At 59.1% G+C, this 54,782-nt stretch carries 60 protein-coding genes and 5 tRNA genes (2 of these 65 only partly in view); 43 read left to right on the top strand and 22 right to left on the bottom strand.

Annotation, left to right across the window (positions count from 1 at the left end):
* From asd to EIY72_RS04265, 19 genes are all read left to right on the top strand, one after another.
* A protein-coding gene (gene asd, locus EIY72_RS04355; protein ID WP_093217973.1) for an aspartate-semialdehyde dehydrogenase crosses the window boundary here: on the top strand, positions 1–767 show its 3' portion. 346 nt of this gene lie to the left of the window's left edge; 767 of the gene's 1,113 nt are visible here — the last part of the coding sequence; its start codon lies off the left edge, out of view; its stop codon occupies positions 765–767.
* Between the two features lie 297 nt (positions 768–1,064).
* Entirely contained in the window at positions 1,065–2,075 is a 1,011-nt protein-coding gene (locus EIY72_RS04350; protein ID WP_093217976.1) for an aspartate-semialdehyde dehydrogenase, read from the top strand.
* Between the two features lie 206 nt (positions 2,076–2,281).
* Positions 2,282–4,948: a FimV/HubP family polar landmark protein gene (locus tag EIY72_RS04345; RefSeq protein ID WP_093217979.1), complete on the top strand. Its 2,667-nt coding sequence runs from the start codon at positions 2,282–2,284 to the stop codon at positions 4,946–4,948.
* Positions 4,949–5,109: 161 nt separating this feature from the next.
* Positions 5,110–5,934, top strand: coding sequence for a tRNA pseudouridine(38-40) synthase TruA (gene truA, locus EIY72_RS04340; RefSeq protein WP_093217981.1), 825 nt, complete (start codon positions 5,110–5,112; stop codon positions 5,932–5,934).
* Between the two features lie 63 nt (positions 5,935–5,997).
* Entirely contained in the window at positions 5,998–6,621 is a 624-nt protein-coding gene (locus tag EIY72_RS04335) for a phosphoribosylanthranilate isomerase (protein ID WP_093217983.1), read from the top strand.
* A 251-nt stretch (positions 6,622–6,872) separates the two neighbouring features.
* Positions 6,873–7,793, top strand: coding sequence for an acetyl-CoA carboxylase, carboxyltransferase subunit beta (gene accD, locus EIY72_RS04330; RefSeq protein ID WP_093217985.1), 921 nt, complete (start codon positions 6,873–6,875; stop codon positions 7,791–7,793).
* Positions 7,790–9,097 (top strand): bifunctional tetrahydrofolate synthase/dihydrofolate synthase, encoded by a 1,308-nt coding sequence (gene folC / locus EIY72_RS04325; protein WP_093217988.1) that lies wholly within the window; start codon positions 7,790–7,792, stop codon positions 9,095–9,097. Before accD ends, folC begins: the two co-directional genes overlap by 4 nt.
* Entirely contained in the window at positions 9,081–9,731 is a 651-nt protein-coding gene (locus EIY72_RS04320) for an SPOR domain-containing protein (RefSeq protein ID WP_093217991.1), read from the top strand. Before folC ends, EIY72_RS04320 begins: the two co-directional genes overlap by 17 nt.
* A 98-nt stretch (positions 9,732–9,829) precedes the next feature.
* Positions 9,830–10,390, top strand: coding sequence for a CvpA family protein (locus tag EIY72_RS04315; protein WP_093217994.1), 561 nt, complete (start codon positions 9,830–9,832; stop codon positions 10,388–10,390).
* Positions 10,391–10,431: 41 nt separating this feature from the next.
* Positions 10,432–11,937: an amidophosphoribosyltransferase gene (purF, locus tag EIY72_RS04310; RefSeq protein WP_093217997.1), complete on the top strand. Its 1,506-nt coding sequence runs from the start codon at positions 10,432–10,434 to the stop codon at positions 11,935–11,937.
* Positions 11,938–12,018: 81 nt separating this feature from the next.
* Entirely contained in the window at positions 12,019–13,230 is a 1,212-nt protein-coding gene (locus EIY72_RS04305) for an O-succinylhomoserine sulfhydrylase (RefSeq protein ID WP_093218000.1), read from the top strand.
* The gene (locus EIY72_RS04300; protein WP_093218003.1) at positions 13,227–14,003 is read left to right on the top strand and encodes an SDR family oxidoreductase; all 777 of its coding nucleotides are present in this window, start codon (positions 13,227–13,229) and stop codon (positions 14,001–14,003) included. The genes EIY72_RS04305 and EIY72_RS04300 overlap by 4 nt, the downstream gene beginning before the upstream one ends.
* A gap of 190 nt (positions 14,004–14,193) precedes the next feature.
* Positions 14,194–14,269 (top strand) — tRNA-Val (locus EIY72_RS04295).
* 55 nt (positions 14,270–14,324) lie between these two features.
* Positions 14,325–14,401: transfer RNA gene (locus EIY72_RS04290), tRNA-Asp, on the top strand.
* 94 nt (positions 14,402–14,495) lie between these two features.
* Positions 14,496–14,572, top strand: a tRNA-Asp gene (locus tag EIY72_RS04285).
* A gap of 460 nt (positions 14,573–15,032) precedes the next feature.
* Positions 15,033–17,864: a xanthine dehydrogenase family protein molybdopterin-binding subunit gene (locus EIY72_RS04280; RefSeq protein WP_093218006.1), complete on the top strand. Its 2,832-nt coding sequence runs from the start codon at positions 15,033–15,035 to the stop codon at positions 17,862–17,864.
* Positions 17,857–18,396, top strand: a complete 540-nt coding sequence (locus EIY72_RS04275) for a (2Fe-2S)-binding protein (protein WP_093218009.1) — start codon at positions 17,857–17,859, stop codon at positions 18,394–18,396. Before EIY72_RS04280 ends, EIY72_RS04275 begins: the two co-directional genes overlap by 8 nt.
* Positions 18,397–18,398: 2 nt before the next feature.
* Positions 18,399–19,634, top strand: coding sequence for a c-type cytochrome (locus tag EIY72_RS04270; RefSeq protein WP_093218012.1), 1,236 nt, complete (start codon positions 18,399–18,401; stop codon positions 19,632–19,634).
* 1 nt (position 19,635) lies between these two features.
* Positions 19,636–20,607, top strand: coding sequence for an XdhC family protein (locus tag EIY72_RS04265; protein ID WP_093218015.1), 972 nt, complete (start codon positions 19,636–19,638; stop codon positions 20,605–20,607).
* A gap of 54 nt (positions 20,608–20,661) precedes the next feature.
* On the opposite strand, the gene EIY72_RS04260 is transcribed toward EIY72_RS04265, so the two are convergent.
* Positions 20,662–21,945, bottom strand: a complete 1,284-nt coding sequence (locus EIY72_RS04260; RefSeq protein ID WP_093218017.1) for an NAD(P)/FAD-dependent oxidoreductase — start codon at positions 21,943–21,945, stop codon at positions 20,662–20,664.
* Positions 21,946–22,129: 184 nt separating this feature from the next.
* Here EIY72_RS04260 and EIY72_RS04255 point away from each other — a divergent pair.
* Positions 22,130–22,206: transfer RNA gene (locus EIY72_RS04255), tRNA-Val, on the top strand.
* Between the two features lie 766 nt (positions 22,207–22,972).
* Here the strand turns inward: EIY72_RS04255 and EIY72_RS04250 are convergent.
* Positions 22,973–23,179 (bottom strand): hypothetical protein, encoded by a 207-nt coding sequence (locus EIY72_RS04250; protein ID WP_093218020.1) that lies wholly within the window; start codon positions 23,177–23,179, stop codon positions 22,973–22,975.
* Positions 23,180–23,467: 288 nt separating this feature from the next.
* Here EIY72_RS04250 and EIY72_RS04245 point away from each other — a divergent pair, with 288 nt between their 5' ends.
* Both EIY72_RS04245 and EIY72_RS04240 read left to right on the top strand, forming a co-directional pair.
* Positions 23,468–23,764: a hypothetical protein gene (locus EIY72_RS04245; RefSeq protein ID WP_093218023.1), complete on the top strand. Its 297-nt coding sequence runs from the start codon at positions 23,468–23,470 to the stop codon at positions 23,762–23,764.
* 142 nt (positions 23,765–23,906) lie between these two features.
* Positions 23,907–24,362, top strand: coding sequence for a DUF2214 family protein (locus EIY72_RS04240; protein WP_093218025.1), 456 nt, complete (start codon positions 23,907–23,909; stop codon positions 24,360–24,362).
* A gap of 215 nt (positions 24,363–24,577) precedes the next feature.
* Here the strand turns inward: EIY72_RS04240 and csrA are convergent, their stop codons facing one another.
* A complete protein-coding gene (gene csrA, locus EIY72_RS04235) occupies positions 24,578–24,769 on the bottom strand; it encodes a carbon storage regulator CsrA (RefSeq protein ID WP_007975691.1) in 192 nt (63 codons plus the stop codon).
* A 249-nt stretch (positions 24,770–25,018) separates the two neighbouring features.
* Here csrA and EIY72_RS04230 point away from each other — a divergent pair, with 249 nt between their 5' ends.
* Positions 25,019–25,384: an SPOR domain-containing protein gene (locus EIY72_RS04230; protein ID WP_093218028.1), complete on the top strand. Its 366-nt coding sequence runs from the start codon at positions 25,019–25,021 to the stop codon at positions 25,382–25,384.
* A gap of 64 nt (positions 25,385–25,448) precedes the next feature.
* On the opposite strand, the gene EIY72_RS04225 is transcribed toward EIY72_RS04230, so the two are convergent.
* The 3 genes from EIY72_RS04225 to EIY72_RS04215 all read right to left on the bottom strand — a co-directional run bounded on the left by EIY72_RS04225 (position 25,449) and on the right by EIY72_RS04215 (position 27,646).
* Positions 25,449–26,141, bottom strand: a complete 693-nt coding sequence (locus EIY72_RS04225) for an endonuclease (RefSeq protein WP_093218031.1) — start codon at positions 26,139–26,141, stop codon at positions 25,449–25,451.
* A 4-nt stretch (positions 26,142–26,145) separates the two neighbouring features.
* Entirely contained in the window at positions 26,146–26,385 is a 240-nt protein-coding gene (locus EIY72_RS04220) for a DUF1654 domain-containing protein (RefSeq protein WP_093218034.1), read from the bottom strand.
* A gap of 172 nt (positions 26,386–26,557) precedes the next feature.
* Positions 26,558–27,646 (bottom strand): asparaginase, encoded by a 1,089-nt coding sequence (locus EIY72_RS04215; RefSeq protein ID WP_093218037.1) that lies wholly within the window; start codon positions 27,644–27,646, stop codon positions 26,558–26,560.
* A gap of 350 nt (positions 27,647–27,996) precedes the next feature.
* Between EIY72_RS04215 and EIY72_RS04210 the strand changes: the two genes are divergently transcribed.
* The 8 genes from EIY72_RS04210 (at position 27,997) to EIY72_RS04175 (ending at position 35,634) form a co-directional block, all read left to right on the top strand.
* Positions 27,997–28,449 carry a hypothetical protein gene (locus tag EIY72_RS04210; RefSeq protein WP_093218040.1) on the top strand — a complete coding sequence of 151 codons (453 nt, stop codon included), beginning with the start codon at positions 27,997–27,999 and terminating at the stop codon, positions 28,447–28,449.
* 192 nt (positions 28,450–28,641) lie between these two features.
* On the top strand, positions 28,642–29,598 hold the full coding sequence (locus EIY72_RS04205) for a sugar ABC transporter substrate-binding protein (RefSeq protein WP_093218043.1): 957 nt from the start codon (positions 28,642–28,644) through the stop codon (positions 29,596–29,598).
* A 54-nt stretch (positions 29,599–29,652) separates the two neighbouring features.
* On the top strand, positions 29,653–31,206 hold the full coding sequence (locus EIY72_RS04200) for a sugar ABC transporter ATP-binding protein (RefSeq protein ID WP_093218046.1): 1,554 nt from the start codon (positions 29,653–29,655) through the stop codon (positions 31,204–31,206).
* Positions 31,203–32,180 carry an ABC transporter permease gene (locus EIY72_RS04195; protein WP_093218048.1) on the top strand — a complete coding sequence of 326 codons (978 nt, stop codon included), beginning with the start codon at positions 31,203–31,205 and terminating at the stop codon, positions 32,178–32,180. The genes EIY72_RS04200 and EIY72_RS04195 overlap by 4 nt, the downstream gene beginning before the upstream one ends.
* 3 nt (positions 32,181–32,183) lie before the next feature.
* The gene (locus EIY72_RS04190) at positions 32,184–33,203 is read left to right on the top strand and encodes a LacI family DNA-binding transcriptional regulator (protein WP_093218051.1); all 1,020 of its coding nucleotides are present in this window, start codon (positions 32,184–32,186) and stop codon (positions 33,201–33,203) included.
* Positions 33,204–33,243: 40 nt separating this feature from the next.
* On the top strand, positions 33,244–34,161 hold the full coding sequence (gene rbsK, locus EIY72_RS04185) for a ribokinase (RefSeq protein WP_093218054.1): 918 nt from the start codon (positions 33,244–33,246) through the stop codon (positions 34,159–34,161).
* A complete protein-coding gene (gene rbsD / locus EIY72_RS04180) occupies positions 34,158–34,562 on the top strand; it encodes a D-ribose pyranase (RefSeq protein WP_093218056.1) in 405 nt (134 codons plus the stop codon). The genes rbsK and rbsD overlap by 4 nt, the downstream gene beginning before the upstream one ends.
* Positions 34,563–34,605: 43 nt before the next feature.
* Positions 34,606–35,634, top strand: coding sequence for a nucleoside hydrolase (locus tag EIY72_RS04175; protein ID WP_093218058.1), 1,029 nt, complete (start codon positions 34,606–34,608; stop codon positions 35,632–35,634).
* Positions 35,635–35,662: 28 nt separating this feature from the next.
* Here EIY72_RS04175 and EIY72_RS04170 read toward each other — a convergent pair whose 3' ends face one another.
* The gene (locus EIY72_RS04170; protein WP_093218061.1) at positions 35,663–35,872 is read right to left on the bottom strand and encodes a hypothetical protein; all 210 of its coding nucleotides are present in this window, start codon (positions 35,870–35,872) and stop codon (positions 35,663–35,665) included.
* Positions 35,873–36,003: 131 nt separating this feature from the next.
* Here EIY72_RS04170 and EIY72_RS04165 point away from each other — a divergent pair, with 131 nt between their 5' ends.
* Together EIY72_RS04165 and EIY72_RS04160 are read left to right on the top strand one after the other, a co-directional pair.
* Positions 36,004–36,309, top strand: coding sequence for a hypothetical protein (locus EIY72_RS04165; RefSeq protein WP_093218064.1), 306 nt, complete (start codon positions 36,004–36,006; stop codon positions 36,307–36,309).
* A 165-nt stretch (positions 36,310–36,474) separates the two neighbouring features.
* Entirely contained in the window at positions 36,475–36,798 is a 324-nt protein-coding gene (locus EIY72_RS04160) for an I78 family peptidase inhibitor (protein WP_093218066.1), read from the top strand.
* A gap of 71 nt (positions 36,799–36,869) precedes the next feature.
* Here EIY72_RS04160 and EIY72_RS04155 read toward each other — a convergent pair whose 3' ends face one another.
* Both EIY72_RS04155 and EIY72_RS04150 read right to left on the bottom strand, forming a co-directional pair.
* Positions 36,870–37,082 (bottom strand): cold-shock protein, encoded by a 213-nt coding sequence (locus EIY72_RS04155; protein ID WP_003179963.1) that lies wholly within the window; start codon positions 37,080–37,082, stop codon positions 36,870–36,872.
* Positions 37,083–37,374: 292 nt separating this feature from the next.
* Positions 37,375–37,674, bottom strand: a complete 300-nt coding sequence (locus EIY72_RS04150; RefSeq protein ID WP_093218069.1) for a hypothetical protein — start codon at positions 37,672–37,674, stop codon at positions 37,375–37,377.
* 382 nt (positions 37,675–38,056) lie between these two features.
* Here EIY72_RS04150 and thrS point away from each other — a divergent pair, with 382 nt between their 5' ends.
* From thrS to EIY72_RS04105, 9 genes are all read left to right on the top strand, one after another.
* Positions 38,057–39,979, top strand: coding sequence for a threonine--tRNA ligase (thrS, locus tag EIY72_RS04145; protein ID WP_093218071.1), 1,923 nt, complete (start codon positions 38,057–38,059; stop codon positions 39,977–39,979).
* On the top strand, positions 39,979–40,530 hold the full coding sequence (gene infC, locus EIY72_RS04140; RefSeq protein WP_169843736.1) for a translation initiation factor IF-3: 552 nt from the start codon (positions 39,979–39,981) through the stop codon (positions 40,528–40,530). Before thrS ends, infC begins: the two co-directional genes overlap by 1 nt.
* 60 nt (positions 40,531–40,590) lie before the next feature.
* On the top strand, positions 40,591–40,785 hold the full coding sequence (rpmI, locus tag EIY72_RS04135; protein ID WP_002553160.1) for a 50S ribosomal protein L35: 195 nt from the start codon (positions 40,591–40,593) through the stop codon (positions 40,783–40,785).
* 28 nt (positions 40,786–40,813) lie between these two features.
* Complete coding sequence (gene rplT, locus EIY72_RS04130; protein WP_007905879.1) at positions 40,814–41,170, top strand: 50S ribosomal protein L20; 357 nt, start codon at positions 40,814–40,816, stop codon at positions 41,168–41,170.
* A gap of 109 nt (positions 41,171–41,279) precedes the next feature.
* A complete protein-coding gene (gene pheS / locus EIY72_RS04125; RefSeq protein WP_007992477.1) occupies positions 41,280–42,296 on the top strand; it encodes a phenylalanine--tRNA ligase subunit alpha in 1,017 nt (338 codons plus the stop codon).
* Positions 42,297–42,322: 26 nt separating this feature from the next.
* Positions 42,323–44,704 carry a phenylalanine--tRNA ligase subunit beta gene (pheT, locus tag EIY72_RS04120; RefSeq protein WP_093218074.1) on the top strand — a complete coding sequence of 794 codons (2,382 nt, stop codon included), beginning with the start codon at positions 42,323–42,325 and terminating at the stop codon, positions 44,702–44,704.
* Between the two features lie 3 nt (positions 44,705–44,707).
* Complete coding sequence (ihfA, locus tag EIY72_RS04115) at positions 44,708–45,010, top strand: integration host factor subunit alpha (protein WP_002553164.1); 303 nt, start codon at positions 44,708–44,710, stop codon at positions 45,008–45,010.
* Positions 44,991–45,347 carry a MerR family transcriptional regulator gene (locus tag EIY72_RS04110; RefSeq protein WP_093218077.1) on the top strand — a complete coding sequence of 119 codons (357 nt, stop codon included), beginning with the start codon at positions 44,991–44,993 and terminating at the stop codon, positions 45,345–45,347. Before ihfA ends, EIY72_RS04110 begins: the two co-directional genes overlap by 20 nt.
* Before the next feature lie 89 nt (positions 45,348–45,436).
* A tRNA-Pro gene (locus EIY72_RS04105) sits at positions 45,437–45,513 on the top strand.
* A 69-nt stretch (positions 45,514–45,582) separates the two neighbouring features.
* Here the strand turns inward: EIY72_RS04105 and EIY72_RS04100 are convergent.
* The 7 genes from EIY72_RS04100 to EIY72_RS04070 form a co-directional block, all read right to left on the bottom strand.
* Positions 45,583–46,764 carry a tyrosine-type recombinase/integrase gene (locus tag EIY72_RS04100; protein ID WP_231985590.1) on the bottom strand — a complete coding sequence of 394 codons (1,182 nt, stop codon included), beginning with the start codon at positions 46,762–46,764 and terminating at the stop codon, positions 45,583–45,585.
* Complete coding sequence (locus EIY72_RS30075; protein ID WP_231985537.1) at positions 46,650–47,036, bottom strand: hypothetical protein; 387 nt, start codon at positions 47,034–47,036, stop codon at positions 46,650–46,652. Before EIY72_RS30075 ends, EIY72_RS04100 begins: the two co-directional genes overlap by 115 nt.
* Positions 47,033–47,242 (bottom strand): hypothetical protein, encoded by a 210-nt coding sequence (locus EIY72_RS04090; protein ID WP_093218082.1) that lies wholly within the window; start codon positions 47,240–47,242, stop codon positions 47,033–47,035. Before EIY72_RS04090 ends, EIY72_RS30075 begins: the two co-directional genes overlap by 4 nt.
* Positions 47,243–47,282: 40 nt before the next feature.
* Positions 47,283–47,576, bottom strand: coding sequence for a hypothetical protein (locus EIY72_RS04085; RefSeq protein ID WP_132680110.1), 294 nt, complete (start codon positions 47,574–47,576; stop codon positions 47,283–47,285).
* Between the two features lie 176 nt (positions 47,577–47,752).
* Entirely contained in the window at positions 47,753–48,847 is a 1,095-nt protein-coding gene (locus tag EIY72_RS04080) for a DNA-methyltransferase (RefSeq protein WP_093218086.1), read from the bottom strand.
* Positions 48,848–48,923: 76 nt separating this feature from the next.
* A complete protein-coding gene (locus tag EIY72_RS04075; RefSeq protein WP_093218089.1) occupies positions 48,924–49,370 on the bottom strand; it encodes a hypothetical protein in 447 nt (148 codons plus the stop codon).
* 77 nt (positions 49,371–49,447) lie between these two features.
* Positions 49,448–50,041: a hypothetical protein gene (locus tag EIY72_RS04070; RefSeq protein ID WP_093218092.1), complete on the bottom strand. Its 594-nt coding sequence runs from the start codon at positions 50,039–50,041 to the stop codon at positions 49,448–49,450.
* 58 nt (positions 50,042–50,099) lie between these two features.
* Here EIY72_RS04070 and EIY72_RS29855 point away from each other — a divergent pair, with 58 nt between their 5' ends.
* Positions 50,100–50,273 carry a hypothetical protein gene (locus EIY72_RS29855; RefSeq protein WP_157720929.1) on the top strand — a complete coding sequence of 58 codons (174 nt, stop codon included), beginning with the start codon at positions 50,100–50,102 and terminating at the stop codon, positions 50,271–50,273.
* A 50-nt stretch (positions 50,274–50,323) separates the two neighbouring features.
* Here the strand turns inward: EIY72_RS29855 and EIY72_RS04065 are convergent, their stop codons facing one another.
* The 6 genes from EIY72_RS04065 to EIY72_RS04035 all read right to left on the bottom strand — a co-directional run.
* Positions 50,324–50,668, bottom strand: a complete 345-nt coding sequence (locus EIY72_RS04065; RefSeq protein WP_093218094.1) for an HNH endonuclease signature motif containing protein — start codon at positions 50,666–50,668, stop codon at positions 50,324–50,326.
* Between the two features lie 304 nt (positions 50,669–50,972).
* A complete protein-coding gene (locus EIY72_RS04060) occupies positions 50,973–52,601 on the bottom strand; it encodes a DNA (cytosine-5-)-methyltransferase (protein ID WP_093218097.1) in 1,629 nt (542 codons plus the stop codon).
* A gap of 22 nt (positions 52,602–52,623) precedes the next feature.
* Positions 52,624–52,911: a hypothetical protein gene (locus EIY72_RS04055; RefSeq protein ID WP_093218100.1), complete on the bottom strand. Its 288-nt coding sequence runs from the start codon at positions 52,909–52,911 to the stop codon at positions 52,624–52,626.
* A gap of 43 nt (positions 52,912–52,954) precedes the next feature.
* The gene (locus EIY72_RS04050; RefSeq protein ID WP_165939583.1) at positions 52,955–54,115 is read right to left on the bottom strand and encodes an RNA-directed DNA polymerase; all 1,161 of its coding nucleotides are present in this window, start codon (positions 54,113–54,115) and stop codon (positions 52,955–52,957) included.
* 211 nt (positions 54,116–54,326) lie between these two features.
* Positions 54,327–54,683 (bottom strand): four helix bundle protein, encoded by a 357-nt coding sequence (locus EIY72_RS04040; RefSeq protein WP_093218104.1) that lies wholly within the window; start codon positions 54,681–54,683, stop codon positions 54,327–54,329.
* A gap of 53 nt (positions 54,684–54,736) precedes the next feature.
* Positions 54,737–54,782 carry the end of an Lcl C-terminal domain-containing protein gene (locus tag EIY72_RS04035; RefSeq protein WP_093218106.1) on the bottom strand. It continues 575 nt past the right edge of the window, so only the last 46 of its 621 coding nucleotides appear in the window; its start codon lies beyond the right edge, outside the window — the gene reads right to left on this strand; its stop codon occupies positions 54,737–54,739.

Below are 54,782 nucleotides of genomic sequence, written 5' to 3'. Positions count from 1 at the left end.
GCAAGGTGATCGACCAGCAACTGGACGCCGGTACCAAGAACTACATCGGCGGCAACTGCACCGTCAGCCTGATGCTGATGGGCCTGGGTGGCCTGTTCGAAGCCGGTCTGGTGGAGTGGATGAGCGCCATGACCTATCAGGCGGCGTCCGGTGCCGGCGCGCAGAACATGCGTGAGCTGATCAAGCAAATGGGCGCGACCCACGCCTCTGTTGCCGATCAACTGGCCGATCCGGCCAGCGCGATCCTCGACATCGACCGTCGCGTGGCCGAAGCCATGCGCAGCGATGCGTACCCGACGGAAAACTTCGGCGTGCCACTGGCCGGCAGCCTGATCCCGTGGATCGACAAGGAACTGCCGAACGGCCAGAGCCGTGAAGAGTGGAAGGCCCAGGCCGAGACCAACAAAATCCTCGGCCGCTTCAAGAGCCCGATCCCGGTCGATGGCATCTGCGTGCGCATCGGCGCCATGCGCTGCCACAGTCAGGCGCTGACCATCAAGCTGAACAAAGACGTACCGATGGCCGATATCGAAGGCCTGATCAGCCAGCACAACCCTTGGGTCAAGCTGGTGCCGAACAACCGCGAAACCAGCATTCAGGAGCTGAGCCCGAACAAGGTCACCGGCACCCTGAACATCCCGGTTGGCCGTCTGCGCAAGCTGAACATGGGTTCGCAGTTCCTCGGCGCGTTCACCGTCGGCGACCAGCTGCTGTGGGGCGCGGCCGAACCGCTGCGTCGCATGCTGCGGATTCTGCTTGAGCGTTGATCGATTGAAGCAATGAAAGAACCCGTGCCTTGCAAGAGGTGCGGGTTTTTTTATTCCTGACAGCCTGCGGTTTATCGGGTGCCGATGCCGGCCTGTTCGCTGGCAAGTCCGCTCCCGAAATGCCGATTGTCGAGCACAGGATTTGTGTACACAGCTGAAACCTGTGGGAGCGAGCTTGGTCCGGGCGGCGTTCCGACGATGAGGCCGGCACGAACAGCGCAAATCTCCCGTCGAATTGCCTGTATCCGGGCCACCCGGTAAAGTGCCGCTCCCCCCGTTTCGCCAGAGGTAAAAACCATGAGCCAGACCATTGATATTGCCGTGATCGGCGCCACCGGTACTGTCGGCGAAACCCTTGTGCAGATTCTCGAAGAGCGCGACTTCCCGATCGGCAGCCTGCACCTGTTGGCCAGCAGCGAGTCGGCAGGCAGTTCCGTGCCATTTCGCGGCAAGAACGTCCGCGTGCGTGAAGTCGATGAGTTCGACTTCAGCAAAGTGCAGTTGGTGTTCTTCGCCGCCGGACCGGCGGTGACCCTGAGTTTCGTCTCCCGAGCTACGGCGGCCGGTTGCTCGTTGATCGACCTGTCGGGTGCCTTGCCGGCCGATCAGGCGCCGCAGGTCGTGCCGGAAGCCAACGAATCTGTGCTGCGGGGCTTGAAAAAGCCGTTTCAGGTCAGCAGTCCGAGCCCGTCGGCCACGGCGCTGGCGGTGGTGCTCGCGCCATTGCTGGGTTTGCTGGATCTGCAACGCGTCAGCCTGACCGCCAGCCTGGCCGTGTCGGCTCAGGGCCGTGAAGCGGTCAGCGAGCTCGCCCGGCAAACCGCGGAACTGCTGAATGTGCGTCCGCTGGAGCCGAAGTTTTTCGATCGGCAAATGGCGTTCAACCTGTTGGCTCAGGTCGGCAAGCCGGACGATCAAGGTCACACGCTGCTGGAAAAGCGCCTGGTCCGGGAGTTGCGCCAGGTCCTGGCACTGCCGGCCTTGAAGATTTCAGTCACTTGCATTCAAGCCCCGGTGTTTTTTGGCGATAGCTTTAGCGTGTCCCTGCAATCGGCGAGCGACATCGACCTGGTCAAGGTCAATGCCGCGCTGGAAGATGCACCCGGTATCGAGCTGGTCGAGGCCGGCGATTATCCGACGCCGGTGGGTGACGCGGTGGGCCAGGATGTGGTCTACGTGGGGCGCGTTCGTCACGGGATCGACGACCTGTCGGAACTTAATGTCTGGCTGACGTCAGATAACGTACGCAAAGGCGCCGCGCTGAACGCCGTACAGCTGGCTGAGTTGTTGATAAAAGACCTGCTGTAAAAGATACTTGGCAACAATTTGTCGAATGATTCCGGGCCAGCCTATGCTTGCCGGAATGCTGAAGGCGAGCCACTGCGTGGGGCTTTCCGGGGCATCAAAGAAACGATCGCGCGCGTCGACCTTTCGCCGTCGCGCGCAATGCCTTACGGCAGCGGTTATCAATACCTTCTCGCTGGCCGAGGAATGTTCAAACTAAGGATGAGCTAATGGTTCAAGTTCGCAAACTGGTGTTAGCAATAGCGGCCGCCTCGGCGCTGTCCTCCGGTATGGCGCATGCCCTCGGGCTTGGGGAGCTGACCCTGAAGTCGACGCTCAACCAACCGCTGGTGGCGGAAATCGAGCTGCTCGACGTCAAGGATCTCACCGCTGCGGAAGTGGTACCGAGCCTGGCCTCGCCTGAAGACTTCGCCAAGGCTGGTGTCGACCGCCAGGCGTTCCTCAACGACTTGACCTTCACGCCGGTGCTGAATGCTAGTGGCAAAAGCATTCTGCGCGTGACCTCCAGCAAGCCGCTGTCTGAACCGATGGTCAAGTTCCTGGTTCAGGTCATGTGGCCGAACGGTCGCTTGCTGCGCGATTACAGCGTGCTGCTCGATCCATCCAAATTCTCGCCGCAAACCGCCGAGGCGGCAGCGCAACCCGCCGCGACGCCTGCCGTTGCTGCGCCGGTGACCGGTGCGACCAAGCCGTCGCAATACACCACCACGCCGCGCGATACCCTGTGGGAAATCGCCGCAAAGGCCCGTAATGGCGGTTCGATCCAGCAGACCATGTTGGCCATCCAGGCTTTGAACCCGGATGCCTTTATCGATGGCAACATCAACCGTCTGAAAACCGGCCAGGTGCTGCGTCTGCCGGATCAGGCGCAAAGCACCAGCCTGCCGCAGCCCAAGGCTATCGCCGAAGTGGCTGCACAAAACACCGCCTGGCGTCAGGGCCGGCGTTATGTCGCCAAGCCAGCGGCCGGTCAGCAGCAAATTGACGCCACCAATCGTCCGCGCACTGAGGCCGCTCCGACACAAGCCGCTACCGACAAACTCAGTCTGGTGTCGGCGGAGTCCGGGAAAAATCGTGGCAAGGGCGCCGCAGGCGATGCCAAGGCCTTGAACAACAAGCTGGCGGTCACCCAGGAAAGCCTCGACACCACCCGTCGTGACAACGCCGAACTGAAAAGCCGCATGGCCGATCTGCAAAGTCAGCTGGACAAGCTGCAACGCCTGATCGAACTGAAGAATAATCAACTGGCGAAGATGCAGGCCGAAGGTGCCAACGGTGCACCAGCCGCTGCGCCTGCGACTGCGCCGGCCATCTCGGCAGAGCTGGCGAGCAATCCTGCCCCGGCGCCAGCCCCTGTGGACACAGCCCCTGCAGCGCCGAGCCCGGCTGCTGCCCCTGAGGCTGCGCCGGTAGCTGCCGACCAACCGGTTGAGTCCGCACCGGCCGTTTCCGATGAACAAAAATACAACGACCTTCTGACCAATCCATGGCTGTTGGGCCTGGCGGGTGGCGGTGCGGTGGTTGTGTTGCTGCTGCTGTTGCTGTTGGCTCGTCGCCGTAAGGCCCAGCAGGAAGCCGAAAAACACCTGCGCATGGCGCGTGAATTGGCTGAAGAGCAGGCGTTTTCGGCTGATCTCGACCTGCCGGAAAGCAGTTTCGAAGGTCTGGAAGTGCCGCCGCCAAGCGTCAAGTTAGCAACTGCACCAGCGCCGGCTCCGACACCAGCCCCGGCCCCGGCGGTTGCTTCGGTGGTGATGACCACGCCTATCGCTGCACCCCTGGTTGCTCCAGCTGCCGAGCGTTCCGACGATGTATTGAGTCAGGCGCAGTCGCACATCAATGCCGGTCGCCTGAATCAGGCGGCAGCGTTGCTGGAAGAGGGCGTCAAGCAGGAGCCGCAGCGCAGCGATGTGCGCCTGAAGCTGATGGAAGTCTACGGCCAGCAGGGTGATCGCGATGCATTCGTCGGCCAGGAGCGCCAGTTGGTGGCCAATGGCGACAACTTCGCCCAGGTTGAAAAGCTCAAGAGTCGTTTCCCGGCCATGGCATTGGTGGCGGCCGGCGGTATTGCCGCAGCGGCCGTTGCGGCCGAGCTGGATGCGCAATACGTCAAGGACCTGATGCAGGACGAGCCTCAGGCTCCTGAGCCGGCTCCGGTTGCTGCACCTGCACCCGCACCTGCGGAAGATGACCTGGACAGCGCTTTCGACCTGAGCCTCGATGATTTCGACAACGTCAAGCCAGTTGCGCCAGAACCGGCGCCTGCCGTGGTGCCAGAGCCGGAAACGCTGGCCGATCTGGAAGACTTCCCGCTGGATGACGACCTGAGTTTCGAGTCGGTGTTGCAGCAGCAGACCGAGATCAAGGAAAACCTCGACGATCTGTCGGATTTCGACCTGGATCTGGACCTCGGTGCTGAACCTGCGCCGGCGATGCTGGCAGAGGATGATTTCCTGCTGGACCTCGACGAAGGCGTGAAGGATTTCCCGGTGGTGGACGCTCCTGCTGTTCCTGAGGCGGCGCTGGACGACCTTGAGTTGCCGGCGGACTTCGATCTGTCGCTGGCTGACGAAATGGATGCACCGGATGCGTTTTCGTCGGAGTTGAAAGACGTCAACGCCGAGTTGGAAAGCCTGTCCCAGAGTATTGGCGAGCCGAGCTTTACCGCCGATGATGCGCTGCTCGGTGCTGATGACGAGCCGGACTTTGACTTCCTCTCCGGGACCGACGAAGTCGCCACCAAGCTCGATCTGGCCCAGGCCTATATCGACATGGGCGACAACGATGGTGCACGGGACATCCTCAATGAGGTGGTGACCGAGGGAGATGACGGCCAGAAGAGCGAAGCCAAGGAAATGCTTTCGCGTCTGGCTTGAGTCTCGGTACGGTGTAAGCAAAACGGCAGCCCGGCAAGGCTGCCGTTTTTGTTTTTGCCGCCGCTGCACTGGCGTCCCTGACTCGCGGCCTTATAATGCCGCCTTTGCGTACATCATCAGGCTGTCCCTCCTTGGCAAACATAGATAACCCGGCCGCCGAAATGGCTGCCGAAGGCTTTTACCGCATCGCGTTGGGCGTTGAATACAAAGGCTCGCGCTATCGCGGCTGGCAGCGTCAGGCGTCCGGCGTGCTGACCGTGCAGGAAACCCTTGAAAACGCGCTGTCCAAAGTCGCCGACTCGCCGGTTTCGCTGATGTGTGCCGGACGTACCGACGCCGGTGTGCATGCCTGCGGTCAAGTGGTGCATTTCGACACCCAGGTCGAGCGCTCGATGAAAGCCTGGGTGATGGGGGCCAATATCAACTTGCCCCATGACGTCAGCGTCAGTTGGGCCAAGGTCATGCCGGCGCACTTTCATGCGCGATTCAAGGCCATTGCCCGGCGTTATCGCTACGTGATCTACAACGACCAGATCCGTCCGGCTCACCTGAACGAAGAAATCACCTGGAACCACCGCCCGCTGGACGTCGAGCGCATGGCCGAGGCTGCCCGGTACCTGCTCGGTACCCATGATTTCAGCGCTTTCCGTGCCGGTCAGTGCCAGGCCAAGTCGCCGATCAAGGAACTGCACCACCTGCGCGTTACCCGCCACGGCAAGATGATCGTGCTGGATATCCGTGCCAGTGCGTTTCTGCACCATATGGTGCGTAACATTGCTGGCGTATTGATGACCATCGGTGCCGGTGAGCGTCCCGTCGAGTGGATGAAAGAGGTGCTCGACAGCCGCGTGCGGCGTACTGGTGGGGTGACGGCGCATCCATTCGGTCTTTATCTGGTGCAGGTCGAGTATCGCGACGAGTTCCAGTTGCCCGAGCGTTACATCGGCCCACACTTCTTGACCGGCTTCTCGGAACTTGACGGCTGACGCCCTCGAGCGCATTTGCTACCATCCGGGGCTTTCCCGGATTTGTCTTGGAGTTGTATCGACATGTCAGCCGTTCGCAGCAAGATCTGCGGGATTACCCGCATAGAGGATGCGTTGGCGGCCGTCGAGGCCGGGGCGGATGCCATCGGGTTCGTGTTCTACGCCAAGAGTCCCCGTGCGGTGACCTTTCAGCAGGCACGCTCGATCATTCAGGCGCTGCCACCGTTCGTGACCACCGTGGGTTTGTTCGTCAATGCCAGTCGTTGCGAGTTGGGCGAGTTGCTGGATGCGGTGCCGTTGGACCTGCTGCAGTTCCATGGCGATGAAAGTGTCGAAGACTGTGAAAGCTGGCATCGGCCGTACATCAAGGCCTTGCGGGTCAAGGCCGGGGACGACATCGCCGCGGCCTGTAATGCCTACCCAAGCGCCAGCGGCATCCTGCTCGATGCTTATGTTGAAGGCGTTCCCGGGGGAACCGGCGAGGCCTTTGACTGGTCATTGATACCGCAAGGCTTGAGCAAGCCGATCATTCTGGCCGGTGGCCTGACACCGGAAAACGTCGCCTCGGCCATTGCCCGGGTACGACCTTATGCCGTGGATGTCAGCGGCGGGGTAGAGGCGAGCAAAGGCATCAAGGATCACGCAAAAGTTCAGGCATTCATCAAGGCGGCACGCAGTTGCGTGTAAGGTTGTCCAGCGAAACGAAGCAGCGATCCTTTGATCGGTTTTGCGATGTGACGGCTGGCAGACTGCCGCCGTCTTTAACTGCACTTGCACGAAGCAGGCATGGCTGAGGGTTTTCGGGGTTGTACGCAGGTCAAGTTTCGCGCTGACCGTGGCGACCTCCTGATCATCGCCGCACACATGAATTTAGCGCTAGGGCATACACGGGGTTGCGAACCAGAGCGTTCGGGCCGCCGGTACTGGAGAAAGAAAGCATGAGCAACTGGTTAGTAGACAAACTGATCCCTTCGATCATGCGTTCCGAGGTCAAGAAGAGCTCGGTGCCTGAAGGTCTTTGGCACAAATGCCCGTCTTGCGAGGCTGTGCTGTACCGTCCGGAGCTGGAAAAGACCCTGGACGTTTGCCCCAAGTGCAACCACCACATGCGTATCGGCGCACGCGCCCGTATCGACATTTTCCTCGACGTTGAAGGGCGTACCGAACTGGGTGCGGACCTGGAGCCGGTCGACCGTCTGAAATTCCGTGACGGCAAGAAGTACAAGGATCGCCTGACCGCCGCGCAGAAGCAGACCGGTGAGAAAGATGCGCTGGTGTCCATGAGCGGCACCTTGCTGGGCATGCCGGTCGTGGTTTCGGCCTTCGAGTTCTCCTTCATGGGTGGCTCAATGGGTGCCATCGTCGGTGAGCGCTTTGTGCGCGCCGCCAACTACGCGTTGGAAAACAAGTGCCCGATGGTCTGCTTCGCCGCTTCCGGCGGTGCGCGCATGCAGGAAGCGCTGATTTCCCTGATGCAGATGGCCAAGACCTCGGCGGTGCTGGCGCGTCTTCGCGAAGAGGGCATTCCGTTTATCTCCGTACTGACCGATCCGGTCTACGGCGGTGTTTCCGCCAGCCTGGCCATGCTGGGCGACGTGATCGTCGGCGAGCCGAAGGCGCTGATCGGTTTTGCCGGTCCTCGTGTCATCGAGCAGACCGTGCGTGAAAAACTGCCGGAAGGCTTCCAGCGCAGCGAGTTCCTGCTGGAGCACGGTGCCATCGACCTGATCATCGATCGTCGCGAGCTGCGTCCGCGCCTGGGCAATTTGCTGGCGCAAATGATGGGCCTGCCGACGCCAACCTTCGTCGCTGCGCCTATCGAGCCGATCGTGGTGCCACCGGTGCCTGCCAGCCTATGACCCAACGTACCCTTGGCGAATGGCTCGCCTACCTTGAACAGTTGCACCCTTCGGCCATCGACATGGGGCTGGAGCGGTCGCAGCAGGTAGCGTCCCGCATGGGACTTGGCAAGCCGGCGCCTCGGGTGATCACCGTCACCGGGACCAACGGCAAGGGCTCTACCTGCGCGTTCGTGGCTTCGTTGCTGCGGGCGCAAGGCCTGAAGGTCGGTGTCTACAACTCTCCGCACCTGCTGCGTTACAACGAGCGGGTACAGGTCAATGGCGTCGAAGCCACGGATGCCGAGCTGTGCGAAGCCTTCGCGGCGGTCGAGGCCGGGCGCGGCGACACCTCGCTGACCTATTTCGAGATGGGTACCCTGGCGGCGTTCTGGCTGTTCCAGCGCTCCGGGCTTGATGCCGTGGTGCTGGAAGTCGGCCTCGGCGGGCGCCTGGATACAGTCAATGTGGTGGACGCCGACATGGCGTTGGTCACCAGCATCGGCGTCGATCATGCGGACTATCTCGGCAATACCCGCGAGTCCGTGGCTTTTGAAAAGGCCGGTATTTTCCGTCAGGGTGCTCCGGCGCTCTGCGGCGATCTGAATCCCCCACAACCATTGCTGGACAAGGCGCGCGAGCTCAACTGCCCGTTTTTCCTGCGTGGGCGCGATTTCGACCTAGGTGTGACTGATCATCACTGGCAGTGGCGTGGCGTTGATGGGCAGGGGCGTGCAGTAGAGCTGCATGATTTGCCGCTGCTCGATTTGCCCATGGAAAACGCTGCGCTGGCCTTGCAGGCTTACTTGTTGCTCGGTTTGCCTTGGGTGGATGCACAGATTGTCGAGGCCTTGCAGGCCACGCGCGTGGTCGGTCGGCTGGATCGCCGGCAGTTTGACTGGCAGGGCAAACGCCTTAACCTGCTGCTGGATGTCGGGCATAACCCCCACGCCGCGGAATACCTGGCCCGACGTCTGGCCAGTCGTCCACCAGTCGGCAAGCGTCTTGCGGTGTTCGGCTTGCTGGCGGACAAAGACCTCGATGGTGTTGTTGGTGAATTGAGTGCCAGCGTCCAGCATTGGGCGGTGGCTCCGCTGGAATCGCCGCGTGCACGACCGGTCGCCGAATTGCACCAGGCGCTGCAGGCCCGGGGCGCTCCGGTCACGGCTTATGACAGTGTGGCTGCAGCCTTGGAAGGGCAGTGTTCGCAGGCCACCGCTGACGACGAAATCCTGTTGTTCGGATCTTTTTATTGTGTCGCCGAGGCCCTTGAATGGCTGGCTCGGCGCTCCACGGAGGACGCGGCAAATGGCATTGCTGGATAAAGCTTACAAGCAGCGCATGGTCGGGGCGCTGGTGCTGGTCGCGCTGGCGGTGATTTTCCTGCCGATGCTGTTTTCCCGTCAGGACGAGCAGCGTCAGGTGACGGTTGAAGCGCCGGCGGCTCCGCAGGCGCCCGCAATGCCACAAGTGCAGGTGGAACCGGTGGTGGTGCCTGAGCCTCAAGCCCTGCCGCAGGAGCCGGTGCCGAGCGATGACGAAATTGCCCAGGAAGAAGCGCCAGCAGCACCCAGTGTGCCGTTGACGCCTGTACCTACCGCCAAGCCGGTTGCGCCAACGCCAGCTCCGGCTGCCAAACCGGCTCCAGCCCCTGCGCAGCCGATTGCCGCAGCCCCTGGCAAGCCCGACACGACGCAAAGCCGTGTCGATGCCAATGGCTTGTCGGTCAGTTGGTCGGTGCAACTGGCCAGCCTGTCCAGTCGTGACGGCGCGGAAAAGCTGCAGAAAACCCTGCGCAGCCAAGGCTACAACGCCTATATCCGCACCGCTGACGGCAAAAACCGCGTGTTCGTCGGGCCGCTGATTGAACGGGCTGAAGCCGACCGCTTGCGTGACTTGTTGAACCGCCAACAGAACCTCAAGGGCTTTGTCGTGCGCTTTCAGCCAGAACGTGGTTAAAACTATCGCCTCGATTTGAAATGCACAGACAATCGCAGCTTACCGATCAGCATGGGCTCTGCTAAAATGCGCCGCCTTATCCGTCTGTAGGCTGCACTGTGCCATTTACCTGGGTTGACTGGGCGATCGTTGCAATCGTCGCCATCTCCGCTTTGATCAGTTTGAGCCGCGGCTTCGTCAAGGAAGCATTATCGCTGGTGACCTGGATCATCGCAGGAGTCGTCGCCTGGATGTTCGGTGGTTCATTGTCCGAGTACCTCGCCGGATACATCGAAACGCCATCGGCTCGTGTAATCACGGGCTGTGCCATCATGTTTGTCGCCACTTTGATCGTGGGCGCAATGATCAATTATCTTATCGGCGAACTGGTTCGCGTCACCGGCCTTTCCGGGACCGACCGATTCCTCGGCATGGCCTTCGGCGCCGCGCGTGGCGTACTGCTGGTGGTCATCGCCGTCGGGCTGTTGAGCCTGGGGCCGGTACAGCAGGACGGGTGGTGGAAAGAGTCCCAGCTCGTGCCAAAATTTCTATTGGTTGCAGACTGGTCCAAAAACCTGATTCTCGGGTGGAGCAGTCAGTGGCTCGCCAGCGGTATCAGCGTACCCGCTGATATACCGTTCAAGGAGCACCTCTTGCCGACGGCCAAAACGCCTCAGTGAGATGTGTTCAGTTCAGATCCATTAAGTAGGGGTTGCGTCGCATGTGTGGCATCGTCGGTATCGTCGGTAAGTCGAACGTCAATCAGGCGCTGTATGACGCGCTAACCGTCCTCCAGCACCGCGGCCAGGACGCTGCCGGTATCGTGACCAGCCACGATGGCCGGTTGTTCCTGCGCAAGGACAATGGCCTGGTGCGTGACGTGTTCCAGCAACGTCACATGCAGCGTCTGGTCGGTCACATGGGCATTGGCCATGTGCGCTATCCAACCGCGGGCAGCTCGACTTCGGCCGAAGCTCAACCGTTTTACGTCAACTCGCCTTATGGCATTACCCTGGCGCATAACGGCAACCTGACCAACGTTGAACAGCTGGCCAAGGAGATTTACGAATCCGACCTGCGCCACGTCAACACCAGCTCCGACTCGGAAGTGCTGCTCAACGTGTTCGCCCACGAGCTGGCCCAGCGCGGCAAGTTGCAGCCGACCGAAGAGGACGTATTTGCGGCCGTCACCGACGTGCACAATCGTTGCGTCGGTGGTTATGCCGTCGTGGCGATGATCACCGGCTACGGCATCGTCGGTTTCCGTGACCCGCACGGCATTCGTCCGATCGTGTTCGGCCAGCGTCACACTGACGAGGGCGTCGAGTACATGATCGCCTCGGAAAGCGTTTCCCTGGACGTGCTCGGCTTCACCCTGATTCGCGACCTCGCACCGGGCGAAGCGGTCTACATCACTGAAGAGGGCAAGCTGTACACCCGTCAGTGCGCGACTAATCCTTCCCTGACCCCGTGCATCTTCGAACACGTGTACCTGGCGCGCCCGGACTCGATCATCGATGGCGTGTCGGTGTACAAGGCGCGTCTGCGCATGGGCGAGAAGCTCGCCGAGAAGATCCTGCGCGAGCGTCCGGATCACGACATCGACGTGGTCATCCCGATCCCGGACACCAGCCGCACCGCCGCGCTGGAGTTGGCGAACCACCTGGGCGTGAAATTCCGCGAAGGTTTCGTCAAGAACCGTTACATCGGCCGGACCTTCATCATGCCGGGCCAGGCTGCACGGAAAAAATCCGTACGCCAGAAGCTCAACGCCATCGAGCTGGAATTCCGCGGCAAGAACGTGATGTTGGTGGACGACTCGATCGTTCGCGGCACCACCTGCAAGCAGATCATTCAGATGGCTCGCGAAGCCGGCGCGAAGAATGTTTACTTCTGCTCGGCGGCGCCAGCGGTTCGTTACCCGAACGTCTATGGCATCGACATGCCGAGCGCTCACGAACTGATCGCCCACAACCGTTCCACTCAGGATGTGGCTGACCTGATCGGTGCCGACTGGTTGATCTATCAGGACTTGCCTGACTTGATCGAAGCGGTCGGTGGCGGCAAGATCAAGATCGAGAAATTTGATTGTGCGGTGTTCGACGGCCAGTACGTCACCGGTGACGTCGACGAGGCTTACCTGAACAAGATCGAACAGGCGCGCAACGATGCCTCCAAGGTCAAGACGCAGGCAGTCAGCGCGATCATTGATCTGTACAACAACTGAGTTTCTACCGGCCCCCCAGGGGCCGGTTTTGTATCTATCAAACGACTTTTATTTATCAAGAGCAGGGCAAGGAGTGTGAGCATGAGTCAGGAATGGGATGCCGGTCGGCTGGACAGCGACCTTGAAGGCGTAGCGTTCGATACCCTGGCCGTCCGCGCCGGTCAGCACCGTACGCCGGAAGGCGAACACGGTGATCCGATGTTCTTCACTTCCAGCTACGTGTTCCGTACGGCCGCCGATGCGGCCGCGCGTTTTGCCGGGGAAGTGCCGGGTAACGTCTACTCGCGCTACACCAACCCGACCGTGCGCGCCTTCGAGGAGCGTATTGCTGCGCTGGAAGGGGCTGAGCAGGCGGTCGCGACCGCGACTGGCATGGCGGCAATCATGGCCGTGGTGATGAGCCTGTGCAGCGCAGGCGATCATGTGTTGGTGTCGCGCAGCGTTTTCGGCTCGACCATCAGCCTGTTCGAGAAGTATTTCAAGCGCTTCGGTATCGAAGTGGATTACGTGCCGCTGGCGGATCTGTCTGCCTGGGATGCGGCGATCAAGGCCAATACCAAGCTGTTGTTCGTCGAGTCGCCGTCCAATCCGCTGGCCGAGTTGGTGGATATCACTGCGTTGGCGGAAATCGCCCATGCCAAAGGCGCGATGCTGGTGGTCGACAACTGCTTCTGCACGCCGGCCTTGCAGCAGCCGCTGAAGATGGGCGCGGACATTGTCGTGCATTCGGCGACCAAGTTCATCGACGGCCAGGGTCGTTGCATGGGCGGTGTGGTGGCCGGTCGTGGCGAGCAGATGAAGGAAGTGGTGGGTTTCCTGCGTACCGCCGGGCCGACCCTGAGTCCGTTCAACGCCTGGATCTTCCTCAAGGGTCTGGAAACCCTTAACCTGCGCATGAAGGCCCATTGCGCCAATGCCCAGCAACTGGCCGAGTGGCTGGAACAGCAGGATGGCATCGAAAAAGTCCATTACGCCGGTCTCAAGAGCCATCCGCAGCACGATCTGGCCCAGCGTCAGCAGAAGGGCTTTGGTGCTGTGGTGAGCTTTGAAGTCAAGGGCGGCAAAGAGGGCGCCTGGCGCTTCATCGATGCCACTCGCTTGATTTCGATCACCGCCAACCTGGGCGACAGCAAGACCACCATCACCCATCCGAGCACCACCTCCCACGGCCGTCTGGCGCCGCAAGAGCGTGAGGCTGCGGGGATTCGTGACAGCCTGATCCGCATTGCGGTCGGTCTGGAAGATGTGGCCGACCTGCAAGCCGATCTGGCGCGCGGCCTGGCTGCGTTGTGATCGAGTTGTCGACGCCGTCTGCGGGCTCCAATGGTCGCGTAGCGCTGGTTACTGGCGCTGCGCGAGGTATTGGTCTGGGGATCGCAGCCTGGCTGGTCAGCGAAGGCTGGCAGGTCGTGCTGACAGACCTGGATCGGGATCGTGGGTCGAAAGTGGCGAAAGTACTGGGCGACAACGCCTGGTTCATTGCCATGGACGTTTCGAATGAGGGGCAGGTGGCGCTGGGTGTCGCCGAGGTGCTTGGCCAGTTCGGTCGTCTTGACGCGCTGGTGTGCAATGCGGCGGTGGCCGATCCGCATAACATCACCCTGGAAAGTCTCGATTTGGCGTACTGGAACCGGGTGCTGGCGGTGAATCTGAGTGGGCCGATGTTGCTGGCCAAGCACTGCGCGCCGTACCTGCGTGCGCACAGTGGGGCGATCGTCAACCTGGCATCGACCCGCGCTGCGCAGTCGGAGCCTGATTCGGAAGCTTACGCGGCGAGCAAGGGCGGCCTGTTGGCCTTGACTCACGCGTTGGCCATCAGTCTCGGGCCGGAGATTCGCGTCAATGCCGTCAGTCCTGGCTGGATCGATGCGCGTGACCCGGCGGTACGCCGCGCCGAGCCGCTGTCGGAAGCCGATCATGCCCAGCATCCGGCGGGCAGGGTAGGGACGGTCGAGGATGTGGCGGCGATGGTGGCCTGGTTGCTGTCGAGGAATGCCGGTTTTGTCACCGGTCAGGAGTTTGTGGTCGATGGCGGCATGACCAAGAAGATGGTTTATGAGCAGTGAAGGGCAGCTTCAAGCTTCACGCTTCACGCGGCAAGTTAAAGCAGGTCCGTGCCGCGTCTGCTAGCGCAGTCCCGCTCTTCTCTTGCAGCTTGAAGCTTGCCGCTAAAAACTGTTTTTGAAAAAAACTTCAAGCAGGGTATTGACTTAGCTTCGGTACCTGCGTAAATTTCGCGGCCTCGGAGATGCAAACGGGTGATTAGCTCAGCTGGGAGAGCGTCTGCCTTACAAGCAGAATGTCGGCGGTTCGATCCCGTCATCACCCACCACTCCCCGAGGTACTTGCGAAAGCAAGAGGTAGGCTGAAAGTGCCTCCACCGACGCGCAGCGGTAGTTCAGTCGGTTAGAATACCGGCCTGTCACGCCGGGGGTCGCGGGTTCGAGTCCCGTCCGCTGCGCCATATTTAACGAGTCAGGCTCTGTCTGGTTCGCGATTGAAAAGCACCGAAGCTTTCAATCAATACGAGTTACTTGAGCGCAAGCTCAAAGCGATACGCAGCGGTAGTTCAGTCGGTTAGAATACCGGCCTGTCACGCCGGGGGTCGCGGGTTCGAGTCCCGTCCGCTGCGCCATATCTGCAACGAGGCCTACTGAACGCCTTGGTGCTACGAAGAAACCACTGGTTACTTCGAGTCGATAGCAAAGACCCTGGTCGAAAGACCGGGGTTTTTTGTTTCTGCCATTTGAGTTTTCTCTTCCCTCATCTTTCCCTTCAGGCCTTGTTGTCAGGCTATCGCCGAGTGGGTCCTCCTGGTTTTTGCTGGCGTCCCTTGAAGCTGGCGGGCGTTGTGCTGGATAGCCGCTACGCTTTTCCTTGGGCTGTGCCAAAAAGTCGCAGTTTTTTTGAGTCTGCAGTCAGTTTTTTGTTACTGGTTGTTTGCCGCGAGCGCATAAGTCTATAAACTTAACCTTTCGGTCAGCTTTGCACTGTCATTTCAGCCCTTCGTATCGTCGAGGAGGGCTTCTGCAAGACTCGAGATTTCCAGTACATAACCAGAAGGGCGGATCCCATTACCGCCCAGAGGATGATCCATGTCCAACCGTGATATTTCCCGGCGCTCGTTCCTTCAGGGCGGGCTGGTAGCGGGCGTGAGCGTGACGCTTGCGCCGTTGAGCAGCCAGGCGCTGGCAGCCTTGATGGAAAACAGCGTCACCGTGCCGTCCGAGCAGTGGCTCGGCAACAACGGCAAGGCGCGCGCCCGTAACGATGCTCTGTCCAAGGTCTGCGGCAGCAAAGTGTTTGCCCGCGACATCCGCTCCAAGGACATGCCGGGCTGGCCTGAGCAACAGGGCCACGCCATGCTGCTCAAGACCATCAAGGCCGACCGTATCTTTGCCGGCATCGACCTGGCGTGGCTCGGCGCAGAGCTGCAGCCTGACCGCATCGTCACTGCGGCTGACCTGGAAAAGGACGGCATCGTTTTCCCGGAAGAACACGCTCCGGACCCATTGCTGCCTGAAGGCAAAGTGCCGATGTTCATCGGCCACCCGGTAGCCATTCTGATCTGGAACGACTTCGAGCGTTTCCGTCAGGCCAAGAACAAGCTGAAATTCAATGACAAGGCGATTCGTTACGGTGCGCAAGTGCCGTACTACGAAGGCGACCCCTATGGCAGCTTCCGCTACGTGCGCGTGGGCGGCCCGACCTCGGCCGACGAAGACGAATTCGCCAGCCTCAAGGATTCGATCCTCTTTCCGATGCTGAAAAACCGTCGCCCGGTGTGGAATTCTCAGCCGAACCTGCACGGTAACCTGACCGAGCGCGGCCTGTTCTACGCCGAGCGCATGAAACAACAGGTCGAATCGCCACCGGACAACTGGCTGGTGTTCGATGAGCGCTACAAGACGCCATCGATCGAGCCTGCCGCCATGGAACCGGACAACGGCAACGGCTGGTACGACCCGAAAACCAAGACCCTGCACTTCGTGGTTGCCACCCAGTGCCCGCTGGAAGCGGCGACCGAGACCGCGAAAATGATCGCGCCGTCGCGCTTCGGCCTGGCCAACCTGAACATGCACCCGGGTTACACCGTGGGTTACGGTTCCAAGGACCACAACATTTTCGTCTACTACGCAGCCCTGGCCGCGCTGTATGGCGCAGGCGTTCCCGTGCGTCTGGCGAACGACCGTTACGAGCAGTTCCAGAGCGGTATCAAGCGTCACCCGTTCGACATTCGTTACCAGTTGGCCGTGGACAAGAACGACCACAGCTTCAAGATTTTCCGTGCCGACATGAGCGTCGACGGTGGTGGACGGATCAACTACAGCCCGTCTGTGGCAGCCGTTGGCGCCACCGCTGCACAGTCGATCTATTACATGCCGCAGAACGATCTGCAGGTCACCGCTTATCACTCTCGCGGCGTTGAAGCCGGGTCGATGCGTGGCTACGGCACTTTGCAGAGCATGGCCTCGACCGAAATGATGGTCGACGAAATTGCCGGTCGCCTGGGCGTCGATGCCATCGAGTTGCGCCGCAAGAACGCGCTGCGCTCGGGCATGAAAAACACCCAGGGTGCGATTCCGGCGGGTGCGTTGCGTCTGCACGAAATCCTCGACAAAGCTTCGGTCCACGACACCTGGAAAAATCGCGAGGCGATCAAGCAGCAACGCGAAGCGGCTGACCCGGACAACTGGTACGGCATCGGTTTTGCCATTTGCCAGAAAGACTTCGGTACAGGTTCCGAAGCGCCGATGGCCAGCATCGAATTCACCGCCGAAGGTCGCATCAACCTGCGTCACATCGGTATTGAAATCGGTACCGGCATGTCCACTTCGCAAGCGATGGTCGTCGCTGACTTCCTCGGCTTGCCTGCACACGAAGTGAAGACCGGCGAAACCGACTGGAAGGAAATGCAGCTGACCACCAGCGGCAACCCTTACATCATGAGCCAGGCCGAGCAGGACAGCCTGCTGCGTAACCCGCGCTGGGTCGGCAAACTCGCTTCGGCGTCGTCGGCAACCAACTCCGCCTACTACTTCAGTCACGCCACCCGTGAAGCGGCGCGTGTGCTGTTCAACCACGGCTTGTGGCCGGCGGCGATGGAGATCTGGCGACAAGGCCCGTTTGGCGGCCAGGCCAACCCCTACGTCGTGCGTCGTGAAGATGCCTTCTGGGTCGACGGCAAGCTCACCGCCAACGGCATGGAACCCTTGCCGTTCGCAATGCTGGCCAAGCGTGCCCACGAACGCGGCCTGGTGACAGGCGCTACCGTGCACGGTTTCAACCGCTGGAGTTGGGCCGAGGCCGAGTACAGCATCGACGGCGTGCGTGAACGTCTGCCGCTCGACGGCCTGGCGGTCAAATATGGTGACGGCGCCCCGAATGCGAAGAAAGCGCAAATGAACAGCGCCGGTTTCCATCTGCTGGACCGGCAGAACATCGCCTATCCGGCGACTCAGCTGAACAACGCGGCAGTGACCTACTACAGCCCTGTTGCGACGCTGGTGGAAGTGAAGGTCAACAAGGGTTCGGCGGAAGTCTCGGTACTCAATCACCACTCGTGGGTCGAGTGCGGGCGAGTGCTGGTGCCGGAACTGGTCAAGGGCCAGCTCGAGGGCGGTATCGCCATGGGTATCGGCCATGCGTTGATGGAAGAGATGCCGTTGTACGAAGGCGGACCGGGTGAGGGCGACTGGAACTTCAACCGCTACCGCCTGCCGATGGCGCGCCACGTTGCCGTGTGGAAACAGACGGCCGAGATTCTGCCGCCGTTGTCGCCAAGCGACCCGTCCAAAGGCATCGCCGAAGTGGTGATGATTCCGGTGGTCGGCGCCATCGGTAACGCCGTGGCCCATGCCATCGGTAAACGTGTTCGCGACCTGCCTATCACTTCTGCACGCATCAAGGAGGCCCTCAATGGCTAACCGTCCGCTTCAACTGACCCTCAACGGTCAATCCGTCGGCCCGGTGGACATCCCTGATGACCTGCCGATGATCGATTACCTGCACGAATACAAGAACCTCACCGGTTCGCGTCTGGGCTGCGGCCAGGGCATCTGCCACGCCTGTGTGGTGATCGTCGATAACCCCGACGGCACCAGCGAAGAAGTGCGCACCTGCATCACTGGCGCGCATTATTTCGAAGGCAAGAAGGTGCGGACCATCGAAGGTCATGCAACCCGCGACGAGCAGGGCAAGGTCACCGAACTGAACCCGATCCAGCAGCGTTTCGTCGACGAATTCGCCTTCCAGTGCAGCTACTGCGCTCCGGGTTTCGTCAACGCAGCGACCGTGCTGGTGGAAAAGCTGCAGCGTCAGCCCATCGTCAAGAGTCAGCTGGAACAAGTGATCGAGGACAGCCTGGGTCATCACATCTGCCGTTGCACCGGTTACGTGCGCTACTACAGCGCCACCCGCAACGTGCTGACCGATCTCGGCCTGGTCAAGGAGGGCTAAGCATGAAGCATCTACTTACCCGCCTAGCGCTGGCGGTCGGTCTGGCTGCGCCTGTGTTGATGGCTCACGCCGATGATCAGGTCAAGCGTGGCCAATACCTGGCTCGCGCCGCCGACTGCATGGCCTGCCACACCGCGCCGGGTGGCGCGCCGTTCGCTGGTGGCCTGCCGATCGTGTCGCCGTTCGGCACCATCTACGGCACCAACATCACACCGAGCAAGGAACACGGTATCGGTCAGTACAGCGATGACGAGTTCTTCGCTGCGCTGACTGAAGGCAAGCGTCGCGATGGGGCGAACCTGTATCCGGCCATGCCGTACACCTCGTATCACCTGATGCCGCGCGAGGACTCCGACGCCATTCACGCGTACCTCAAGACCATCGAGCCGATCGAGCGCGCTGCTCCGGTGACCAGCCTGAGCTTTCCGTTCAACGTGCGTCTGGGTCTGATGGGCTGGAACATGTTGTACGGCAAGGATGTGAAGCTGGAGTCGGCTGAAGGCAAAAGCGCGGACTGGAAGCGTGGTCAGTACATGGTCGACGTGCTTGGTCACTGCGGCGAATGCCATACCCCGCGTAACCTGTCCGGTGCGATGCAGCAGGACAAGCGCCTGACCGGTGGCCTGCTCAACGGCTATCTGGCACCGAGCCTGCTGGCCACCGATCTGGCGGCTCGCGGCTGGAATCACCAGGACCTGAGTTCGTTCCTCAAGCACGGCATGAGTGCCCAGGGCACGATGTTCAATGAGATGTTCCCGGTGTTCCACAACAGCACCCAGGGCCTCAACGATCCGGATCTCGCCGCGATGGCCACCTTCCTGCTGGGCGATCAGCCACCGGCGGCGAAAGTGCTCACCGAGGTGTCTCTGGACAAGCTCAGCCCGAGCGCCCAGCGTGGCCGTCAGGAATATTTAAATGTCTGTGCCGGCTGCCATGCCCCTGGTGGTGAAGGCAAACCGCACATTGCCGTGGCCATGCGCGGCAACACGACCTTGCGCCTGGAAGATCCACGCAACCTGGTGCGGGTGATCGACGACGGTATCGGCGAGCAGAAATTCTCCGGCTTCGAGCACATGCAACCGATGCCCGGTTTCGCCGAGAAGCTCAGCAACGACCAACTCGCGGATCTGTTGAACTACCTGCGTCAGGGTTGGGGTGGTCAGTCGGGTGACCTGGCAGTGAACGACGTGCAGAAGTTGCGGGCTGATGCGCCGCCGCTCGAGCACAAGGCTCACTGACATGCAGCATCTCGATCTGCAAGTGGTGCGTCGGGCCCTTGAGTGGTCGACGGCGGGGCAGCGCATCTGGCTATGCACGGTGCTGGCCACTTATGGCTCGGCGCCGCGTGCGCCGGGTTCGCTGTTGGCAGTCAACACTGAAGGGCACTGGATCGGCTCGCTGTCCGGCGGTTGCGTCGAGGAGGATTTTCTCGAGCGGGTCGCCGAAGGTGCGTTTCTCGATGCCGTCAACGTGGTGCGTTACGGCGAAGGTGACGATCCGCGCTCTCGAGTCAGCCTGCCCTGTGGTGGCGTGCTCGACGTGCTGGTGGAGAAGCTCGACGCCGATTGCGACGTACAGGCGCACCTGCGCGAACTGGAGTCCGCCCTGATGGGGCGACGCCGGCTGATCCGCGAGGTCGATCTGGCCAGTGGTGCGCGCACCTTGTTGGATGATCGTGAACAGGGTGTGCGCATCGAGCGTGAAATTGATCGGGTTCGCGTGCGTGTCGGCGCGGCCCAGCGTTTGTTGCTGGCCGGTTACTCCAGTGTCGCGCAGGCCTGTGCCGAGTTTGCCGTGGGCCTGGGTTTCGAGGTGATTCTCTGCGATCCGCGGGATGAAGTACTCGAAGGCGTTGTGCTGGAGGGCGTCGAGATTCGCCGCCAGTTGCCGTCGGTGTTCATTGCCGATGGCGGTTGCCACAGCGATACGGCGGTGGTGGCGTTGACGCACGACCCGCGTATCGATGATCTGGCGATGATGGAGGCCGTGCGCACCGAGGCGTTTTACATCGGTGTGATGGGCTCGATGCAAACCTCGCAGAAACGCTTCGAGCGGCTGCGGCGCATCGGCGGTCTGGGGGATGTCGAGCTGGGGCGGATTCACGCACCGATCGGTCTGAACCTGGGCAGCAAGACGCCGGCGGAAATCGCCTTGGCGGTGTTGGCTGACATCCTGCGAATCCGCAGTGGTATCGCCCGCGATCGACTTTGAAGTTTCTGCCAAAAGAAAAGGGCCGCTGATCGCGGCCCTTTTTGCATCTGTTGATTAAACGCCCAGCTTGTCGCGCAGGCCGTAATACCAGGCACCCAGTGCAGCGAACGGAGTGCGCAGCAGCTGGCCGCCCGGGAATGGATAGTGGGGCAAGTCGGCGAAGGCATCAAAACGCTCTGCCTGGCCTCGCAGCGCCTCGGCCAGCACCTTGCCGGCCAGGTGCGTGTAAGTCACGCCATGGCCGCTACAGCCCTGGGAATAGTAGATGTTGTCGCCCAGGCGTCCGACCTGAGGAAGGCGCGACAGGGTCAGCAGGAAATTGCCGGTCCAGGCGTAGTCGATCTTCACGTCCTTGAGCTGCGGGAATGCCTTGAGCATCTTCGGCCGGATGATCGCCTCGATGTTCGCCGGGTCCCGGGCGCCGTACACCACGCCGCCACCGAAAATCAGGCGCTTGTCGCCGGTCAGGCGGTAGTAGTCGAGCAGGTAATTGCAGTCTTCGACGCAGTAGTCCTGTGGCAGCAGGCTCCTGGCCAGCTCTTCACCCAAAGGTTCGGTGGTGATCACCTGTGTGCCGCACGGCATCGACTTGGCGGCCAGCTCCGGCACCAGATTGCCGAGGTAAGCGTTGCCGGCGACGATGATGAACTTCGCCCGGACCTTGCCCTGTGGCGTATGCACCACCGGATTGGCGCCGCGCTCGATGCGCACCGCCGGTGATTGTTCGTAGATCGTACCGCCCAGGGATTCGACCGCAGCCGCTTCACCCAGTGCGAGGTTGAGCGGGTGGATGTGCCCGCCACTCATGTCGAGCATCCCGCCGACATACTGATCACAGGCCACCACGTCGCGAATGCGGCGTTGATCCATCAGCTCAAGCTGGGTATGGCCAAAACGCTCCCACAGGCGCTTCTGCGACTCCAGGTGACCCATCTGCTTGGCAGTCATCGCCGCAAACACGCCGCCGTCCTTCAAGTCGCACTGAATGTTGTACTTGGCCACGCGCTCGCGAATGATCCGGCCACCCTCGAACGCCATCTGTCCCAGTAGCTGAGCCTGTTTAGGGCCGACCGAGCGCTCGATGACATCGATATCGCGACTGTAGCTGTTGACGATCTGCCCGCCGTTGCGTCCGGATGCACCGAAACCCACCTTCGCCGCTTCAAGTACCGTCACCTTGAAACCGTTTTCCAGCAGGAACAGGGCAGAGGACAGCCCCGTATAACCGGCACCGATCACGCAGACGTCAGTCTCGATGTCGTCCTGCAACGCCGGGCGTGGCGGAACCGCATTGGCTGATGCGGCGTAGTAGGACTCTGGGTAGGGGGTGTTCGCCATCCTGCTGCCTCTGTTTAATATATTTTACGAGTGCGCTGATCGTACCCGAGTTGAAAATCCCCCGCCAGCCACCCGGAAAATCTTCTTTGCACCGGTGAAATTAAATATTTTGCATATTCATAGGGTTAGCGCGAAAAAAGGTGTTGACACCCCTCCGGAATTCCGTAGAATGCCGCCTCACAGCAGGCACGTAGCTCAGTTGGTTAGAGCACCACCTTGACATGGTGGGGGTCGTTGGTTCGAGTCCAATCGCGCCTACCAAACAAAATCCGCTCTGCTGGGCGGTCTGAAAGGGCTCACCGAAAGGTGGGCCATTTTTTGTTGTCTTGGATTTTTAGAGCCCGGTATCAGCGCGCCATGCTTGCCCCGGTTCTTAGTGCTTGAGCATTCTCGCGCCTGGCAGGACCTCCACTTCGATCAATGCGTCGATGCAGCGATTGTTGCTGCAGTTGGGCTGTCAACACAGTGGCGTCATAGAGAATCTGGATACGGGTGATCCAGAGCTGACTTTTATGAAGTTTCTGGATTAGCCGCTCGCGCGGTTTTGAGGTCTGCGTAAGTTGCAGTATTTACTTCGCCGGTGCCAACTTCGAGCGGCTCAGCGACTGTCTGCGAAGTTGCGCAGGGGAGGGATGCGAATTGAAGGCGCCAAGCACATTAATTCGCATCAATACGAACGCGCTGCAATCAGCGCCGGAGGCGGATCTTTTCCCAGGTGCGATCAACGTAAAACGATCCCGTATCGCCTCGCAGGGAATACAACGTTGCTCTGAACAGAGCTGTCCCGCGAGAGCAGTGCAACCCGCGAAGTTTATCGTATGCCCATTTCCATCCGTGTTTGGGTGTGGTGCTCATGCTTTCCCTGATCCAAAGTCATCCATATCCTGATGGTAGCCCGGATCAAACCATTAGCCAACGATCTATTTCGGGCGTCAAAACTCCGTTCTAGAGCGGTTTGTGCATCTTCAGTCGTTGTTTTAGAGGCTTCTCTCACGACATTGGCGCGTTCTCTCGTGCACCCGCTGGGTCAAATCCCGTAGTTCGCCGTATACCCATGATGAGCATCCGCTACGCTCGCAATGAAGTGCAGTGCAACTTCCTGGCGTGCATCGGTGGAGGGGAGCTCCAGGCTGCTGACGATCTGCAGACTCAGAGGATTTGGTTTTGCCAGCTCTGCTGCCTTTTCCAGGGCCATTTTCGCGTGGTTCATTGCGATCTCGTTGAGCGTTGACACGATGATATCTCCCGGTGAACTGACCGCGCGTGACGCTGTGGTCCCCGAACGTTAAATGGGCTAATTCCGCGGGCGTCAGGATTATGTCGCAGCGCGCGCGTCGCCTGCCTGCACTGCAAACCTTACGCCAGAGGTGTTAAGGGAATGAGACGCTAATCTTGCAGGCGACGAGTGGACAGTCGTTTGCGGAAATTTTTGTAATGTGTCAAAAGGCCATCGCGTAGACTACCTGTGTGAACTGACCTCGCTACTCGCTCAAGCTCATTGATAAATGGAGTCAACCAGGCCATGGAAGTGCCAAACAAGCGGTCTCTGCACATTGACTCTCAGCTGCCTGTCAAAGTGGCCAAGTGGCGCTGGCGAACACTGTACTTCACCATCTGGCTGCTCGCGGCATTTCTGGTCATCTCCATCTTCGGCCTGGGTGTGCTGGCGCTTGTGGCGGGGATTGAAGAGGAGTTGGAGGGCGGCGCGCGAATGCTTGCTCTTGGCGCTGGCGGGGCAATCCTGGTCGTAGGCTTGGCGATTCTGAAATCGATCTTTCCCCGCGAATCGATAGCCCCGCTGTTCCAGAAGAAGAACTGAGCTGCGGCACAAGGGGCCAATGCCTCCGCGCGTACTCAATTCGCTAGCGCGGGTCACGGTTGCTGGTCTGCTTGGGCAGGCAATCCCTTCATGGGCTACTACTGTCAGGTTGAATTCACTTTGGCCTGGCAGGAGTTTCCTGATGCTGACTCACTGGTTGCTTGCAGCAATTCATCTTTTGGCGTTTGCCGTAGGGCTATGGGCCGTGCTGACCCGGGGCACGGCTTTCCGTCGTTTGGCCAATGGCATCGGGGAGGTCAGAAGTGTTCTCGTCGCAGACAATATCTGGGGCATTTGTGCTGTCACTTTGCTGATCACTGGTGGCCTGCGCGCCTTTGCAGGCTTCGAGAAAGGCAGTGACTATTACCTGCATCAGCCGCTGTTTCATCTGAAGATGGCACTTTTTGTGCTGATCTTGCTGTTGGAGATGGCGCCTATGGTGACGTTGATCAAATGGCGGGTAGCGCTGGGGCGTAAAGTGACGTTCGATACTGGCCGCGCGAAGCTGTTTGCCCGGGTCAGTCATGTCGAGGCGTTGCTGGTTCTGTTGATGATGGTGGCGGCTACCGGCATGGCGCGCGGTGTGACGTTTGGATAATTCGTTACTGCATAACCTGAGGCCAAGCCGAAACGCTCAGGCATTCAGGGTTTGAACGCCCGTCAGAAAGGGCTCCTCACGTTCGGCATTGCCGTGCTGAGGTATGCGGATTTTTCGAGTGCGCGACGCTTGGGCAAGCGAAGGGTGGTGCGCTTGAATCTTTAGCCAGCCGTGGTTCCGGGGTGAGCGGGGCTGGCTACTGACTGCAACAGCATTCAGGATTGCGGTTTTTCCGGGGCGGTCAAACCAGCCTGAATACGCTGATAGATTTCTTCGCGGTGCACCGCAACGTCTTTCGGAGCGTTGATGCCGATTCTGACTTGCTGGCCGCTTACGCCCAAGATGGTGATCGTAATGTCATCGCCAATGTTTATGCTTTCACCGACTTTGCGGGTGAGTATCAGCATGGTCTTCTCCTTGATTGCTTCGTGTGGCACCTGATTCGCACAGTGCAGAGGTCGGTGTATGTATAGATTAGTGCTAAGTCTGACAAATTGGGTGCCTCTTTCTGACGCACAGAAGCGACATTAATTCCCGAGACGTAACTATACAGAGGCCGTAACCATCATTCTCGTTGTTTTGAGCCCATTTTGCGGCACTCGTGAAGTATTCATGAATGCTAAAATCGCCGCTTTAAGCATTCAGAGGGAAACGCTGTGCGCAAAATGGTCTTGGTAATTGCAATATTAGCGCTGGCGGGATGTGGTGAAGGCAAAAACGTCGACGCCAGGAAGCCACAGCCGGCGGTCGTGACCTCACCCGCACCTGTGACGGGGCCGCAGTGGGAACTGGAAGTGCGCGGCGAAACACCTCAGGCGGTCAGCGACCTGAGTGGCTGGATGATCGAGCACAGCTTCATACCCGATGTCGTCAAGCAAAATGGCCAGACGCGTATTTTGATGGGGCCGTTCGCGTCCAAGGCGGAGGCCGACGCCAAGCAGGATGAGGTCCGCGCAGCCCTTACTCGCGCGAAGAAACAGAACATCGAGTTGCTGGTGCTTGAGCGGCCATCGGCACCGTAATGGTTTGAGTGTTGGTCAAAGGCTTCGGGTGCTGAACCCGAAGCCTTTTTTATATGCCCAGGCTTCAGCTGCACGCCTTCATGTCTACCGGGCCGACGAACTCGTTGGCGCGGCCCATGACACAGGCGACAGTCTGACTGCGTTGCCGCTCCCAGGCCTGAACCGGGTAGGTTTTGTTCCAGGCCTCGTACAATTGCCGATCCTGTTTGGACAGGCGCAAACCGTACTGCTTGCTCATGTAGAAATAGGTCCGCGCGATCATTCCGCGAATGGAGGGGCGGGGCATGACTTTCTTGGCGTTGAAATCGATCTGGGTCAGGCACGAGCCGTATTGACCAGGTTGCTCGGGTAACCAGCCAAAACTGAAATTGCTCCGATCACCATTGACCTCGCCAATACTGGGCACCAGGTTGTGCAGGTCGGCTTCGGCCTTCTGATAGGTGGCATCGTTGCGTGTGCAGTTCTTGCGCCCACCGTTTTGCCAGCACTTGCGTTGATGACCGATTTGCCAGGCTGGAACAATGTGCTCCCACTCGATTCGCGAAGCGCGCTTGGCATTCTTACGCGGCACATAACCACAAGCCGCGAGGTCCACTTTGTTGCCGGTGTATTTGCAGCCGCAATAGAACTCGGTGGACTGTGGGGCATACAATTTCCAGGCGATTTTCTTGGCTTCACTGAATGTGCGTGGGGCCTCTGCCTGAGCAGTGGTGACGCAAAACAGCAGCAGCCAGGCGAAACAACAACGAACACTCATTGACTCAGTCTTCCTTCGGTACAACCCAGAAAATCTGCACACCACCGTCGTCGCGATAGGCGAGCGTGACGTTATCGTTTTCGCCGATTTCTTCGAGCAGGCGCTCCCATTCATCTACGGGCTCTTCGGGAAGGCGAAAAATCAACGCTGCCTTGGCCTTTTGCGCGGTGGGGGAGTTGATGATTTTCTGCACCCGCAAGCCCATACGGACGTAGGTGTCGAGTGAAGCGGAAGAAGTGTCCATCGGATTATCCTTATTTAGCTGTACGTGCATACAGTATTTAACTGTAGGTGTTTTCGCAACTGCTTAAAGCTAAGGAAAATCCGCTGACAAGGGTTGACTCGATTGGAGGTAAACCTTTTCCAGTCAAGACGGGGAGCGGTGCCCGACCGAGAGTCGGTCGGGCGAGGATCAATCAGTATTCCCAGAACATGCGCTGCAGTTCTTTGCTGTCGTTGGTCTTGGTCAGAGCGACCATGGCCAGAATGCGCGCCTTTTGCGGGTTCAGGTCATGGGCCACGACCCAGTCGTATTTATCGTCGGGTTGCTCGGCGTTGCGCAGTACAAAGCCGCCGGCGTTGACGTGGGAGGAGCGGATGATCTGCACTCCATCCTTGCGCAAGGCCTGCAAGGTCGGCACAACCCGTGAGGATACCGAGCCATTGCCCGTACCGGCATGGATGATGGCTTTCGCACCTGATTGGGCCAGGGCCTTGTAGGCGGTGTCGCTGACGTTGCCGTAGGAGTAGGCGATTTCTACATCAGGCAGGGACTTGATGGTCTTGATGTCGAATTCCGAGTCCATGGTGTGACGCTTGGCCGGCAGGCGGAACCAGTAGGATTTGCCTTCGACCACCATGCCGAGTGGGCCCCAGGGGCTTTTGAAGGCTTCGGTCTTGATGTTGATCATCTTGCTGACATCGCGACCCGACTGAATCTCGTCATTCATGGTCACTAGCACGCCTTTGCCCCGTGCGTCCTTGCTGCTGGCCACGGCCACGGCGTTGTAAAGGTTGAGCATTCCGTCAGCCGACATGGCGGTGCCCGGGCGCATGGAACCGACCACGATGATCGGCTTGTCGGTTTTTTCCACCAGGTTCAGGAAGTACGCGGTTTCTTCCAGGGTATCGGTGCCGTGGGTGATCACGATGCCGTCGACGTCTTTGCTGTCCGCCAGTTCCGCCACGCGGCGGCCTAGTTGCAGAAGGTTTTCATTGGTGATGCTTTCGGATGCGATCTGCATCACTTGTTCACCGCGAACGTTTGCCAATTGGCTCAATTCAGGCACGCCGGCAATCAGCTGTTCGATGCCGACTTTCGCCGCCTGGTAGGTCGCGCTGTTTGCCGCGCTGGCGCCTGCGCCGGCGATGGTGCCGCCGGTGGCCAGGATCACGACGTTGGCGAGTTTTTGTTGCGCTTCCACTTCCTTGGCCTGAAGGGCAGTAGGCAGAAGTAGCAGCAGGGCCAAGGCGCCCGGAACAAAGGTCTTGAGTGCAGATGTCATTATTTTTCTCTTCTAGTAGTGAGACGGTGCTGATGCAGGTTCATCTAGATGCGCCCCAGGCGGATCTGAACGCTTGGGGTGCTTGAGAAGAGCAGGATGTGTACCAGTGTTGAGCGAGACTCAACAAATGTTTAACTTGATGATTTTTAAGGTTATTTCTTAGATTGAATTGAGGGGATTTCGAAAGGTTGTCCGGATTGCCGAACAGGTTGGGCGTTTGCGTTCGGTTCGCCGAAAGGTTTTTCAACATTTGTTTAATGATGGGTGTTTCGCTAAATCCCGGGCAGAAGCTAAAGAAACCGCTGCGCAGGTCGATGTTCCTTGAAAGGATGTTTTTCTCAGGAGTTCACATGTCGTTATCGGTTGGTTTTCCTAATGCTGCGGGCATCACCATCGGTGGTAAGTCGGCCGCCACGATCCATGCGTTGAGCGATGCGAGCGCGGACTCTGCCGCGCAGGCCTTGGGTGCGCAGCCAGATGACAGCAAGCAAGTCAGGACCGGGGCGCTCGGGCTGGAGGAGCCAGCGGCCCAGCCGAAAGCTGCCGACAACACCAGCATCACCGTGAAGGTGTTGCTCAAGCGCCTGAAAGAACTGCAACAGCAGTTGCGCGAGCAGGAGCAACAGCTGGCAGCGGCCCAGGCTGCGTCTTATCCGACACCGGAGGCGAAGATCAGCGCCGTGTCGGCCATTCAGGGGCAGATTGCCGATACCAACGGTGCGATCCTGGAGACAAGTGCGAGCTTGATCAAAGAGATGGCGAATGGCGCCAGCACCGGGTCGATGGTCAACACCACGGCATAAGTGCCAGGGCGTTTATCGCTAAACGTCCCTGAAAGCGCTTTTCAGGACGTTGACAAATAGCGGCAGGGTTCGCATAGTTTGCTTCTCGCAAACGTTTGCGCGGCCCGATCGAAGGTTTATCCATCGAATGGTTCGTGAAGCTTACGTCAGCGCAAGCGTTACTCACAATAATCATAAGATCGGAGTAAACCCATGAAGCTGCCATTCGCTGGACGCCTTCTTGCTGTCGCTATGCTCGCTGCTGCATCCGCCGCGCTGCCTGTCTCCTCGGCCTTCGCCGACACCCCGGAAAAACCCAAAGTTGCCCTGGTTATGAAATCCCTGGCCAACGAATTCTTCCTGACCATGGAAGACGGTGCCAAGGCTTACCAGAAAGAGCATGCCGGCGATTTCGACTTGATCTCCAACGGCATCAAGGACGAAACCGACACCGCCGGCCAGACACGCATCGTCGAGCAGATGATCCTCGCCAAGGTCAATGCGCTGGTCATTGCGCCGGCGGACTCCAAAGCCATGGTGCCGGTCATCAAGAAGGCCATCGATGCCGGTATTACCGTGATCAACATCGATAATCAGCTGGACCCGGCTGTGGTCAAAAGCAAGAACATCAGCGTCCCCTTCGTAGGCCCGGACAACCGCAAGGGTGCGCGCCTGGTCGGTGATTATCTGGCCAAGCAGCTCAAGGCCGGTGACGAAGTCGGCATCATCGAGGGCGTGTCCACCACCACCAATGCCCAGCAGCGCACGGCCGGTTTCAAGGATGCGATGGAGGCCGCGCAGATCAAGGTGGTGTCCCTGCAATCCGGAGACTGGGAGATCGACAAAGGCAATAAGGTCGCCGCATCGATTCTCAGCGAGTACCCGCAAACCAAAGCCTTGTTGGCTGGCAACGACAGCATGGCGGTCGGCGCGGTCTCGGCAGTTCGGGCCGCGGGCAAGGCTGGCAAGGTTCAAGTAGTGGGTTACGACAACATCAACGCGATCAAGCCGATGCTCAAGGACGGTCGTGTGTTGGCCACGGCAGACCAGTTCGCGGCCAAACAGGCGGTGTTCGGCATCGAGACCGCCTTGAAGATTCTCAAGGGCGAGAAGGTCGATAGCGGCGTCAATAGCGTGATCGAGACGCCAGTAGAGCTGGTCACCCAGTAGTTTTCCGGCGACGCAACGGCGCTCGTCCATCCGGGCGAGCGCATGGAGATTTTTATGTCTGTTTGCGACCCGAACGCTGTCCTCTCGGTCAGTGGTATCGGCAAGACCTACGCCCAACCGGTTCTGGCCGACATCGACCTGACGCTCATGCGCGGCGAAGTGTTGGCATTGACCGGCGAAAACGGCGCGGGCAAAAGTACGCTGTCGAAAATCATCGGTGGGCTGGTCACGCCGACTGCCGGACAGATGCAGTTTCAGGGGCAGGACTATCGCCCCGGCAGCAGGACCCAGGCTGAAACGCTGGGCATCCGCATGGTCATGCAAGAACTCAATCTGCTGCCGACACTGTCGGTGGCGGAAAACCTGTTTCTCGACAACCTGCCCAGCACCGGCGGCTGGATCAGTCGCAAGCAGTTGCGCAAGGCGGCGGTCGAGGCGATGGCGCAAGTCGGACTCGACGCGATCGATCCCGACACCCTGGTCGGGGAGCTGGGCATCGGCCATCAGCAAATGGTTGAAATCGCCCGCAACCTGATCGGCGATTGCCATGTGCTGATACTGGATGAGCCGACCGCCATGCTGACGGCGCGTGAAGTCGAGATGTTGTTCGAGCAGATCACACGCCTGCAGGCTCGCGGTGTGTCGATCATCTACATCTCCCATCGACTGGAAGAGCTGGCACGGGTCGCACAGCGCATCGCGGTGCTGCGCGATGGCAAGCTGGTGTGTGTCGAGCCCATGGCCAATTACAACAGCGAACAGTTAGTCACCTTGATGGTCGGCCGTGAACTCGGCGAACACATCGACATGGGCGCGCGCAAGATCGGTGCCCCGACGCTGACCGTGCAGGGCCTGTCTCGCGCCGACAAGGTTCGCGACGTGTCCTTCGAGGTGCGCTCTGGCGAGATCTTCGGCATTTCCGGATTGATCGGGGCAGGGCGCACTGAGTTGCTGCGACTGATTTTCGGCGCCGACATTGCCGACAGCGGCACGGTGGCACTGGGCTCGCCGACGCGGGTCGTCAGTATTCGATCGCCAGTGGATGCAGTGGCCCATGGGATCGCCTTGATCACCGAGGATCGCAAGGGTGAGGGCTTGCTGTTGACGCAATCGATCAGCGCGAATATCGCCCTGGGTAATATGCCCGGCATCTCCAGCGCTGGTTTCGTCGACGGCGCTGATGAACATGCGCTGGCCCAGCGCCAGATCGATGCCATGCGCATCCGCAGCTCCGGGCCCGCGCAATTGGTCTCGGAGTTGTCCGGAGGTAATCAGCAAAAAGTGGTGATCGGTCGCTGGCTGGAGCGTGATTGCTCGGTGCTGTTGTTTGACGAGCCAACCCGGGGGATCGACGTCGGGGCCAAGTTCGACATCTACAACCTGCTCGGAGCGCTGACGCGCCAAGGCAAGGCGTTGGTGGTGGTGTCCAGCGACCTGCGCGAACTGATGTTGATCTGTGACCGTATTGGCGTGCTGTCGGCAGGACGATTGATCGACACCTTCGAGCGCCACAGCTGGACCCAGGATGATCTGCTTGCCGCGGCATTCGCCGGCTATCAAAAACGTGATGCGCTGCTCAACGAAGCGGCGCCTGGGGATTTTTCATGAAAAGCGTTTCTTCGGCTGTCAGGCGCAGTGGCAACTTCTACGGTCTCGGCACTTACCTGGGGCTGGCCGGTGCGTTGCTGGCGATGGTCGTGCTGTTCTCGGTCCTGAGCAGTCATTTCCTCTCCTATGACACCTTCAGCACCCTGGCCAATCAGATCCCGGACCTGATGGTGCTGGCTGTCGGCATGACATTCGTGTTGATCATCGGTGGCATCGACCTGTCGGTGGGCTCGGTGCTGGCGCTGGCGGCGTCAACGGTCAGCGTCGCGATCCTCGGCTGGGGCTGGAGCGTGGTACCTGCCGCGCTGCTCGGCATGGCCATCGCCGCGCTCGCGGGCACCATCACCGGCTCGATCACGGTGGCGTGGCGCATTCCTTCGTTCATCGTCTCCCTCGGTGTGCTGGAAATGGCCCGCGGCGTGGCGTACCAGATGACCGGCTCACGCACTGCTTACATCGGTGATGCCTTCGCCTGGTTGTCCAATCCGCTTGCGTTTGGCATTTCGCCGTCGTTCATCATTGCCTTGCTGATCATCATCGTTGCCCAGGCCGTGCTGACGCGCACGGTTTTCGGCCGCTACCTGATCGGTATCGGCACCAATGAAGAGGCCGTGCGCCTGGCGGGCATCAATCCAAAACCCTATAAAATCCTGGTCTTCAGCCTGATGGGCTTGCTGGCAGGGGTTGCTGCACTGTTTCAGATTTCCCGGCTCGAGGCGGCCGACCCAAATGCCGGTTCTGGCCTGGAACTGCAGGTGATCGCAGCGGTGGTGATCGGCGGGACGAGCTTGATGGGCGGGCGCGGCTCGGTGATCAGCACCTTCTTCGGGGTATTGATCATTTCGGTATTGGCCGCAGGTCTGGCGCAAATCGGTGCGTCGGAACCCACCAAGCGCATCATTACCGGTGCGGTGATTGTGGTGGCGGTGGTGCTGGATACCTACCGCAGCCAACGCGCAAGTCGACGGGGCTGAGTCATGGCGACCATTAAAGATGTAGCGGCACTCGCCGGCATTTCCTACACGACGGTTTCTCATGTGGTGAACAAGACCCGGCCGGTCAGTGAAGAGGTCCGGGTCAAGGTCGAAGCTGCGATCAAGACCCTGGATTATGTCCCCAGTGCCGTGGCCCGCTCCCTCAAGGCCAAGACCACGGCCACCATCGGCCTGCTGGTGCCCAATAGTCTGAACCCTTACTTCGCGGAACTGGCGCGGGGCATCGAGGATTATTGTGAGCGAAACGGCTACTGCGTGATCCTGTGCAATTCCGACGATAACCCGCAAAAGCAGCGCAGCTACCTGCGTGTGTTGCTGGAAAAACGCATCGACGGGTTGATCGTGGCTTCGGCGGGCGGGGACAGCGGTCTGGCCAAGGGGCTTGCGGGAGTGCGCACGCCCATGGTGATCGTCGACCGCGGGCTGGACGGTGTTGACGCAGATCTCGTGCGCATCGATCACGAGTACGGCGCGTACCTCGCCACCCGCCATTTGCTGGAACTGGGCCACCGGGAAATCGCCACGATCAGCGGGCCGCAAACCACCAGCGTGGCGCAGATGCGTTTGGCCGGTTTCCGTCGGGCATTGAGCGAGGCCGGCTTCGAAGTGCCGAGCGATCGCGTGCTCGAAAGCGATTTCACCAGTACTGGCGGCTACAGCGCGGCGGCGACCCTGCTGGAGCGCAATCCTCCAACCGCCATATTCGCCGCCAACGACATGATCGGCATTGGTGTGTTGCGCGCCGCTGCCGAGCGCAATGTCCGGGTTCCGACAGAGCTGTCGGTGATCGGCTTCGACGACATTCAAATGAGCCGGTATGTGTATCCGGCGTTGACCACGGTAGGGCAGTCGATCCTGCAACTGGGCGAGATGGCCGCCGACGTGCTGTTGAAACGAATCGCGACGCCGAGCCTGGCGATTGACCAACGGATCGTGACACCGAGCATTGTCTTGCGTGAATCGACGGCACCGCTGGCCGGCGTCTTCGCGCAATTTCGCTAAGTTGCAACACCACCGAAACCGAATTGATGAGTAGCAACGTATGTCAGCAAAAGTAGTGGTGATAGGCAGTCTCAACATGGACCTGGTGACACGGGCACCACGCCTGCCCAAAGGCGGTGAAACCTTGATCGGTCATTCGTTTGCCACGGTTTCCGGTGGTAAAGGGGCGAATCAGGCGGTGGCTGCCGCGCGCCTGGGGGCGCAGGTGTCAATGGTCGGTTGCGTCGGCGACGATCCCTATGGGCAAGTGCTGCGAGACGCGTTGCTGGCCGATCACATTGACTGTCAGGCAGTCAGCACAGTTGCGGATTCCAGTGGCGTGGCGCTGATTGTGGTCGACGATAACAGCCAGAATGCGATCGTCATCGTCCCAGGCGCCAATGGCGCACTGACCAGCGCCGCGATTGATCAGGCTGACCCGGTACTGCAAACGGCGGAAGTGATCATCTGTCAGCTTGAAGTACCGGATGCAACGGTGGGGCACGCGCTCAAGCGTGGGCGAGCACTGGGTAAAACGGTCATCCTCAATCCTGCGCCTGCCAGTCGGCCCCTTCCGGCGGATTGGTTCGCGACCATTGATTACCTGATTCCCAATGAGAGTGAAGCGGCGACCCTGAGTGGTTTGCCGGTGGATTCCCTGGCCACCGCGCAAGCGGCGGCCGCGCGGTTGATCAGCATGGGGGCTGGCAAAGTGATCGTTACCCTGGGCGAGCAGGGCGTGTTGTTCGTCCAGGGTGATCGCGTCGAGCATTTTACCGCCTTTGCGGTAAAGGCTGTGGATACCACGGCGGCCGGTGACACCTTTGTCGGTGGTTTCGCTGCGGCCTTGGCGGCGGGTCAAAGTGAAGCCGAGGCCATTCGCTTCGGGCAGGTCGCGGCCGCGTTGTCGGTCACTCGCGCTGGCGCGCAGCCATCGATTCCCACCTTATCCGATGTGCAGGCATTCAAACCCTCATGAAAAAGACTCCTCTTCTCAATATTGCATTGTCACGATTGATCGCTTCGCTTGCGCATGGCGACATTGTGGTGATCGGTGATGCAGGCTTGCCGGTGCCACCGGGTGTCGAGCTGATTGATCTGGCGCTGACCCAGGGTATTCCGGATTTTGTCAGCACCCTGACGGTGGTGCTCAGTGAGATGCAGGTTGAGCGTCACGTGTTGGCTCAGGAAATGATCGAGAACAAACCCTCGGCGCTCGTGGCACTTGATGAGTTGCATGACGCTGGCGCCCTCGGCCAGCGCGAGCTGCTCAGTCACGAACAGTTCAAGGCGCTCAGCCGGCAGGCGAGGGCGATAGTGCGCACCGGAGAATGCCAGCCCTACTGCAATATTGTGCTGATCGCGGGGGTTACCTTCTGACGATCTGCTGTGTGTCTGTTTTCTCATGCACAAGGAGTGCGCCATGTGCCGCTACACTCAAAAACTGCCTTCATTGCTTCGGAGTCTGCTGCTTTTGTCCCTGATCACCGCAACCAGCGCCCAGGCGGCGAATAAAATCGACTTGATCATCGACACCGATCCCGGGGCTGATGATGTGGTCGCCTTGTTGTTTGCACTGGCATCGCCGCAGGAGCTGAACATTCGCGCATTGACCACCGTGGCCGGCAATGTGCGTCTGGACAAGACGTCGCGCAATGCACGCCTGGCTCGGGAGTGGGCCGGGCGCGAGGAGGTGCCGGTGTACGCCGGGGCGCCGAGGCCATTGATGCGCACGCCTATCTATGCCGAAGACATCCATGGCAAGGAAGGGTTGTCCGGCATCACTGTGCACGAGCCGGCAGCAGGGTTGGCCAAAGGCAATGCCGTGGATTTTCTGATTGATACCTTGAAGGCAGCAGAACCCCACAGCATCACGATCGCCATGCTTGGGCCGCAGACCAATCTGGCCTTGGCGTTGATCCAGGCACCAGAAATAACGCAAGGCATCAAGGAAGTGGTGGTCATGGGCGGGGCTCACTTCAATGGCGGCAACATAACCCCGGTGGCGGAGTTCAACCTGTTCGCAGACCCGCAAGCGGCCGAAGTGGTGCTCAAAAGTGGTGTGAAGCTGACGTATCTGCCGCTGGATGTGACTCACAAGATCCTCACCAGCGAAGCGCGTCTGAAGCAGATTGCGGCCATCAACAACCAGGCGAGCCGGTTGGTGGGCGATATTCTCAATGAGTACATCAAGGGGGATATGGTGCACTACGGCCTTTCAGGCGGTCCGGTGCACGACGCGACGGTCGTTGCCTACCTGCTCAAGCCCGAGCTGTTCAGTGGCCGGGCAGTCAACGTCGTGGTCGATAGTCGTGAGGGTCCGACCTTTGGTCAGACCATTGTCGACTGGTACGACGGCCTGCACGCGCCGAAGAATGCCTTCTGGGTTGCAAACGGTGACGCACAGGGCTTTTTCGATTTGCTAAGTGAGCGTCTCGCGCGCTTGAAATAGCCTTCGACGCTTCAGGGCAAATGGATCCTCACTCCTGCAGAGTGGGCGCCAGGGGTTCATGGGTCGGAAACTTCTCGAAAATTTGTTCGATGAAAGACTGGGCGGCCTCTGTGCCCAGTTCCTTGACCAGTAGATCGATGGCGATGATGGCCAGCTCTTCCGGGCTGCCCGGGCTGTAGGAGCTATGGCCCTCTGGCCATTTGGCTTTGATATCGGCGTCGATGCTGACAATGGTCATGACGGTGCTCATTGGGGTGGCAAGGGCTGAAGGACGAGTTAACCATTTTGCCGGGCGTTTGGCACTCCGACTTAGGCATCAATGGCCGGCTATGCGACACTTGGCCTTTGGCGTTTTCCAAGGACAGTGCTGTGCAGATCGATTTGAACTCCCCCGATGGCCTGACCCTCGAGGCTGTCCGTCAGATGCTGGCGGCCGCCAGTGACGATGTGCATACCCAGTTGCGCGTTACCAAAGGTGGTATTGCCTATATTTCGTCAGGCGTCGTTGGCGGGACGGATATCGACGGTTTGTTGTTTCGTCTTGAAACCTGGGCCAAAGGTTCTGGGTATGTCGGCCGTGTCGCCGCCAGCGACGAGGTCTGGGTCATGCAGATATTCAATGCCTTGAAGCAGAACTGGCCGAATCCCCCTTTTGACTACATCGACGTTTATTGAGGGCTTTTCATATTCAGTCACGATTGCGTGAGGAAGGGCAGGAGGCGGCTGAGGCAAAATCGCGCTTCGTCCGGATCAAGGGCATGGCGCTGCGCTGGCCTTTGAAACCAAACCTCGGTTTGGCTGTCGCACGATCTCAGCTTAATAATTGAAATAGGAGGCTTCATGCCTTGGAAGCTCGCGTCATTGGGTTCACTGTTGACCGTTGCCATGCTGGCCGGTTGCAGCAGCACTCCCTCCACCGAGTCGGCAGCAGGCACTGTTGCGACGACTGACACGGGTCATAGTCGATGCGATGCAAAGGCTGCTGAATTCACGATTGGCAAGCAGGCCTCGGCAGAGCTGCTGGAGCAGGCACGAACTCGCTCGGGGGCGCAGAATGCGCGATTCCTCCTGCCGACCGATATGGTGACGCTGGAGTATCGCTCCGATCGCCTGAACCTCAACACCGACGCCAGCCGGGTTGTCACTCGGGTCAACTGCGGCTGACAGCTCCAGCTTTTGCATGACCCATAAAAAACCCCGTCACATGGACGGGGTTTTTTTAGTGCGCCTGGAAATTACTCTGGGCGAACTTGAGCAGCTTGCATACCCTTTTGGCCTTTCTCAGCCACGAAGGAAACAGTCTGGCCTTCTTTCAGGCTTTTGAAACCGTCGCTTTCGATAGCTTTGAAGTGTACGAACAGGTCGTCACCGCCACCTTGAGGAGTGATGAAGCCGAAGCCTTTTTCATCGTTGAACCATTTAACGGTGCCGGTTTGGCGATTAGACATGGTGTATCTCCAAGAAACATATATTTTCAGTAGTACTGTGCTGCTCAGGCCAACTGGGCACACCCGGGTATCATAGTCGAAATGTTCGCTTTGGGAGCCCCCCACACGCGTTGTTTGCTTTCATATTGCACGTCTTTCACCGCCGTGAATCGCTACGAGCCCCGGTTTCAGGGGCTTTGCGCTGCAAATGGGGGGGTTAAAAAAACCCATAAAAGCTGCGTAAATTATGTAAATCGACTGGTTTTTGGCTGATTTTGACCTGCAAATCAGGCAAAAACCGATCGGTGTGGCGCTATTTCTGGACTTTGCACGCCGAGATTTCTTTCAGTGCGCGCTGTGCCAATTGAGTCGTTGGAGGCGTGTTTGGATCCATCAATTGGCTGATTTCCTGGGCAGTAAATTTCTTTTCCAGAATGTCGGCACCGCAGGTGCAGCTGGTTTTTGCCTGGGCCGCGTTAACGCTTTGGCTCGCCGCCGCAGAACAATCTTTCATGTATTTGTCCTTCAGACCGGGTGGCCAGGCAGCTTGCGCGCTCAGCGGCAGCATCAGGGCCAGTGGGGCGGCAAATGCAAAAAGATGGATCAGGCGCATGAGAGGGATTCCTTGGGTCGATATGTGTGACGATTCTCAGCCAATTTGAGGTGGCTCGTATATCTCAAGTTCACTGCCAAGCCTGAAAGTGAGGAAATTTTCACGGTATTAACGGCGGACGAGTCGTTACCGTTCATCTGTGCTAGCATCCTCCGTTCGGGTTTTTGCAAGCTCCGGCAGACCTTCTGTCCCGGTAGCGGCAGATTCGCGATTAACCCTGATTTGAATCCCAGTCACTCTGGTTCGGTTTTCCGGTTGGCCGCAAGGCTCCTGCCGCTGTAAGGCAGGCGTTCGTCATTGAATGGCCTGGATCGGATCTTGTACTGGCTCATCCCAACCCACGTGACCTTTGGTAGGGGTCACCACTAGGAGAGGAGGCGCCATGCCAACTATTACTCTTCCCGACGGCAGTCAACGTTCATTCGATCACCCGGTTTCCGTAGCGGAGGTCGCCGCATCCATTGGTGCAGGCTTGGCCAAGGCCACCGTGGCCGGCAAAGTCAATGGCAAGCTGGTCGACGCCAGCGACATCATCGACAGCGACGCATCGCTGCAAATCATTACGCCAAAGGATGAAGAGGGGCTGGAGATCATTCGCCACTCTTGCGCCCACCTGGTTGGCCACGCGGTCAAGCAGCTGTACCCGAGCGCCAAAATGGTGATCGGCCCGGTCATCGACGAAGGCTTCTATTACGACATCGCCTTCGAGCGTCCTTTCACCCCGGACGACCTGGCAGCCATCGAACAGCGCATGCAGCAGCTGATCGAGAAAGATTACGACGTCATCAAGAAGGTCACTCCGCGCGCCGAAGTGATCGAGGTGTTCAAGGCCCGTGGCGAAGACTACAAGCTGCGCCTGGTCGAAGACATGCCGAACGAGCAGGCCATGGGCCTGTACTACCACGAAGAATACGTCGACATGTGCCGTGGCCCGCACGTGCCGAACACGCGCTTCCTGAAATCCTTCAAGCTGACCAAGCTGTCGGGCGCCTACTGGCGTGGCGATGCCAAGAACGAGCAATTGCAGCGCGTTTATGGCACTGCCTGGGCCGACAAGAAGCAACTGGCGGCGTACATTCAGCGTATCGAAGAAGCCGAAAAACGCGATCACCGCAAGATCGGCAAGCGCCTGGGCCTGTTCCATACCCAGGAAGAGTCGCCGGGCATGGTGTTCTGGCACCCGAATGGCTGGACCCTGTACCAGGTGCTCGAGCAGTACATGCGCAAGGTTCAGCGCGACAACGGCTATCTTGAAATCAAGACACCGCAAGTCGTTGACCGCAGCCTGTGGGAGAAATCCGGGCACTGGGCCAACTATGCCGACAACATGTTCACCACTCAGTCGGAAAACCGCGATTACGCAATCAAGCCAATGAACTGCCCGTGCCACGTGCAGGTGTTCAATCAGGGCCTGAAAAGCTACCGCGAGTTGCCGATGCGTCTGGCCGAATTCGGTGCCTGCCACCGTAACGAGCCGTCGGGCGCCCTGCACGGCATCATGCGCGTGCGTGCGTTCACTCAGGATGACGCCCACATCTTCTGCACCGAAGAGCAGATGCAGGCCGAATCCGCTGCTTTCATCAAGCTGACCATGGACGTCTACGCCGACTTCGGCTTCAAAGATGTCGAGATGAAGCTGTCCACTCGTCCGGAAAAACGCGTCGGTTCCGACGAGTTGTGGGATCGCGCCGAAGCGGCATTGGCTGCAGCCCTTGATAGTGCTGGCCTGCCGTACGATCTGCAGCCGGGTGAGGGTGCGTTCTACGGTCCGAAGATCGAGTTCTCGCTGAAAGATTGCCTTGGTCGCGTCTGGCAGTGTGGTACTCTGCAGCTCGATTTTAACCTGCCTGTCCGTTTGGGAGCCGAATACGTCTCCGAAGACAACAGTCGCAAACATCCCGTCATGTTGCACAGGGCGATTCTTGGCTCCTTTGAGCGTTTCGTCGGGATTTTGATCGAGCATTACGAAGGGGCATTCCCTGCGTGGCTCGCGCCGACCCAGGCAGTGGTGATGAATATCACTGATAAACAGGCAGATTTTGTTGCCGAAGTTGAAAAAACTCTCAATGAAAGCGGGTTTCGTGCCAAGTCTGACTTGAGAAATGAAAAGATCGGCTTTAAAATCCGCGAGCATACCTTGCTCAAGGTTCCCTATCTCTTGGTTATTGGAGATAAGGAAGTCGAGATGCAGACTGTCGCTGTGCGTACTCGTGAAGGTGCTGACCTGGGCTCGATGCCCGTCGCCCAGTTCGCCGAGTTCCTCGCGCAAGCGGTTTCCCGGCGTGGTCGCCAAGATTCGGAGTAATTATTATTAAGCGTGAAATGAGACAAGATAAACGAGCTGCACCGAAGGCCCCGATCAACGAGAATATCTCGGCACGCGAGGTTCGGTTAATTGGCGCTGACGGCGAGCAGATTGGCATCGTCTCGATTGATGAAGCGCTTCGTATTGCTGAAGAAGCCAAGCTTGATCTGGTAGAAATCTCCGCCGACGCAGTCCCGCCTGTTTGCCGGGTGATGGACTACGGCAAATCGATCTTCGAAAAGAAGAAGCAGATTGCGGCAGCGAAGAAAAACCAGAAGCAGATTCAGGTAAAAGAAATCAAGTTTCGTCCAGGGACGGAGGAAGGGGATTACCAGGTAAAACTGCGCAACCTGGTACGTTTCCTGAGTGACGGGGACAGGGCCAAGGTATCCTTGCGATTCCGCGGCCGTGAGATGGCCCACCAGGAGCTGGGGATGGAACTCCTCAAGCGAGTTGAAGGTGACTTGCTCGAGTACGGTTCGGTCGAACAGCATCCTAAGATGGAAGGACGCCAGCTGATCATGGTCATCGCCCCGAAAAAGAAGAAGTAATCAACAGGGCACGGCAGGCCTTCTGATTATGTTTATCAACTGAATGCGGAGTATCCGAACATGCCAAAAATGAAGACCAAAAGTGGTGCTGCTAAGCGGTTTCTGAAAACTGCTAACGGTATCAAGCACAAGCACGCTTTCAAGAGCCACATCCTGACCAAAATGTCGACCAAGCGTAAGCGTCAACTGCGCGGTAGCAGCTTGCTGCATCCGTCTGACGTGGCAAAAGTCGAGCGCATGCTGCGCCTTCGTTAATTTTAGTCAAGAATAGAGGAAGTAACTCATGGCTCGTGTAAAGCGTGGCGTCATTGCCCGTAAGCGTCACAAAAAAATTCTGAAACTTGCTAAAGGCTACTACGGCGCACGCTCCCGCGTATTCCGTGTTGCCAAGCAAGCGGTAATCAAGGCAGGCCAATACGCCTACCGTGACCGTCGTCAGAAAAAACGTCAGTTCCGCGCTCTGTGGATCGCTCGTATCAACGCTGGTGCTCGTATCAACGGTCTGTCCTACAGCCGTTTCATCGCCGGCCTGAAAAAAGCGTCCATCGAGATCGACCGTAAGGTTCTGGCTGATCTGGCAGTGAACGAAAAAGCGGCGTTTGCTGCGATTGTCGAGAAAGCTAAAGCCACCTTGGCTTAAGTACCCCCGACAGTCACCCGGCCTCGCATCTGTGGGGTCTGGTGTTAAACGTCATAAATAGGGGAAGAGCCTTCAAGCTCTTCCCCTATTTTGTATCTGGAGTCTGTACATGGAAAACCTGGACGCGCTCGTCTCTCAAGCACTAGAGGCTGTGCAAAGCGCTGAAGATATCAATGCCCTGGAGCAAATCCGGGTTCACTACCTTGGTAAAAAGGGTGAATTGACTCAGGTGATGAAGACCCTGGGGAATTTGCCGGCTGAAGAGCGTCCGCAGGTCGGTGCGCTGATCAACGTTGCCAAGGAGCGTGTTACAGAAGTCCTTAATGCGCGCAAGGCGTTGTTTGAAGAAGCCGATCTGGCTGCCAAACTCTCCGCCGAGTCCATTGACGTGACTCTGCCTGGCCGCGGTCAGACCTCCGGGGGTCTGCATCCGGTAACCCGTACGCTGGAACGCGTCGAACAGTTCTTCACTCGCATTGGCTACGGCATTGCCGAAGGCCCCGAGGTCGAAGATGACTATCACAACTTCGAAGCGCTCAACATCCCAGGCCACCACCCGGCCCGGTCGATGCACGATACCTTCTATTTCAACGCGAACATGCTGTTGCGTACCCATACCTCGCCGGTACAGGTCCGCACCATGGAGTCCAAACAGCCACCGATCCGCATCGTCTGCCCAGGCCGTGTGTATCGCAGCGACTCCGATATCACCCACTCGCCGATGTTCCACCAGGTCGAAGGCCTGTTGGTCGATCGCGACATCAATTTTGCCGACTTGAAAGGCACCATCGAAGAATTCCTGCGGGTGTTCTTCGAGAAAGAACTGGCGGTGCGTTTCCGTCCTTCGTACTTCCCGTTCACCGAACCATCCGCTGAAGTCGACATGGAATGCGTGATGTGCAGCGGCAAAGGCTGCCGCGTCTGCAAACAGACAGGCTGGCTGGAAGTCATGGGCTGCGGCATGGTTCACCCGAACGTGCTGCGCATGTCCGGGATCGATCCGGAAGAGTTTTCCGGCTTTGCCTTCGGCATGGGCGTTGAGCGTCTGGCCATGCTGCGTTACGGCGTGAACGACTTGCGTCTGTTCTTCGACAACGACTTGCGGTTCCTCGCGCAATTTCGCTAGTCGTAACGAATTCTTAGGAGAGCAGGATGAAATTCAGTGAACAGTGGTTGCGTGGCTGGGTCAGCCCGCAAGTGAGTCGCGACGAGCTGGTTGCTCGTCTGTCGATGGCCGGTCTTGAGGTCGATAGCGTTACGCCGGCCGCCGGTGTTTTCAGTGGCGTGGTGGTGGGCGAGGTGCTGAGCACCGAGCAGCACCCGGACGCCGACAAGTTGCGTGTCTGCCAGGTCAGCAATGGTGCGGAAACCTTCCAGGTCGTGTGCGGAGCGCCAAACGCGCGCCCGGGCCTGAAGATTCCGTTCGCGATGATCGGCGCCGAATTGCCGGGCGACTTCAAGATCAAGAAAGCCAAGTTGCGTGGTGTCGAGTCCAACGGCATGCTCTGCTCGCAATCCGAGTTGCAGGTTGGTGAAGGCAACGATGGTCTGATGGAATTGCCGGCCGATGCACCGGTGGGTGAGGATTTCCGTGTCTATCTGGATCTGGAAGACGCCAGCATCGAGGTCGATCTGACCCCGAACCGGGGCGACTGCCTGTCCCTCGCTGGTCTGGCGCGTGAAGTCGGCGCACTGTACGCCGCTCCAGTGGTACGTCCGGTGGTGGCTGCGGTTCCTGCCGCGCACGATGAGGTGCGATCGGTAGAAGTGCTAGCGCCTGCTGCATGCCCGCGCTACCTCGGTCGCGTCATTCGTAACGTCGACCTGTCCCGGCCTACGCCGCTGTGGATGGTTGAGCGTCTGCGGCGTGCTGATGTGCGCAGCATCGATGCTGCCGTCGACATCACCAACTACGTGATGCTGGAACTGGGTCAGCCTCTGCACGCCTTCGATCTCGCCGAAATCAATGGCGGTATCCGTGTGCGCATGGCCGAAGAGGGTGAGAAGCTGGTGCTGCTCGACGGTCAGGAAGTCAGCCTGCGTAGCGATACGCTGGTGATTGCCGACCACACCCGTGCCCTGGCCATCGCCGGCGTCATGGGGGGCGAGCACAGCGGCGTCAACACCGCGACCACCCGTGACATCTTCCTTGAGAGTGCGTTCTTCGATCAGATCGCCGTCGCTGGCAAAGCCCGTTCCTATGGTCTGCACACCGATGCTTCGCATCGTTACGAGCGTGGCGTGGATTGGCAGCTGGCCCGTGAAGCCATGGAGCGCGCCACTGGCCTGCTGCTGGAAATCACCGGTGGTGAAGCAGGTCCGATTATCGAGACCGTCAGCGAGCAGCACTTGCCGTCGATTGCACCGATCACCCTGCGCGCCCAACGCATCACTCAGATGCTGGGCATGGAAATGGATTCGGCCGAAGTCGAGCGTCTGCTCAGTGCTTTAGGCTTGACCATTACCGTCGATGGAGCAGGGCAGTGGCGTGTAGATGTACCGAGCCATCGCTTCGATATCAGCCTGGAAGTCGACCTGATCGAAGAGCTGGCCCGTCTGTACGGCTACAACCGTCTGCCGGTTCGTTACCCGCAAGCCCGCTTGGCGCCACAAGCCAAGGCAGAGGCGCGTAGCGATCTGCCTGAACTGCGCCGTCTGCTGGTGGCTCGTGGTTATCAGGAAGCGATTACCTACAGCTTCATCGATCCGAAACAGTTCGAACTGTTTAATCCGGGTGTAGAGCCGTTGTTGCTGGCCAATCCGATTTCCAACGACATGGCGGCCATGCGTTCGTCGCTGTGGCCAGGTCTGGTCAAGGCGTTGCAGCACAACCTGAACCGTCAACAGGATCGCGTTCGCCTGTTCGAAAGCGGTCTGCGTTTCGTCGGCCAGCTCGATGGCCTGAAGCAAGAGCCAATGCTGGCAGGTGTGGTTTGCGGCAGCCGTCTGCCGGAAGGCTGGGCACAGGGTCGCGATGTCGTCGACTTCTTCGACGTCAAGGCTGACGTGGAAGCGGTGCTTGGCTTCGCGGGTGCATTGGACGCATTCACGTTCATCCCGGGCAAACACCCGGCATTGCACCCGGGTCAAACCGCGCGCATCGAGCGTGAAGGTCGTCTGGTTGGTTTTGTCGGTGCTATCCATCCGGAATTGTCGAAGACGCTGGGTCTTGATCGTCCGGTCTTCGTCTTTGAGCTGGTTCTGGCGGAAGTGGCTTCGGGCAAAATGCCTGAATTCCGTGAGTTATCGCGTTTTCCTGAAGTGCGTCGTGACTTGGCGCTGATTGCGGACACAAGCGTCGCAGCGACGGCTGTGCTGGACGTAATCCGTGAAAATGCAGGTGAATGGCTCACAGATCTCAGGCTGTTTGACGTGTATCAGGGTAAAGGTATTGATCCTGATAGAAAAAGCCTTGCAGTTGGCTTGACCTGGCAGCATCCATCGCGCACTCTTAATGACGATGAGGTGAATACCGCAACGCAAAACATCCTCACCTCGCTCGAACAAAGGTTGAACGCCACGTTAAGGAAGTGACGTATGGGGGCTCTGACGAAAGCTGAGATGGCGGAACGTCTGTATGAGGAGCTGGGCCTGAATAAACGGGAGGCCAAGGAATTGGTCGAACTGTTTTTTGAAGAAATCAGGCACGCTCTTGAAGACAACGAACAAGTCAAATTGTCCGGTTTCGGCAATTTCGACCTTCGGGACAAACGCCAGCGGCCTGGCCGCAATCCGAAAACGGGTGAAGAAATCCCGATCACGGCACGCCGTGTGGTCACCTTTCGTCCAGGGCAGAAGTTGAAGGCCCGAGTTGAGGCTTATGCTGGAACCAAGTCATAACGACGAGCTACCCGTCATCCCAGGCAAACGCTACTTCACCATTGGTGAAGTCAGCGAGCTGTGTGCGGTAAAACCACACGTGCTGCGCTACTGGGAGCAGGAGTTTCCTCAACTCAACCCCGTCAAACGCCGCGGAAACCGCCGGTATTATCAGCGCCAGGACGTGCTGATGATCCGGCAGATCCGCGCACTTCTTTACGATCAGGGGTTCACCATCGGAGGCGCGCGCCTGCGCTTGTCCGGTGATGAAGCCAAAGACGACACCACCCAATACAAACAGATGATCCGCCAGATGATTGCCGAGCTGGAAGATGTGCTGATTGTGCTCAAGAAATAAATTCCTGCTTTTAAATACTTCCAGTTTTCAAAAGCTTGCGATATATTCTTGAAAGTCCCTCGAGAAGAGGAACAAGTTTCACGCCTAGTCGGGGCGTAGCGCAGTCCGGTAGCGCACTAGCATGGGGTGCTAGGGGTCGAGTGTTCGAATCACTCCGTCCCGACCATATTTTTCAGTAACTTAGCCGAACTCTAGCCAGTTCGGCTTTTTTACGCGTAGGGACTTTTGCGGGGGATCATCCCGTTTTCCTCCTCAAGATGGTCAGCGCCGGTCCTCGCGAATCGGTGGCTGACACTTTGTTTGCCGCCTCAATCAAATGCTCAAGCTCTGCGGTAGAATAGTGGCTCGTAATGCTGCCGTTCTTGTGTCCAAGCAGTGCCTTTCGATCTTCCTCTGTCACGCCCGCTGCACGTAGCCTTCTGCCAAAGGTGTGCTTCAAGTCGTGAACCCTGATCGATCGGAACCCAGGGTGAGCTGGCGACTTGTGTTCCTTCTCCCATTTCGCCGCCGCCCTGATCCTGGCACTCTTCCATGCGCTGTCATTCATCCGGTGAACGGCGGTCGGGCCGTACTGATCAGGATGCCCATATGGGAAGACGAAGGTTTTGTGCAAGCCTCGCTGCCCATCGATGATCGACATCGCGACACGGTTCAGCACCACCAGCCTCTCGTCCCTGTTTTTCACCCCCGCCTTCTCATGCCTACCGCCGAACTCCGACGGAATCAGAAACACGCTCGTTCCCAGCTCAGGCACTCGTATCTCCCAATCCCACCGAAGTTTGCACACTTCCTGCTCCCGGCATCCCGTGTTCACCTTGTAGAGAGCCATCCTCAATAGGTGATCGGGGATTTCGGCGAACAGCATCGATTGCTCTTCCCACGACAGAGGGTAGGGCTTCCTGCTCGACTTCCTTTCCTCCAGCATCGAGATCATCGGCACGCTATCCAGCCACGGCCGCTTCTCTGCGTCTCGCCACTTCCTGTGGCACAGGTTCAATATCCGGACGACTCGCTGCAGGGCGATGTTCACCGTCCTGTTCGATACGCCTGGCTTCACCTTCCCATTTTCTGCTTTCGTCGGTTTCTGCCGATCGCGCTTGAAGGCGGCCAGGGTGCCGTCGTCGATATGCGTAATCGGCAGATCACCGATGTAAGGATCAAGCTGGTCAATGTGGGAAGCGGAAAGCGCGATCGAGGCCTGGTCCTTGAAATCCACCAGAAATTTGGTGGCTGCCTCCCGCCAGGTTCGCACCTGGCGCACGCCATATACCTTTTCCTGCCTGAGCTTCTCCAGGCGGTGAATCAGGTACTGCTCCGCTTCCTGCCTTTCGCTTGTTCCAGTGCTTTCCTGAAGTCGCTGACCTCGGACGACTTTGTCGATGTGCCAAATCCCGTTCCTCTCGTAGAGTCCGGAGATTGTTTTTCGCGCCATTTATTAGCTCCTTGGCGCCCACTGCGGGGCGGATTGTTGTCCTCATTGCTGGCTTTTTCAATTGCCATCGACTCGACGTAGGCATTCGCCCACGCGTCCAGCTCAAGCCGATCGAAGGCAACCCCCTGTTTTCCAATGGGGAACTCCCTGACGTGGGGGCGGACGGTGTTTTTGAACTCGGCTCGGCACATGCCGAGATAGGCGGGCGCATCGGTCGCGCGGATAAAGCGGGGAAGCAGGGCAAGTTCTGCGCTCATGCCTTCCTCCAGGTGCCAGCCGAAGCCTCGGCCCAGCGCGTGGCCGGGACGATGATGAAGTCGCGAAGGCCAGTCAGGACCGGGAACAGGTCGCCGTCAAACTCGACGAACTGTCCGTTGCTGTGATGTTCGGGTTGCCGGTCGATGACGTCGAGCAGGCGGCCGACACCGCCATCCTCACGACGCTCGTGGATGTCGTACTGCATGATGATGCTCCACGCCGCGCATGGCGGCAGAAGGTGGTTTTTAATGTTTGATGAGGCGAAGGCCCGTGCCGTCGGCAACGATGTTGATTCGGCTGGCCTCGAACGAAGGCGATCGCAAGACGGTAGCGATCAGATCCGGTAGAGCCTGGAGAAGCTCGGGTCGCATCTGGTTGTAGTCGACGCAGTGCAGGGTGTGCAGGATGCTGTAAGCCTCCCTGTCTGGTTTGACATCCATCATTTTTATGATGGTGTCGAGCGTGCAGATACTGAAATGCGAGCTCTGCACCATATTCTTGAGCGCGGCTTCGGCCGCCATTACTTTCAGATCAGACACGTGGATTCCTCGCCCGCCGTTCACCGGCAGGCTGGTAGGTGGAAGAGGGGTTAGGCGGTGCCGAATAGATCGAGCTGATCAGATTCGGCTTGCAGCTCTTGCTGTCGGGTGATTTCGTGATCGATACGCGCCCGGGCGATCGCCGCGTACTGCTCGTCGATCTCGCAGCCGGTGAACTAGAAACCTTCGCGCATTGCGGCTTTGCCGGTGCTTCCGCTGCCCATGAATGGATCTAGAACGACGCCGCCGGCCGGTGTCACCAAGCGCAGCAGGTAGGCCATCAGATCGGTGGGCTTGACCGTGGGATGACTGTTACCGTTTCGAGCACTCCACTCGGCTGTTTCGCAGTCGCGCATGGTTGCATCCTTGGCGACAGCGGGAGCGTCCGAGCTGAGCAGGCCCTCGTTTCGGTCTTTGCGGCTGGTTTTGGCGCAGTAGAAGAATCGGGCGGCGCTTCCGCTGTCGAGCCGTCGTGCGCCGGGCTTCATTTGAAAGCCGACAACTCCTGCATTTTCGTTGTTGGCACTGGCCTCGGTGCCTCGTCCGCGCTTCATGTTGCCGTAAACGTTCTGTCCGGCGCGCTGGGTGTCGCTGGTGCTGGTGGCGGCGAGTTGTCCGGGCGCATCCGGAAACGCGGCGATGACCTCAGCGCTTCCGTCGTGAATCAAGTTTGCCGGCCACCGGCCGAGATCCGAAGCTTCGGCCGTACGGGGTATTTTTCCCGACTTGCCCCCGACATAGTTCCCGCCACGCATATCAACGGTGGTCAGTCTGTTCCAGTTCTTTGCCAAGGTCATTGCGTCTGCGGCGCGCACGCGGCACCCGTCAATGTTCAATGCTCCTGTACCGTGGACCTGGACATTTGCGACCACCGTTCCAGAGAACGGTTTGCGTGCCACAGTGATTGGCTCCAGCGCTGGCTTCAGTGCCGTGCCCCAACCGTCGTGCTCCCCGTCGAGGTTGTGCGACTTCGGGAATCCGGAGCCGTACACCCAGGCGATCATGTCGCGGATCTCGAACCCGGCGTCCTCGATGCGGACAGCCATGCGATGCTGGGTGCGAGTACCGGCGAAGGCGAGCAAGTGCCCGCCGGGCTTCAGCACGCGCAAGCACTCTGCCCACACTTCAGTTGCCGGCACGTCGTAGTCCCATTTCTTTCCCATGAAGGAGATGCCGTACGGTGGGTCAGTCACGACGCTGTCGACGCTGCTGTCCGGCATTCGCCGTAGGAGCTCCAAGCAATCGCCGACCATGATGGTGTAGTCGCTCATCCGATCACCGCCTTTATGGTCAGGGCCAATGGAAGCCAGAAGAAGAGGGCGCAGACGGCCATGCAGGTCAGGAGCATCAGTAATCCCCCCAGCCCAGGCCCTGAATGTATTCGCTCGGAATTGTCACGGCCCCGGCCGGGATCGTGCTTTCAACTTCGAGGTTGCCGAAATACCCAATGGCCGCCAGGGCTCGCTCCATCGACAATTGCGCATGGCGCAGCTGCCATGACTTGCGCGCTTTGTACGAGCGAAGCGCCAAGGCCTTATCCGTGTAGGCGAAGCGACGGCCCCAGGTGCCGCCTTCCTTCAGGACGCGTTTTCGGTGCTTCTTCACTGCGTCTGCGGTCCAGCTGTATTGCGGGCCGTTGACCAGATCGCAGGTGTGCTTGTCGCCGATGTAGTAGCACTGCGCTGTTTCACCGATCACCTGGTAGGTGATGCAGTGCACCTCAAGACCTTCTGGCCCGATGGTGTCGATATAGCGGTAGTGCTCTGGCCAAGCCGGTTTATTTTCTTCAGGCATGACTTCGTCCTTGCCGCTATAGCGGCTGACTTTGAAGGGGGAGGGAGTAGATTTGCGGGTGGAGTACAGATGTACTCCTATCGGGATTTGGCGGCACGCTTTCGAAACTCGTAGACCATGCTGCGCAGATCCACCAGTGACTCCTGCAGGTCGCCGCGGGCGGACCCTATATTCTCCAGCAGCTCATCCTCGCCATCGTCGACGCCCTCATCTACGGCGAGCAGAGCCAGTCCATACACCTGGAACTTCGCCAGCACGTCATCCGCTGACTTGGCCATGTACTCGGCATGCTCAATTGCATAGTCCTCTGGAGAACGATCGTGCTGCTCGGCCGCCAGCGGGTTTTGTGAGAAGCGCAAGGCTGACTTGTATGCGGCATCGAGCGCGTCATCCAAATCACCGCCGCTCTTCCTGGCTTCGTTGAACGCAATGATCATCTTCGCGCGGACGTCGTAGCAGCGCTCAACCGGCATATATGCCACCTGCTCGCCCTGGGGCTTGGTCAGCTCATCAATCCGCTGATCCGCTGCGTTCAGGCGCAGCTGCAGGGCTTCACGCTCGGCGGTGACCCGGTCGAAGTCACCGGCATAAACGTATTCTCCGGCAGCGCCTTTGAATCGGTAACGCTTCACTTCGGTATGAAGCTCGGACGGCTTGTTTTCTGTGGGCATGGGGATACCTCGCCAATACTCAGCTAAATTGTTTTGTAAATCGAAGGAGGGGGCAGCGATGGCTTACTCAGACATGACGAAATACTTCATTTGGTGCGGAGTGTTGCAGTTTGTAGTTATCTGGAATGCGGTCGAACATAAGGCTTGGGACATTGTTTTGCTTGGTCTGCTGCCCGTGATTGTGGGTGCGTTTTTCATTCGAGAAGCTCGGCGCTGCGACGACCCTAAATGAATTCAAGCGGATAACTCAGCGGGCCATGTCGGTTTTCTGTGGGCACGGGGCTATTTCCCGTGGTTGGAGTGGTAGCCGTTCTGGCTTTCGAATGATTTACGAGCTGCCGCCGCATCGAGCAGCGATTGGTATCGACCGAGTGCCAAATAGCGGCCGCCGAGATAGCCGTATGCTCGCCACCATGAGCGCTGATCCCACATGACGCCCGGCAATCCGGTTGAGTTTGTTCGGTGGAGCCGCTGGTTTCTGGCGTTGTCGATCGCAGTCGCCGCCCGTAGATTCAACCAGCGGTTGTCTGTGCGGTCACCATTGATATGGTCGACGCAGTCCGGCACCTCCTGACCCATGAAGGCAAAGGCCATGCGGTGCAGGCTCTGGTACTTCTTGTCGACCATCACGACCAAGTAGCCATTGGTGGCTTGGTTGCCGCGACCGATCCAGCCCTCGCACTGCCTTGGTCAACGCGCCACGTGAACAGCCCGCTGCCAGGGTCGTAGCTCAGCAACTCTACGAGGTAGTCTTGATTTTTGAACATGCGAGTCCTATGCCGGGTCATGCCCGGGCGGTGGAGGGTGCTGGAATCAATTGGCCTTCTACATGGACAGGAATTGTCCTTGTCCTCTTAGAGCCAATTGAGGGTTCAAAAAATGAACAAATGGATAAACCTGATCACTGCCGTTGTCGGACTGATCGACTCGATCATCCGTATGGGCTGGCTGTGATCTGCTTGAGGATCCGCTGGCCGATCCAGCGAACGACGGTGACGGCCTTGCTGTTGCCGATCGCCTTGTAGCGCGGCCCGTCTGGGCATTCCGCAGCGGGCTTGCCGCGCCAAGGGATCAGCGTGTAGTCGTCGGGCTGACCCTGGAGACGCTCGCACTCGCGGGGGGTGAGGCGGCGAACTGCTGGGCCACCAACCAACATATCGGCCTCGGTAACCGGATTACTGTTGTTGCGCATGTTTCCGGAGCGCAACGTAGGCGAAAGCTCAGCAACGATGTTTGGCCCCAACGCCGAGTTCGTGTTGTCCAACTGCTTTCCATAATTGCTGGTAATGGTCTGAGCCACGTCGCGGCAGTGAATATAATTTTGCTGTTGAGCACCTGCCTCTGCGGCAAGAGTTCCGACTACTTGCCCGTCAGTACCGATGTAGCGAACCTCGCTGCGGCTGTTCTGGGTAAACGCCAGTACCGCATTCTCCTGCCCGTTGTTTCGGCCCAGGGTGTGGGCTTGTTCAATGCTGATGCAAGGGTCTTGTGTTCCGTGCACTACGAGGTGGCTGTGACCGTGGTTCGCATCCTGGCCTGAGCAGCCTTGAAGCCGGCCGTAGCTCGCATCAAGTGTCGCGGCAACGCAGGGCACATCGTCGTAGCTGTATCCGCCAGACTTGCGAGCGCCCTCGGCAAGCGTCGGTGCGACGAAGAACGTCTCGCTTTCCATGTCCATGCGGGTGTCTTTGGCCGTCAGGGTGGCCGCCTGCTCGATCGAGCCGACCAGGCTGTGCCCGCCGAACGCCGGTATCCCGCCGAACATCGAGACCGCCGGGCCTTCGTCCCCTTCGCAATTTACGCAGCCGTACGGTCCGAGTTCTTCGGCGAAAACTTCTCCGCATCCGCACTGGAGCGCAGGGCCGAAAGGAGCTGTTCCGGTAACGTCTTGCCCCTGGCCTCGGCGCGGCGCAGTATCCCGGCGCAGGCCTTCTCGCTCAAAAAGTACCTCGGTGGGATCGAATCCGTCTCGAGCACTTGCGACAACGAACACACGGCGGCGTCGTTGGGCCAGTCCGAAATATTGGGCGTCCAGGACCCGCCACGCGATTGTTCTTTTGGGTCCATACACACAACCAGCGTTCGGCCATTTTTTCCCTGAAGGCTGCAGTTCGCAGTCTTCCCCAGCAAGCGCGCCAAGAAAGCATCCGAAGGCGTTCCCTTTGTCACTGAGGACACCTGGGACGTTTTCCCAGACGACAACGCAGGCGGGCTTTCGCTGGCCGGCGCGAACATAGTCAGTTGCATCTGCAAGCTCCACGTATTTGATGGTGAGGGCGCCGCGCGGGTCGAGCAGACCCTGGCGCATGCCGGCGACGCTGAACGCTTGGCATGGGGTGCCGCCGACCAGTACGTCGGGTGCGGCGATCTTGCCGGCCAGGACCAGGGCCCCGAGCTTCGTCATGTCGCCGAGGTTCGGCGTGTTCGGGTAATGGTGGGCCAGCACCGCGCTGGGGAAAGCCTCAATCTCGGCGAACCAGGCGGCTCGCATGCCGAGTGGCTTCCATGCAAGCGTTGCCGCCTCGATGCCGGAGCAGACCGAGCCGTAAGTGATTTCCATAAGGCTTCCTCGGCGGAGTGGTTCAGGTTTTTTCGAATTCGCGAGCGTGAGCGGGGAATTTCAGCCGCTGCTGAATGCCGAGCATCAGCGTGCTGACCTTGGTGCCTTTGCAGAACACCGTGGCCGGGGGAAGCTTCACGTCGCAGGGCAGCACCTGTTCGCCCTGAGCCAGCGACGCCTCAACGTGCCGCGCCATGTCCGACCAGACGTGAGACTCAAGGCGAACTTCTGCACGCACAGCCTCGATGATCCACATAGGAAGGGTGACCAGGCGCTCATCGCGGGAGGCCGGAGATTGTTCTTCGGACATAGGGGATCCTCGCCGGCTGGCGTGATTCGTTGAAGGGGACGGGTTATTTCTTCGCGTAAGTCTTGGTCAGCGCCGCGTTTACCGTGTTGCCGCGCTTCAGCACGACATTTGCCAGGGCTGCGCGGTGCTTCTGGCTGTGGCTGGCCTGACTGAGCAGGCCGAAGTAGCTGTTGGCGGTTTCGCGAAGGTCCTCGGCGGGCGCTGAGGCTGTTCGCTTCAGTGCCTGGGCCAGTGATCGCTTGCGGGTTGTTCGGCGCCATGGCTTGATGACGTGGCCCACGAAATCGACGCCTCGATCCACCGGTTGCAGGATGGTCTTCGTCGGGTTCAGCTTGGCGCCCAGGCTGGGAAGGAAGGCTTCGACCTGGGCCAGCCACTGGTTGAGCTGCTGCGGCGATTCATGCAGGAACACGAAGTCATCGACGTAGCGGACGTAATGCTTGGCGCCGAGCTGGTGCTTGGCGAACTGGTCCAGCGCGTCGAGGTAGACGTTGGCGAAGAACTGCGACGAAAGATTGCCGATCGGCAGGCCGAGTCGGGCAGGCTGCGCGGTGAGTCGCTTGTGCTGCGGTACCCGGTTGAACAGGTGGGCCGGACTGCGTACTTCGTAGTCTTCGCGAGGGTCGTGCATCAGGATTTGTTCAGCGAGTGCCAGCCACCATGGCTCGGTGATCTTGGCGGCCAGCTGCTGGCGCAGGACTTCTTTGTCGATGGCGACGAAGAAGTTGGCCAGGTCGCACTTCAGGTAGAAGATCGGCTTCGACCAGTTCTGGCTGGCGCTGCGGATCTTCGCCTCAAGTCGCTTCGCTGCGTACAGCGTGCCGCGCCCAGGAATGCATGCACAACTGTCCGCTATGAAGCTGGCGTAGAAGCGCGGTGCCACACGGTTGTACAGCAGGTGGTGGACGACGCGATCCCGGAACGCTGCCGCCCAAACCTCGCGGGCTTTCGGTCTGGTGACCACGAAGCAGATGGAGCGGCCTAGCCGGTAGGTGCCGGCGATCAGGTCGCTGTGAAGTCCGATCAGGTTCTTTTCCAGATCCATCTCGAAGGCCAATGCGCTGGCGCTATTGCGCTTCGTGCGGCGGCAGTCGTAGTAGGCCTGAACAAGCTCGCTGAATGGGTAGGGGCCAACAGTCGAATCTGCGGACGGGGCGGACGCGGAGCTCGTTGTTCTTGTCGTTGTTGTTCTGATTGCCATCATCGAAGTTCATGTTGAATGCGTTGTTGGCGGAGCGCTGCGACCTATCGTGCTATCTACGTCGCCACACCGAAGGCAAAGCCGATCGGCGAGGAAACTGCGCGGGACCTGCGCGGACGCTTTAGACCGTCGGTATCCCTGATGCGCATGGCGGTGACCCAGAGGTCAGCGGCACGACCAGATTCAATTCGCACAGACCTGAAAGCCGTGACTCTCAGGTGGCGGGCGCGGTTGGGGTGGAGCGTTTCCAGGCATTCGCCTGTTTGCCAATCGAGGTTGTGACCTCTATTGCATTGGCATGCTGCGGGACGCTGATGAATCGACTTTCTTTGAATAGCCGCATCAAGAACTCGATCACCTGGACCTTTTCAACCAACAAGGTCAGGTGTGGGCGCTTGTCCGGGGTCGAATTGGCCCGGGCAATCAACATCAGCACGTCGATGCACTCATCGATCACGCGCTTCCCGAGAGACTGCTTCAGATCTCGGGGTATGTTGCGGGTGAGGTTCGTGGCCATCTGAAGCAGGCCAAGCGAAGCCTTGTAGATTTGCAAGTCCGTGTGCATCGCCATGGGCGCGCTCTCCAAGAGCAACCGGCCGCAAGCGGCCGGATTAAATAAACGAATTAATCAATCAATTGACTGCGGACGGGGCGGACGCGGAGCTCGATG

It is taken from the genome of Pseudomonas vancouverensis, assembly GCF_004348895.1.
GTDB lineage: Bacteria > Pseudomonadota > Gammaproteobacteria > Pseudomonadales > Pseudomonadaceae > Aquipseudomonas > Aquipseudomonas vancouverensis.
Note: the sequence above shows the minus strand (reverse complement) of the source record. Positions and strands in the feature narration are given on the sequence as shown.

Excerpts from the sequence above, each read along its gene's own strand:
- accD (WP_093217985.1), top strand. The coding sequence starts at position 6,873 with ATGAGCAACTGGTTAGTAGACAAACTGATCCCTTCGATCATGCGTTCC.
- EIY72_RS04220 (WP_093218034.1), bottom strand. The coding sequence starts at position 26,385 with ATGGACACTTCTTCCGCTTCACTCGACACCTACGTCCGTATGGGCTTG.
- rpmI (WP_002553160.1), top strand. The coding sequence starts at position 40,591 with ATGCCAAAAATGAAGACCAAAAGTGGTGCTGCTAAGCGGTTTCTGAAA.
- pheS (WP_007992477.1), top strand. The coding sequence starts at position 41,280 with ATGGAAAACCTGGACGCGCTCGTCTCTCAAGCACTAGAGGCTGTGCAA.
- EIY72_RS04090 (WP_093218082.1), bottom strand. The coding sequence starts at position 47,242 with ATGCAGTACGACATCCACGAGCGTCGTGAGGATGGCGGTGTCGGCCGC.
- EIY72_RS04070 (WP_093218092.1), bottom strand. The coding sequence starts at position 50,041 with ATGCCCACAGAAAACAAGCCGTCCGAGCTTCATACCGAAGTGAAGCGT.
- EIY72_RS04210 (WP_093218040.1), top strand. The coding sequence starts at position 27,997 with ATGTCGTTATCGGTTGGTTTTCCTAATGCTGCGGGCATCACCATCGGT.
- EIY72_RS04175 (WP_093218058.1), top strand. The coding sequence starts at position 34,606 with ATGTGCCGCTACACTCAAAAACTGCCTTCATTGCTTCGGAGTCTGCTG.
- csrA (WP_007975691.1), bottom strand. The coding sequence starts at position 24,769 with ATGCTGATACTCACCCGCAAAGTCGGTGAAAGCATAAACATTGGCGAT.
- EIY72_RS04055 (WP_093218100.1), bottom strand. The coding sequence starts at position 52,911 with ATGTCCGAAGAACAATCTCCGGCCTCCCGCGATGAGCGCCTGGTCACC.
- EIY72_RS04060 (WP_093218097.1), bottom strand. The coding sequence starts at position 52,601 with ATGGAAATCACTTACGGCTCGGTCTGCTCCGGCATCGAGGCGGCAACG.
- EIY72_RS04200 (WP_093218046.1), top strand. The coding sequence starts at position 29,653 with ATGTCTGTTTGCGACCCGAACGCTGTCCTCTCGGTCAGTGGTATCGGC.
- EIY72_RS04215 (WP_093218037.1), bottom strand. The coding sequence starts at position 27,646 with ATGACATCTGCACTCAAGACCTTTGTTCCGGGCGCCTTGGCCCTGCTG.
- EIY72_RS04265 (WP_093218015.1), top strand. The coding sequence starts at position 19,636 with ATGCAGCATCTCGATCTGCAAGTGGTGCGTCGGGCCCTTGAGTGGTCG.
- EIY72_RS04205 (WP_093218043.1), top strand. The coding sequence starts at position 28,642 with ATGAAGCTGCCATTCGCTGGACGCCTTCTTGCTGTCGCTATGCTCGCT.
- rplT (WP_007905879.1), top strand. The coding sequence starts at position 40,814 with ATGGCTCGTGTAAAGCGTGGCGTCATTGCCCGTAAGCGTCACAAAAAA.
- pheT (WP_093218074.1), top strand. The coding sequence starts at position 42,323 with ATGAAATTCAGTGAACAGTGGTTGCGTGGCTGGGTCAGCCCGCAAGTG.
- EIY72_RS04240 (WP_093218025.1), top strand. The coding sequence starts at position 23,907 with ATGCTGACTCACTGGTTGCTTGCAGCAATTCATCTTTTGGCGTTTGCC.
- EIY72_RS04345 (WP_093217979.1), top strand. The coding sequence starts at position 2,282 with ATGGTTCAAGTTCGCAAACTGGTGTTAGCAATAGCGGCCGCCTCGGCG.
- EIY72_RS04160 (WP_093218066.1), top strand. The coding sequence starts at position 36,475 with ATGCCTTGGAAGCTCGCGTCATTGGGTTCACTGTTGACCGTTGCCATG.
- EIY72_RS04245 (WP_093218023.1), top strand. The coding sequence starts at position 23,468 with ATGGAAGTGCCAAACAAGCGGTCTCTGCACATTGACTCTCAGCTGCCT.
- EIY72_RS04190 (WP_093218051.1), top strand. The coding sequence starts at position 32,184 with ATGGCGACCATTAAAGATGTAGCGGCACTCGCCGGCATTTCCTACACG.
- EIY72_RS04040 (WP_093218104.1), bottom strand. The coding sequence starts at position 54,683 with ATGGCGATGCACACGGACTTGCAAATCTACAAGGCTTCGCTTGGCCTG.
- EIY72_RS29855 (WP_157720929.1), top strand. The coding sequence starts at position 50,100 with ATGGCTTACTCAGACATGACGAAATACTTCATTTGGTGCGGAGTGTTG.
- EIY72_RS04050 (WP_165939583.1), bottom strand. The coding sequence starts at position 54,115 with ATGATGGCAATCAGAACAACAACGACAAGAACAACGAGCTCCGCGTCC.
- EIY72_RS04150 (WP_093218069.1), bottom strand. The coding sequence starts at position 37,674 with ATGCGCCTGATCCATCTTTTTGCATTTGCCGCCCCACTGGCCCTGATG.
- EIY72_RS04110 (WP_093218077.1), top strand. The coding sequence starts at position 44,991 with ATGCTGGAACCAAGTCATAACGACGAGCTACCCGTCATCCCAGGCAAA.
- EIY72_RS30075 (WP_231985537.1), bottom strand. The coding sequence starts at position 47,036 with ATGAGCGCAGAACTTGCCCTGCTTCCCCGCTTTATCCGCGCGACCGAT.
- EIY72_RS04260 (WP_093218017.1), bottom strand. The coding sequence starts at position 21,945 with ATGGCGAACACCCCCTACCCAGAGTCCTACTACGCCGCATCAGCCAAT.
- EIY72_RS04305 (WP_093218000.1), top strand. The coding sequence starts at position 12,019 with ATGAGTCAGGAATGGGATGCCGGTCGGCTGGACAGCGACCTTGAAGGC.
- EIY72_RS04225 (WP_093218031.1), bottom strand. The coding sequence starts at position 26,141 with ATGAGTGTTCGTTGTTGTTTCGCCTGGCTGCTGCTGTTTTGCGTCACC.
- EIY72_RS04275 (WP_093218009.1), top strand. The coding sequence starts at position 17,857 with ATGGCTAACCGTCCGCTTCAACTGACCCTCAACGGTCAATCCGTCGGC.
- EIY72_RS04280 (WP_093218006.1), top strand. The coding sequence starts at position 15,033 with ATGTCCAACCGTGATATTTCCCGGCGCTCGTTCCTTCAGGGCGGGCTG.
- truA (WP_093217981.1), top strand. The coding sequence starts at position 5,110 with ATGGCTGCCGAAGGCTTTTACCGCATCGCGTTGGGCGTTGAATACAAA.
- EIY72_RS04320 (WP_093217991.1), top strand. The coding sequence starts at position 9,081 with ATGGCATTGCTGGATAAAGCTTACAAGCAGCGCATGGTCGGGGCGCTG.
- rbsD (WP_093218056.1), top strand. The coding sequence starts at position 34,158 with ATGAAAAAGACTCCTCTTCTCAATATTGCATTGTCACGATTGATCGCT.
- EIY72_RS04270 (WP_093218012.1), top strand. The coding sequence starts at position 18,399 with ATGAAGCATCTACTTACCCGCCTAGCGCTGGCGGTCGGTCTGGCTGCG.
- EIY72_RS04155 (WP_003179963.1), bottom strand. The coding sequence starts at position 37,082 with ATGTCTAATCGCCAAACCGGCACCGTTAAATGGTTCAACGATGAAAAA.
- EIY72_RS04075 (WP_093218089.1), bottom strand. The coding sequence starts at position 49,370 with ATGCCTGAAGAAAATAAACCGGCTTGGCCAGAGCACTACCGCTATATC.
- EIY72_RS04350 (WP_093217976.1), top strand. The coding sequence starts at position 1,065 with ATGAGCCAGACCATTGATATTGCCGTGATCGGCGCCACCGGTACTGTC.
- EIY72_RS04170 (WP_093218061.1), bottom strand. The coding sequence starts at position 35,872 with ATGACCATTGTCAGCATCGACGCCGATATCAAAGCCAAATGGCCAGAG.
- EIY72_RS04195 (WP_093218048.1), top strand. The coding sequence starts at position 31,203 with ATGAAAAGCGTTTCTTCGGCTGTCAGGCGCAGTGGCAACTTCTACGGT.
- EIY72_RS04335 (WP_093217983.1), top strand. The coding sequence starts at position 5,998 with ATGTCAGCCGTTCGCAGCAAGATCTGCGGGATTACCCGCATAGAGGAT.
- rbsK (WP_093218054.1), top strand. The coding sequence starts at position 33,244 with ATGTCAGCAAAAGTAGTGGTGATAGGCAGTCTCAACATGGACCTGGTG.
- EIY72_RS04065 (WP_093218094.1), bottom strand. The coding sequence starts at position 50,668 with ATGGTCGACAAGAAGTACCAGAGCCTGCACCGCATGGCCTTTGCCTTC.
- EIY72_RS04080 (WP_093218086.1), bottom strand. The coding sequence starts at position 48,847 with ATGAGCGACTACACCATCATGGTCGGCGATTGCTTGGAGCTCCTACGG.
- folC (WP_093217988.1), top strand. The coding sequence starts at position 7,790 with ATGACCCAACGTACCCTTGGCGAATGGCTCGCCTACCTTGAACAGTTG.
- thrS (WP_093218071.1), top strand. The coding sequence starts at position 38,057 with ATGCCAACTATTACTCTTCCCGACGGCAGTCAACGTTCATTCGATCAC.
- ihfA (WP_002553164.1), top strand. The coding sequence starts at position 44,708 with ATGGGGGCTCTGACGAAAGCTGAGATGGCGGAACGTCTGTATGAGGAG.
- purF (WP_093217997.1), top strand. The coding sequence starts at position 10,432 with ATGTGTGGCATCGTCGGTATCGTCGGTAAGTCGAACGTCAATCAGGCG.